This window comes from Pseudomonas sp. P116, from assembly GCF_020149425.1.
GTDB classification, from domain to species: Bacteria; Pseudomonadota; Gammaproteobacteria; order Pseudomonadales; family Pseudomonadaceae; genus Aquipseudomonas; species Aquipseudomonas anatoliensis.
Genome location: NZ_JACVHB010000003.1, coordinates 748,403 through 805,089 on the forward strand (window position 1 = coordinate 748,403; position 56,687 = coordinate 805,089).

The 56,687-nt window shown below is 60.0% G+C and carries 54 protein-coding genes (2 of these 54 running past the window's edge); 27 read left to right on the top strand and 27 right to left on the bottom strand.

Features of this window, described 5'->3' with window-relative positions; translation table 11 throughout:
• Positions 1-994, top strand: partial view of a phenylacetate--CoA ligase family protein gene (locus tag ICA15_RS13870; RefSeq protein WP_210553257.1) — the 3' portion only. 305 nt of this gene lie to the left of the window's left edge; only the last 994 of its 1,299 coding nucleotides appear in the window; its start codon lies off the left edge, out of view; it ends in the stop codon at positions 992-994.
• A 7-nt stretch (positions 995-1,001) separates the two neighbouring features.
• Here ICA15_RS13870 and ICA15_RS13875 read toward each other — a convergent pair whose 3' ends face one another.
• Positions 1,002-1,979 (bottom strand): quinone oxidoreductase family protein, encoded by a 978-nt coding sequence (locus ICA15_RS13875; RefSeq protein ID WP_210553256.1) that lies wholly within the window; start codon positions 1,977-1,979, stop codon positions 1,002-1,004.
• 163 nt (positions 1,980-2,142) lie between these two features.
• On the opposite strand from ICA15_RS13875, the gene hemF reads away from it, so the two are divergent.
• On the top strand, positions 2,143-3,057 hold the full coding sequence (hemF, locus tag ICA15_RS13880; protein WP_210553255.1) for an oxygen-dependent coproporphyrinogen oxidase: 915 nt from the start codon (positions 2,143-2,145) through the stop codon (positions 3,055-3,057).
• A gap of 9 nt (positions 3,058-3,066) precedes the next feature.
• A complete protein-coding gene (gene aroE, locus ICA15_RS13885) occupies positions 3,067-3,888 on the top strand; it encodes a shikimate dehydrogenase (protein WP_210553254.1) in 822 nt (273 codons plus the stop codon).
• 91 nt (positions 3,889-3,979) lie between these two features.
• Here aroE and ICA15_RS13890 read toward each other — a convergent pair whose 3' ends face one another.
• From ICA15_RS13890 to betC, 3 genes are all read right to left on the bottom strand, one after another.
• A complete protein-coding gene (locus tag ICA15_RS13890; protein WP_210553253.1) occupies positions 3,980-5,548 on the bottom strand; it encodes a SulP family inorganic anion transporter in 1,569 nt (522 codons plus the stop codon).
• A 257-nt stretch (positions 5,549-5,805) separates the two neighbouring features.
• Positions 5,806-6,726, bottom strand: coding sequence for a choline ABC transporter substrate-binding protein (choX, locus tag ICA15_RS13895; protein WP_210553252.1), 921 nt, complete (start codon positions 6,724-6,726; stop codon positions 5,806-5,808).
• A 16-nt stretch (positions 6,727-6,742) separates the two neighbouring features.
• Positions 6,743-8,257, bottom strand: a complete 1,515-nt coding sequence (betC, locus tag ICA15_RS13900) for a choline-sulfatase (protein WP_210553251.1) — start codon at positions 8,255-8,257, stop codon at positions 6,743-6,745.
• A 114-nt stretch (positions 8,258-8,371) separates the two neighbouring features.
• On the opposite strand from betC, the gene ICA15_RS13905 reads away from it, so the two are divergent.
• On the top strand, positions 8,372-9,322 hold the full coding sequence (locus ICA15_RS13905) for a choline sulfate utilization transcriptional regulator (protein ID WP_210553250.1): 951 nt from the start codon (positions 8,372-8,374) through the stop codon (positions 9,320-9,322).
• Between the two features lie 43 nt (positions 9,323-9,365).
• On the opposite strand, the gene ICA15_RS13910 is transcribed toward ICA15_RS13905, so the two are convergent.
• Positions 9,366-10,031: an NAD(P)-dependent oxidoreductase gene (locus tag ICA15_RS13910; RefSeq protein ID WP_210553249.1), complete on the bottom strand. Its 666-nt coding sequence runs from the start codon at positions 10,029-10,031 to the stop codon at positions 9,366-9,368.
• Between the two features lie 82 nt (positions 10,032-10,113).
• Between ICA15_RS13910 and ICA15_RS13915 the strand changes: the two genes are divergently transcribed.
• The 10 genes from ICA15_RS13915 (at position 10,114) to ICA15_RS13960 (ending at position 21,416) form a co-directional block, all read left to right on the top strand.
• Positions 10,114-10,440 (top strand): DOPA 4,5-dioxygenase family protein, encoded by a 327-nt coding sequence (locus tag ICA15_RS13915; RefSeq protein WP_210553248.1) that lies wholly within the window; start codon positions 10,114-10,116, stop codon positions 10,438-10,440.
• 370 nt (positions 10,441-10,810) lie between these two features.
• Complete coding sequence (locus ICA15_RS13920) at positions 10,811-12,118, top strand: CitMHS family transporter (RefSeq protein WP_150605060.1); 1,308 nt, start codon at positions 10,811-10,813, stop codon at positions 12,116-12,118.
• 85 nt (positions 12,119-12,203) lie between these two features.
• Positions 12,204-12,971 (top strand): TerC family protein, encoded by a 768-nt coding sequence (locus ICA15_RS13925; RefSeq protein WP_210553247.1) that lies wholly within the window; start codon positions 12,204-12,206, stop codon positions 12,969-12,971.
• Between the two features lie 405 nt (positions 12,972-13,376).
• Positions 13,377-15,035 carry a Na/Pi cotransporter family protein gene (locus ICA15_RS13930; protein WP_150593298.1) on the top strand — a complete coding sequence of 553 codons (1,659 nt, stop codon included), beginning with the start codon at positions 13,377-13,379 and terminating at the stop codon, positions 15,033-15,035.
• Between the two features lie 177 nt (positions 15,036-15,212).
• Positions 15,213-16,607 (top strand): M16 family metallopeptidase, encoded by a 1,395-nt coding sequence (locus ICA15_RS13935; protein ID WP_210553246.1) that lies wholly within the window; start codon positions 15,213-15,215, stop codon positions 16,605-16,607.
• 211 nt (positions 16,608-16,818) lie between these two features.
• Positions 16,819-17,847: a DUF5924 family protein gene (locus tag ICA15_RS13940; RefSeq protein WP_210553245.1), complete on the top strand. Its 1,029-nt coding sequence runs from the start codon at positions 16,819-16,821 to the stop codon at positions 17,845-17,847.
• A 54-nt stretch (positions 17,848-17,901) separates the two neighbouring features.
• A complete protein-coding gene (locus ICA15_RS13945) occupies positions 17,902-19,050 on the top strand; it encodes an ABC transporter permease (protein ID WP_210553244.1) in 1,149 nt (382 codons plus the stop codon).
• Positions 19,047-19,850 carry an ABC transporter ATP-binding protein gene (locus ICA15_RS13950; RefSeq protein WP_210553243.1) on the top strand — a complete coding sequence of 268 codons (804 nt, stop codon included), beginning with the start codon at positions 19,047-19,049 and terminating at the stop codon, positions 19,848-19,850. The genes ICA15_RS13945 and ICA15_RS13950 overlap by 4 nt, the downstream gene beginning before the upstream one ends.
• Position 19,851: 1 nt before the next feature.
• A complete protein-coding gene (locus tag ICA15_RS13955) occupies positions 19,852-20,790 on the top strand; it encodes an MlaD family protein (protein WP_150605066.1) in 939 nt (312 codons plus the stop codon).
• Positions 20,787-21,416 carry an ABC-type transport auxiliary lipoprotein family protein gene (locus ICA15_RS13960; RefSeq protein WP_210553242.1) on the top strand — a complete coding sequence of 210 codons (630 nt, stop codon included), beginning with the start codon at positions 20,787-20,789 and terminating at the stop codon, positions 21,414-21,416. The genes ICA15_RS13955 and ICA15_RS13960 overlap by 4 nt, the downstream gene beginning before the upstream one ends.
• Before the next feature lie 121 nt (positions 21,417-21,537).
• Here the strand turns inward: ICA15_RS13960 and ICA15_RS13965 are convergent, their stop codons facing one another.
• The 5 genes from ICA15_RS13965 to ICA15_RS13985 all read right to left on the bottom strand — a co-directional run bounded on the left by ICA15_RS13965 (position 21,538) and on the right by ICA15_RS13985 (position 26,009).
• Positions 21,538-22,767 carry a nucleoside recognition domain-containing protein gene (locus ICA15_RS13965; RefSeq protein ID WP_150593291.1) on the bottom strand — a complete coding sequence of 410 codons (1,230 nt, stop codon included), beginning with the start codon at positions 22,765-22,767 and terminating at the stop codon, positions 21,538-21,540.
• 218 nt (positions 22,768-22,985) lie between these two features.
• The gene (gene gltP, locus ICA15_RS13970; protein ID WP_210553241.1) at positions 22,986-24,317 is read right to left on the bottom strand and encodes a glutamate/aspartate:proton symporter GltP; all 1,332 of its coding nucleotides are present in this window, start codon (positions 24,315-24,317) and stop codon (positions 22,986-22,988) included.
• Positions 24,318-25,018: 701 nt separating this feature from the next.
• Entirely contained in the window at positions 25,019-25,483 is a 465-nt protein-coding gene (locus ICA15_RS13975; RefSeq protein WP_150616997.1) for an inhibitor of vertebrate lysozyme family protein, read from the bottom strand.
• 2 nt (positions 25,484-25,485) lie between these two features.
• Positions 25,486-25,650 carry a DUF1328 domain-containing protein gene (locus ICA15_RS13980; RefSeq protein ID WP_042556943.1) on the bottom strand — a complete coding sequence of 55 codons (165 nt, stop codon included), beginning with the start codon at positions 25,648-25,650 and terminating at the stop codon, positions 25,486-25,488.
• Positions 25,651-25,724: 74 nt separating this feature from the next.
• Positions 25,725-26,009: a hypothetical protein gene (locus ICA15_RS13985; RefSeq protein WP_150605070.1), complete on the bottom strand. Its 285-nt coding sequence runs from the start codon at positions 26,007-26,009 to the stop codon at positions 25,725-25,727.
• 427 nt (positions 26,010-26,436) lie between these two features.
• On the opposite strand from ICA15_RS13985, the gene algB reads away from it, so the two are divergent.
• On the top strand, positions 26,437-27,783 hold the full coding sequence (gene algB / locus ICA15_RS13990) for a sigma-54-dependent response regulator transcription factor AlgB (protein WP_042556945.1): 1,347 nt from the start codon (positions 26,437-26,439) through the stop codon (positions 27,781-27,783).
• A gap of 10 nt (positions 27,784-27,793) precedes the next feature.
• Positions 27,794-29,584, top strand: a complete 1,791-nt coding sequence (locus tag ICA15_RS13995) for a KinB sensor domain-containing domain (RefSeq protein ID WP_150605071.1) — start codon at positions 27,794-27,796, stop codon at positions 29,582-29,584.
• Here the strand turns inward: ICA15_RS13995 and ICA15_RS14000 are convergent.
• From ICA15_RS14000 to ICA15_RS14030, 7 genes are all read right to left on the bottom strand, one after another.
• On the bottom strand, positions 29,581-31,194 hold the full coding sequence (locus tag ICA15_RS14000) for an EAL domain-containing protein (RefSeq protein WP_411959654.1): 1,614 nt from the start codon (positions 31,192-31,194) through the stop codon (positions 29,581-29,583). The genes ICA15_RS13995 and ICA15_RS14000 overlap by 4 nt on opposite strands.
• Positions 31,195-31,270: 76 nt before the next feature.
• A complete protein-coding gene (locus tag ICA15_RS14005) occupies positions 31,271-32,053 on the bottom strand; it encodes an N-acetylmuramoyl-L-alanine amidase (protein ID WP_150617000.1) in 783 nt (260 codons plus the stop codon).
• 99 nt (positions 32,054-32,152) lie between these two features.
• The gene (locus ICA15_RS14010) at positions 32,153-34,204 is read right to left on the bottom strand and encodes a GGDEF domain-containing protein (protein WP_210553239.1); all 2,052 of its coding nucleotides are present in this window, start codon (positions 34,202-34,204) and stop codon (positions 32,153-32,155) included.
• Positions 34,201-35,079 (bottom strand): endonuclease/exonuclease/phosphatase family protein, encoded by an 879-nt coding sequence (locus ICA15_RS14015; protein WP_150593283.1) that lies wholly within the window; start codon positions 35,077-35,079, stop codon positions 34,201-34,203. Before ICA15_RS14015 ends, ICA15_RS14010 begins: the two co-directional genes overlap by 4 nt.
• Positions 35,080-35,093: 14 nt before the next feature.
• Positions 35,094-35,735, bottom strand: coding sequence for a thiol:disulfide interchange protein DsbA (gene dsbA, locus ICA15_RS14020; RefSeq protein WP_150605075.1), 642 nt, complete (start codon positions 35,733-35,735; stop codon positions 35,094-35,096).
• 188 nt (positions 35,736-35,923) lie between these two features.
• A complete protein-coding gene (locus ICA15_RS14025; RefSeq protein ID WP_150605076.1) occupies positions 35,924-36,535 on the bottom strand; it encodes a c-type cytochrome in 612 nt (203 codons plus the stop codon).
• A gap of 45 nt (positions 36,536-36,580) precedes the next feature.
• Positions 36,581-36,838, bottom strand: a complete 258-nt coding sequence (locus ICA15_RS14030) for a c-type cytochrome (protein WP_210553562.1) — start codon at positions 36,836-36,838, stop codon at positions 36,581-36,583.
• Between the two features lie 217 nt (positions 36,839-37,055).
• Between ICA15_RS14030 and yihA the strand changes: the two genes are divergently transcribed.
• Positions 37,056-37,700: a ribosome biogenesis GTP-binding protein YihA/YsxC gene (gene yihA / locus ICA15_RS14035; protein ID WP_150617002.1), complete on the top strand. Its 645-nt coding sequence runs from the start codon at positions 37,056-37,058 to the stop codon at positions 37,698-37,700.
• Between the two features lie 329 nt (positions 37,701-38,029).
• Here yihA and polA read toward each other — a convergent pair whose 3' ends face one another.
• Entirely contained in the window at positions 38,030-40,834 is a 2,805-nt protein-coding gene (gene polA / locus ICA15_RS14040) for a DNA polymerase I (protein ID WP_210553238.1), read from the bottom strand.
• Between the two features lie 74 nt (positions 40,835-40,908).
• Here polA and ICA15_RS14045 point away from each other — a divergent pair, with 74 nt between their 5' ends.
• A complete protein-coding gene (locus ICA15_RS14045; protein ID WP_042556955.1) occupies positions 40,909-41,199 on the top strand; it encodes a DUF2782 domain-containing protein in 291 nt (96 codons plus the stop codon).
• Between the two features lie 60 nt (positions 41,200-41,259).
• Positions 41,260-42,213, top strand: coding sequence for a homoserine kinase (locus ICA15_RS14050; protein ID WP_210553237.1), 954 nt, complete (start codon positions 41,260-41,262; stop codon positions 42,211-42,213).
• An 82-nt stretch (positions 42,214-42,295) separates the two neighbouring features.
• On the opposite strand, the gene ICA15_RS14055 is transcribed toward ICA15_RS14050, so the two are convergent.
• Entirely contained in the window at positions 42,296-43,216 is a 921-nt protein-coding gene (locus ICA15_RS14055) for a zinc ABC transporter substrate-binding protein (RefSeq protein ID WP_210553236.1), read from the bottom strand.
• 66 nt (positions 43,217-43,282) lie between these two features.
• Here ICA15_RS14055 and ICA15_RS14060 point away from each other — a divergent pair, with 66 nt between their 5' ends.
• From ICA15_RS14060 to ICA15_RS14075, 4 genes are read left to right on the top strand one after another with little or no spacing between them, the layout of a single operon-like run.
• A complete protein-coding gene (locus tag ICA15_RS14060) occupies positions 43,283-43,765 on the top strand; it encodes a Fur family transcriptional regulator (RefSeq protein WP_210553235.1) in 483 nt (160 codons plus the stop codon).
• The gene (gene znuC, locus ICA15_RS14065) at positions 43,765-44,550 is read left to right on the top strand and encodes a zinc ABC transporter ATP-binding protein ZnuC (protein ID WP_042556959.1); all 786 of its coding nucleotides are present in this window, start codon (positions 43,765-43,767) and stop codon (positions 44,548-44,550) included. Before ICA15_RS14060 ends, znuC begins: the two co-directional genes overlap by 1 nt.
• The gene (gene znuB, locus ICA15_RS14070; protein WP_042556960.1) at positions 44,543-45,331 is read left to right on the top strand and encodes a zinc ABC transporter permease subunit ZnuB; all 789 of its coding nucleotides are present in this window, start codon (positions 44,543-44,545) and stop codon (positions 45,329-45,331) included. Before znuC ends, znuB begins: the two co-directional genes overlap by 8 nt.
• 37 nt (positions 45,332-45,368) lie before the next feature.
• Positions 45,369-46,082, top strand: a complete 714-nt coding sequence (locus ICA15_RS14075) for a PA5502 family lipoprotein (protein WP_210553234.1) — start codon at positions 45,369-45,371, stop codon at positions 46,080-46,082.
• An 80-nt stretch (positions 46,083-46,162) separates the two neighbouring features.
• Here ICA15_RS14075 and katE read toward each other — a convergent pair whose 3' ends face one another.
• Positions 46,163-48,304, bottom strand: coding sequence for a catalase HPII (katE, locus tag ICA15_RS14080; protein WP_210553233.1), 2,142 nt, complete (start codon positions 48,302-48,304; stop codon positions 46,163-46,165).
• A 263-nt stretch (positions 48,305-48,567) separates the two neighbouring features.
• On the opposite strand from katE, the gene ICA15_RS14085 reads away from it, so the two are divergent.
• The 3 genes from ICA15_RS14085 (at position 48,568) to ICA15_RS14095 (ending at position 51,097) form a co-directional block, all read left to right on the top strand.
• Positions 48,568-49,575, top strand: a complete 1,008-nt coding sequence (locus ICA15_RS14085) for a methionine ABC transporter ATP-binding protein (RefSeq protein WP_210553232.1) — start codon at positions 48,568-48,570, stop codon at positions 49,573-49,575.
• Positions 49,575-50,249: a methionine ABC transporter permease gene (locus ICA15_RS14090; RefSeq protein WP_042556964.1), complete on the top strand. Its 675-nt coding sequence runs from the start codon at positions 49,575-49,577 to the stop codon at positions 50,247-50,249. Before ICA15_RS14085 ends, ICA15_RS14090 begins: the two co-directional genes overlap by 1 nt.
• Before the next feature lie 77 nt (positions 50,250-50,326).
• Complete coding sequence (locus ICA15_RS14095) at positions 50,327-51,097, top strand: MetQ/NlpA family ABC transporter substrate-binding protein (RefSeq protein ID WP_042556965.1); 771 nt, start codon at positions 50,327-50,329, stop codon at positions 51,095-51,097.
• A gap of 173 nt (positions 51,098-51,270) precedes the next feature.
• Here ICA15_RS14095 and ICA15_RS14100 read toward each other — a convergent pair whose 3' ends face one another.
• From ICA15_RS14100 to ICA15_RS14120, 5 genes are read right to left on the bottom strand one after another with little or no spacing between them, the layout of a single operon-like run.
• On the bottom strand, positions 51,271-51,906 hold the full coding sequence (locus tag ICA15_RS14100) for an SCO family protein (protein ID WP_210553231.1): 636 nt from the start codon (positions 51,904-51,906) through the stop codon (positions 51,271-51,273).
• Entirely contained in the window at positions 51,903-52,802 is a 900-nt protein-coding gene (gene cyoE / locus ICA15_RS14105) for a heme o synthase (protein WP_150605085.1), read from the bottom strand. The genes ICA15_RS14100 and cyoE overlap by 4 nt, the downstream gene beginning before the upstream one ends.
• Positions 52,790-53,869, bottom strand: a complete 1,080-nt coding sequence (locus ICA15_RS14110; RefSeq protein WP_210553230.1) for a COX15/CtaA family protein — start codon at positions 53,867-53,869, stop codon at positions 52,790-52,792. The genes cyoE and ICA15_RS14110 overlap by 13 nt, the downstream gene beginning before the upstream one ends.
• 10 nt (positions 53,870-53,879) lie before the next feature.
• A complete protein-coding gene (locus ICA15_RS14115) occupies positions 53,880-54,473 on the bottom strand; it encodes a hypothetical protein (protein WP_210553229.1) in 594 nt (197 codons plus the stop codon).
• A complete protein-coding gene (locus ICA15_RS14120; protein WP_210553228.1) occupies positions 54,439-55,179 on the bottom strand; it encodes an SURF1 family protein in 741 nt (246 codons plus the stop codon). Before ICA15_RS14120 ends, ICA15_RS14115 begins: the two co-directional genes overlap by 35 nt.
• A gap of 70 nt (positions 55,180-55,249) precedes the next feature.
• On the opposite strand from ICA15_RS14120, the gene ICA15_RS14125 reads away from it, so the two are divergent.
• Positions 55,250-55,453: a twin transmembrane helix small protein gene (locus ICA15_RS14125; protein WP_150617013.1), complete on the top strand. Its 204-nt coding sequence runs from the start codon at positions 55,250-55,252 to the stop codon at positions 55,451-55,453.
• A 7-nt stretch (positions 55,454-55,460) separates the two neighbouring features.
• On the opposite strand, the gene ICA15_RS14130 is transcribed toward ICA15_RS14125, so the two are convergent.
• Complete coding sequence (locus tag ICA15_RS14130; protein ID WP_042556972.1) at positions 55,461-56,348, bottom strand: cytochrome c oxidase subunit 3; 888 nt, start codon at positions 56,346-56,348, stop codon at positions 55,461-55,463.
• Positions 56,349-56,372: 24 nt separating this feature from the next.
• Positions 56,373-56,687 carry the 3' portion of a cytochrome c oxidase assembly protein gene (locus ICA15_RS14135; protein WP_150605091.1) on the bottom strand. 237 nt of this gene lie beyond the right edge of the window, so the window shows 315 of its 552 coding nt (coding positions 238-552); its start codon lies beyond the right edge, outside the window; it ends in the stop codon at positions 56,373-56,375.

The window sequence follows — 56,687 nt, forward strand, 5'->3', positions numbered from 1 at the left end:
GGCGCGAATGTTTGGCGTGGCGGACGAACGCCCGAGCGTGGTCATCAATTGCCTGACCGCGGGTGAAATGCAGGGCGCTTTCCAGTACGCAGCGGCGATCGTCCAGCATGTCGGCGCGCGTCTGCTGCCCGCCGGTTCATTGATGGGGGTTCAGCGAATTGCCGGGCTGATTCAGTCGCAAGAGGCCGATGCACTGATTTGCACGCCTTCATTCGCCGCGGCGCTGTTCAACCACGATGAAATCGACGCACAGCAGTTGGTCAGTCTGAGATGGCTTTACTACATCGGGGAACCCTGCGGTCCTCAATTGCGCGAACAGCTTGGCCGGGGCTGGCCGGCGATAAGGCTCCGGTCGCTGGGCTACAGCTCGACGGAAACCGGGCCCATCGGCTATCAATGCGCGCACCTTGAGCACGGTTTCTATCATCTGCACGCCGATGCGATGTTCGTCGAAGTGGTGGACCCGTTCACCTTGCAAGCAGTGGCCGCGGGCCAAAGCGGTGAGTTCCTGCTGACAGTTTTGCTGCCCGACCATGTGCCGCTGTTGCGTTACCGGATTGGTGATCGTGGGCGAATCCTGCGCAGTGCGGCGAATTGCGCCTGTGGCAGCGCCTTGCCTGTGGTGCAACTTGAGGGGCGGGTAGAGACATCGATCAAGCTGGGTGGCGCGATGATCACACAGCGACAGGTGATGAGCGTACTCGCACAGGCGTTGCCGGAGCTGGGTTCGACCGACATTCAGGTACAGATCAATCGACAGGCCAACGGTGTGCGCCTGTGTCTGGTCATTGCTCAGGGCAAACTGCCGTCCGGCGCAGAAGCCGCCATCGAACGGGCGTTGCACAATGAGGAGCAGGCAAGAGCATTGCTCAGGTTGCCTGGCGTGTTGGGGTTGCAGGTGCGGCGTATGGCCCGCAACTGTTTCGAAACAACTGCTGCGGGCAAGACACCGTTTTTTATTGAGTTGGAGGCTACCCCGGACTCACCGGGGTAGCGTGTTTTCAGGGCAGCAGGATGGTCGAACCGGTGGTGCGCCGAGCTGACAACTCGGTCTGCGCCTTCGCCGCTTCAGCCAATGGATAGCGCTGGCTGATATCGACCTTGAGCTTGCCGCTGATGATCATCTCGAACAGTTCATCGGCCATGCGCTGCAGGTTCTGCGCATTGTTGGCATAGGTCGCCAATGTAGGCCGGGTGACGTAGAGCGAGCCCTTGGCGGAAAGGATCCCCAGATTCACCCCGTCGACTGCGCCGGAAGCATTGCCGAAGCTCACCACCAAGCCACGGGGCGACACGCTGTCCAGCGAAGTCAGCCAGGTGTCCTTGCCGACGCCGTCATAGACCACCGGGACTTTTTTGCCGTCGGTCAATTCCAGCACGCGTTCGGCAACGTTTTCGTGGCTGTAGTCGATGGTTGCCCAGGCACCGTTGGCTTTCGCCAGTTCGGCTTTCTCCTTGGAACTGACGGTGCCAATCAGCTTCACGCCCAGTGCCTTGGCCCATTGGCAGGCCAGCGAACCGACGCCCCCTGCAGCGGCGTGGAACAGAATGGTTTCGCCACCCTTGAGTTCATAAGTCTGGCGCAGCAGGTACTGCACGGTCAGACCCTTTAGCATCACCCCGGCAGCCGTCTCGAAGCTGATTTCGTCCGGCAGATGCACCAGATTGGCTTCAGGCAGAACGTGCAATTCGCTGTAGGCGCCCAGCGGGCCGCTGCCGTACGCGACGCGGTCACCGACCTTGAACCGGGTCACCTCGCTGCCCACTGCCTCAACAATGCCTGCACCTTCCGCGCCCAGGCCGGACGGCAAGGCTGGCGGTGCGTAGAGGCCGCTGCGGAAATAGGTGTCGATGAAATTCAGGCCGATAGCCTTGTTGGCTACGCGCACCTGATCAGGGCCGGGCGCGGCGGGTTCGTAATCAACAAACTCGAGTACTTCGGGACCGCCGTGGGCGCGGAACTGGATACGCTTTGCCATCTGCCTGCTCTCCTTGGGTCTTTTGTGAGGTCCCTATCCAACGCTTATGCATGATCTTCGTCAACTGCGGCGCGTTGGCCTGCGGTGTTATGCTACGCGCCCATTTGCGCCGACCCCCGCCTGCGGGTTGCCGCGTAGTGATGCCCCGATTCAAGGTGAAGCCATGACGACCCGCACCGACGCCGTAAAGGCCTATCTGCTCGACCTGCAAGACCGCATCTGCGCCGCACTCGAAACCGAGGATGGCGGCACGCGCTTCGTCGAAGACGCCTGGACCCGGCCGGCCGGTGGTGGCGGTCGCACTCGCGTGATTGAAAACGGCACGCTGATCGAAAAGGGTGGCGTCAACTTTTCCCACGTCTTCGGCAGTGGTCTGCCACCGTCGGCCAGTGCCCATCGCCCGGAATTGGCCGGTCGCGGTTTTGAGGCCCTCGGTGTGTCGTTGGTGATTCATCCGCACAACCCACATGTGCCGACATCTCACGCCAACGTGCGTTTTTTCATCGCCGAGAAAGAAGGTGAAGAGCCGGTCTGGTGGTTCGGCGGCGGCTTTGACCTGACGCCGTATTACGGCAACGAAGAAGACTGCATCCACTGGCACCGCGTCGCCGAACAGGCCTGCGCGCCGTTCGGCGCCGACGTCTATCCGCGCTACAAGGCGTGGTGCGACACCTACTTTCACATCAAGCATCGCCACGAACCGCGCGGCATCGGCGGCTTGTTTTTCGATGACCTGAACGAGTGGGATTTCGACACCAGTTTCGCCTTCATGCGCGCCATTGGTGATGCCTACATCGACGCCTATCTGCCGATCGTGCAGCGCCGCAAGCACGATGCGTTCACCGCCCAGCAACGTGAGTTCCAGGAATTCCGCCGTGGCCGCTACGTCGAGTTCAACCTGGTTTACGACCGTGGCACGCTGTTCGGCCTGCAATCGGGCGGGCGTACCGAGTCGATCCTGATGTCACTGCCGCCGCAAGTACGCTGGGGCTACGACTGGAAGGCTGAACCTGGCAGCGAAGAAGCGCGCCTGACCGAGTACTTCCTGCAAGACCGCGACTGGCTGACCCAAGCCTGAGGACATCTGATGGATCGTTACGTCGTTTTCGGTAACCCGATCGGCCACAGCAAATCGCCGATGATCCACAAGCTGTTCGCCGAGCAGACCGGCGAGAGCCTCGACTACGCCACGTTGCTGGCGCCGCTCGACGATTTTTCCGCCTGTGCTACGGCGTTTTTCCGCGAAGGTCGCGGCGCCAATGTCACTGTGCCGTTCAAGGAAGACGCTTATCGGCTAGCCAATAGCCTGACGGCCCGTGCGCAACGGGCCGGTGCGGTGAACACCTTGAGCAAACTGGCCGACGGTTCGCTGCTCGGCGACAACACCGACGGCGCCGGACTGGTGCGGGATCTGACGGTAAACGCCGGGTTCAGCCTGACCGGCAAACGCATCTTGCTGCTCGGTGCCGGTGGCGCCGTGCGTGGAGCGCTTGAGCCGTTGCTGGCGGAGAAACCCGCGTCGGTGATCATCGCCAACCGTACGGTAGACAAGGCCGAGTTGCTGGCGGAATTGTTCTGCGATCTGGGGCCGGTGTCGGCCAGCGGCTTTGATTGGCTGCGCGAGCCGGTGGATGTGATCATCAACGCCACGTCCGCCAGCCTCACCGGCGATGTACCGCCGATTGCGCCGAGCCTGATCGAACCGGGCAAGACGTTGTGCTACGACATGATGTACGGCAAAGAACCGACGGCGTTCTGCCGTTGGGCCAGTGAGCACGGCGCGGCGGTGTCGATGGATGGTTTGGGGATGTTGGCCGAACAAGCGGCGGAAGCCTTCTTCCTTTGGCGCGGCGTGCGGCCGGACACGGCGCCAGTGCTCACAGAACTGCGCCGCCAGTTGGCTCTTTAAAGGCATCGCTGGCAAGCCAGCTCCCACAAGGATCACCTGAATCCCTGTGGGAGCTGGCTTGCCAGCGATGGAAGTCGACACTGATATCAGATCAATCCTCAAACCGGATCGGGCACTTCTCTGGCCCTTCCAGCTTGCGCAGTTCCTCCACCACCTGCGGCCGCGCACCGCGCAACGTCAGGCTGCGACCCTGACTCAACAGGCGCCGCGCTTCCTGATGCAACATCTCCACCCCCGAATAGTCGATGAAGTTGATCTGCTGCGCCTCAATCACCACCCGCGCGCCGTGCATGCGCTGCAAACGCACTTGCAGATAATGGCTGGCGCCGAAGAAGATCGAGCCGCCGACCCGCAGCACATCGTCTTCACCATCACGCCAGTGCTGCACCCGCGGCTGTGAAGTGCGCTTGAGGTAGAAGAACAGCGAAGCAAGCACGCCGGCGTAGATCGCGGTCTGCAACTCCAGCAATAGCGTGGCCAGGCAGGTCAGCGCCATCACCACGAACTCGGCGCGGCTGACCCGCAGTAACGCGCGAATACCGCGATGATCCACCAACCCCCAGGCGATCAACAGGATGCTGCCGGCCATCGCCGGAATCGGAATATGCGAAATCAGCCCGGCACCAAAAATCGCAAACAATGCCACCCAGAGCGCCGAAAACACGCCCGCCAGCGGTGAGCAGGCGCCGGCCTCATAACTGAGGCCCGAGCGGGTAAACGAACCCGCCGACAGCGATCCGGAGAAGAATGCCCCGACAATGTTCGAAAGGCCTTGCGCGCGAACTTCCTGATTGGCATCGAGCAACTGCTGCGAACGTGCGGATATCGAGCGGGCAATCGACAGGCTGGTGACCAGCCCCAGCATGCCCACCGCCACTGCGCTGGGTAGCAGGCGCAGGATCAAATCCAGATCCAGCGGCAACCCGCTGAACGGCGGCAAACGCCCGACAAATGCGCTGACCAGATGCACGTGGCCGAACATCGCCGGCCACAGCCACACCAGCAGACTGGCCAGCACTAACGTGATCAACAACGTCGGCCAGCGCGGCAGCCATTGTTTCAGCACAACGCCGACTGCCACCGTGGCTACTCCGAGCAGCAACGATGGGTTATCCACAGCTCGGAGGTGTTGCAGCAGATCCATCAAACTGTCTAGCGCCGTGGCTTTGGCTGGCAAATCCAGCCCCAGCAGGTTTGGCAATTGCCCAATGGCAATCACCACCGCCGCGCCAAGGGTGAAACCGAGCACCACCGAATGCGAGACGAAGTTCACCAGCGCGCCAAACCGGAGCAAGCCAAGCAACCATTGAAATACCCCGGCGAGGAAGGTCAGCAACAGGATCAGGGTGACGTAGTCCTGGGATGCCGGCACAGCCAGTGGACTGACGCTGGCGTAAAGCACGATCGAAATCGCCGCGGTCGGGCCGCAGATCAAATGCCACGACGAACCCCACAGACAGGCGATCAGCACCGGGATGATCGCGGCGTAGAGGCCGTATTCAGGTGGGAGACCGGCGATCAGCGCGTAGGCAATCGACTGAGGTAACGCGAGAATCGCACCGCTGAGGCCGACGATCAGATCCCGTCCGACGCTGGCGCGGGTTTGCCGGGGTAGCCAGGTGAGGAAGGGAAACAGTGAGCGGCGACTGGGGAAGGCCATGGGTCCTCGCGGTTTGGGGTTTTGTTCAAGGGTAACAGGGTGTCAGTTGAGAAAGCCCCTCACCCTAGCCCTCTCCCAAAGGGGGAGGGGACTGACCGAGGTGTTTGATCGAGTTACGCCGACGTGAAAAATCCGCGTCGAAATCAAATTCTGAATAAACCACAGATCAGCTCCCTTCCCCCTCGCCACTCTGGGGGAGAGGGTTGGGGTGAGGGGGCAAAAATCTCAAGCCGAGCACAATTTCGGCAACCCCACGATCAGAGCTTGGCTTTAACCGCCGCCAACGCATCCTTGCCATCCACCGTCTTCACCCCATCCAGCCACTTGTCCAACACCGCCGGATTAGCCTTGATCCAAGCCTTCGCCGCTTCGGCATTGGTGATCTTCTTGTTCACCACCTCGGCCATGATGCTGTTCTCCATTTCCTGAGTGAACGCAAGATTGGTCAGCAATTTACCCACATTCGGACAGGCCTCCGCATAACCCTTGCGCGTCAGGGTGAACACGCTGCCGGTGTCGCCAAAGTATTTCTCGCCGCCCTTCAGATAGCGCATTTTCAACTGCACGTTCATCGGGTGCGGGGTCCAGCCGAGGAAGGTGACGAATTTCTGTTTTTTCACCGCCCGCGACACTTCGGCGAGCATCGCCTGTTCGCTGGACTCGATCAGTTTCCACTGGCCCATGTCGAAGTCATTCTTCTTGATGATCTCCTGCAGCGAGATATTCGCCGGGGCGCCCGAGCCGATGCCGTAGATCTTCTTGTCGAACTTGTCGGCAAACTTGTTCAGGTCGGCAAAGTCATGCACACCGGCATCCCACACGTAGTCCGGCACGGCCAGGGTGAACTCGGTGCCGTCGAGGTTCTTCGCCAGTTGCGTGACATCGCCGGTAGCCACGAACTTATCGTAGAAGCCCTGCTGCGCCGGCATCCAGTTGCCGAGGAAGACATCCACCTGGCCATCCTTCAAACCGCCGAAGGTGATCGGCACCGCGAGGGTGTCGACCTTGGCCTTGTAGCCCATGCCATCCAGCAGAAACCCGGTAATGGCGTTGGTTGCGGCGATGTCGCTCCAGCCGGGGTCGGCCATCTTTACCGTGCTGCAGCTTTGCTCGGCAAATGCCGAGGCGCTGCTCAGCGCTATCAGGCCAAACGTCACTGCTGTGGATAACTTGCGCATGGACTTCCCCTTCACATTATTGGTTTTGGCAGGGTTGTGGATAACGGGCCTTGCGCTCCAGATCATCGAGGTCGATATGGTTGCGCATGTACTGCTGACTGGCGTCCACCAATGGCTGGTGATCCCAGCTCTTCAGCTTGCCGATGGTTAACGCATCGGCGACGAAACGGCGGCGGCGCTGGCTGGCGAGAACGTCCCGGTGGATTGCCGGGATATCCCACTTGGCGCGCGCCTCGACAAGAAAATCGTCGAAAAGCTGGCGATGCTGTGGCGATTGGCTGAGTTCTTCCATTTCACGCGGATCGTTGTCTACGTCAAAGAGTAGGCAAGGGTCGCTTTCGCTGTAGATAAATTTGTAGGCACCACGGCGGATCATCATCAGCGGGCTGATCGTGCCTTCGGCCATGTACTCGCCGAATACTTCGTCATGACCGCCCTGCCCTTGCAGATGCGGCACCAGCGACCGCCCGTCCAGCGGCAGACCCGGCTCCAGCATGCCGCCAGCCAGTTCGACGAAGGTTGGCAACAGGTCGGCGGTGGACACTGCAGCGCTGATCCGGCCCGCGCCAAACTGGCCTGGCGCACTTATCAACAGGGGGACTCGCGCCGCCATCTCGTACCAGTGCATTTTGTACCAGAGGCCTTTTTCGCCAAGCATGTCGCCATGGTCGCCCGAGAAGACGATGATGGTGTCATCGATCAGCCCGGTTTCCTCAAGAGTTTGCAGGAGTTTGCCGACGTTGGCATCGATATAGCTGCAAGCGCCGAAGTACGCACGGCGCGCGTCGCGAATCTTATCCACAGGCAGAGGTTTATCCCACAGGTCATAAACCTTGAGCAGCCGTTGCGAGTGCGGATCGAGTTCGTGCTGGTCCGGTGTTGCAGGCAACGGGATATCGGCATCGTCGTACAAATCCCAGAATGCCTTGGGAATCGTGTACGGATCGTGTGGGTGGGTCATCGACACGGTCAGGCAGAACGGCTGATCGCCATCTTCGCGAATGTGATCGAACAGATATTGCTGCGCCTTGAACACCACCTCTTCATCGAAATCGAGCTGGTTAGTGCGCACGCACGGCCCGGCTTGCAGCACCGAAGACATGTTGTGATACCAGGTCGGCCGCACGTCCGGCTCGTCCCAATTCACCGACCAACCGTAGTCGGCGGGATAGATATCACTGGTCAGGCGCTCTTCGTAGCCATGCAACTGATCCGGGCCGCAAAAATGCATCTTGCCCGACAGTGCTGTGCGGTAGCCGAGGCGACGCAGGTAGTGGGCGTAAGTCGGCACATCGGCGGGGAAATCGGCAGCGTTGTCGTACGCGCCGATCTTGCTCGGCAACTGGCCGCTGACCAAGGTGAAACGCGACGGTGCGCACAACGGGCTGTTGCAGTAAGCGGCATCGAAAACCACGCCTTGGTCGGCGAGGCGCGAAAGATTGGGCAGTTTGATCGGCGAAGGGCCGTAGATAGGCAACATTGGCGCGGCCATCTGATCGGCCATGATGAAAAGAATATTCTTGCGCTTCATGTGATCGCGGCATTCCATAGTGAATATTTATGCGACATTGCTGCGACCGAGCATGGAGTCCATGCTCTGTCGGGTAAAGCCCGCGCCGGGCAATGACTAGGATAAGCACAGCTTATGTATGAAGCCCTTGGTGATCTGTCGCTCGACCTGTTGCGCGCCTTTGAGGCCGCTGCCCGGCATCGCAGTTTTACCGCCGCCGCGGTGGAGCTCGGGACCACGCAACCAGCGATCAGCCAACAGATCAAACGGCTTGAAGAACAGCTTGGCTCACGGTTGTTCGATCGAATCTACCGTGGCATTGAACTCACCGAAGTCGGCACTATTCTGTTTGAGCAAGTTAGCCTCGGTTTGCAGAATATCGACGCCGGTTTGAGTGCGATCAGCGCACAGCAGCAACATGAGGTGCTGCAAGTCGCCACCGATTTTGCGTTCGCTGCGTATTGGTTGATGCCGCGTCTGCATCGCTTCCACGAAGCCAATCCGCACGTCGACGTCAGCCTGGTCACCAGCGAGCGCAACCACAACATGCTGCGCACCGATATCGACGTGGCGATCCTCTTTGGCGATGGGCGTTTCAAACAAGGTGAAAGCCATTGGCTGTTCAGCGAAGAAGTGTTTCCGGTGTGCAGTCCGCTATTGCTCAAGGATCGTGCCCTGCCCTTGACCGCGCAGGCATTGCTGGAATTTCCGTTGCTGCATCTGCGGGGGGAAAACAGCAGCAATTGGTTTGACTGGAGCGGGCTGTTCCGCGAACTCGGCATCACTACCCCGCCGGCGCCGGGGCAATTGCGTTTCGACAATTACACACTGCTGATCCAAGCGGCGATCGGCGGGCAAGGCGTGGCGATTGGCTGGCGTCACCTTGTGGATAACTTGCTCAGTCAGGGTTTGCTGTGTCGACCGATTGCCGAGACCACCCTGTCGCGCCTTGGCTATTACGTGGTGTTGCCGCAGCGCAAACGGCGTGGCGTGTTGATCCAGCAGTTTGTCGATTGGTTGATGGAGGAGCAGGCGCGCAGTGCCGAATCTTTGGTCGGGTTGCAGTTGCCGTCGATTGCTAATTGAAGATCAAAGGATTGCAGCCTGCGGCAGCTCCTACAGGTGGATTTTATGGATTTGAAGTTGCGACAAAATTTACGTGCTGGCCGACATGCAGATTCAGTCGCAGCTCATCGGCAATTCCCACTGCCACGCGATTCAAGCGTTCCAGCGGTTCTGCCAGACCCGGCTCCAGATTGCCGCCGATCTGACTGAAATGCTCTATGGTCAGCCCAGCCACGCCGTGCGGCGCATTGACCAGCGTCCAGTGCAACGGACTGCTTTGCACCGCTTCACGAATTTCTTCGGCAGCGTGACGTTGTAAGCGTTCATCCAGCTCCGGCTCGTCGAGTACGGCAAACTCCCCCACCAGAAACAACCGCGAGACATTGGCCGCTTGCAGTCCGTCGACCAGTGCATCCACCGCTAAAACCTGTTCGACTGGGCCAAGCACCACCGAGCGTTCAATATGGTCGCTGCTGAACGGCAGCCCCGGCGCATCGAGCAAGCAGATCACCGCCGAACTGCCGGCGACGCTTTGATTGACCCGCTCGGAATCGAACAGATCACCGCTTTTGGTGCGCAATCCTGGACGCGGCGCGAGCGCGGTCAGGTCGTCGAGAATGGCGATGACTTCGTGCTGTCGGCGCAGCAGTTCAGCCATCAACGCAGCGCCCAGGCTACTCATGGCACCATAGAGCACCACTTTTACTACCGGGGTTTCGGCATTTTTCATGGCTGATCCCTTTTGTTATCCCTTGTATGACGTGTGACATACGGGCTACGTCGAGGGTTCGAACCGATTCAGAGGGTTTGCAATGCAAGCGATCAAGGGCTACCACGCCCACGTCTATTTCGACGCCAGTACGATTGAACAGGCTCGGGCAATGTGCGAGCGGGCCGCGCAGTTGTTTCCATTGAAGATGGGCCGCGTTCACGAACGACCGGTCGGCCCGCACCCGGACTGGAGCTGCCAGTTGGCCTTCGGCCCCGAGCTGCTCGGCGAGGTGCTGCCGTGGCTGGCGCTCAATCGCAAAGGCCTGGTGGTGTTTCTGCACCCGGACACCGGCGATGACTTGCTCGATCACACCGATCATGCGATCTGGATGGGGGCGGTGCGGACGCTGGATCTGTCTATTTTTTGATCAGGTTGTTGATACGCCCAACGCGTTTCTTCGCGCTCACCTTTTGGCTGCTCGTTCGCCAAACGACGCTAATCGCATCCGACGATCGGTTGACCGTTCATTCAAAGCTTTCACCGGCGAAAGGTAGCTGAAAGCTTCCCCGATTAGGATCGCCCTCACTTCCGGCAACAGACCGGTTGGCCAACGCGTGTGATACCTCGCTCGCCCGGCCCAATTAACAACAACAATGGTGATTCTGATGTCCTCTGTAGCCCGCCTCTTCCCGTGTCTTTTCGTTGCCACTCCGCCCGTACGTCTCGTGCTTCCCGTTTTGCGCTGATCCCGCCCGATCCGCTCATTTAACTAGCCGCGCTACGCCTGGAGTAATCCCATGCTGACTTTCCTTGGCTTCGCCATGGTCATCACGTTCATGTTCCTGATCATGACCAAGCGCCTGTCCGCGCTGATCGCTCTGATCATCATCCCGATCCTGTTTGCACTGTTCGGTGGTTTCGCGCCGAAGATCGGTCCGATGATGCTCGAAGGCATCACCAAGCTTGCGCCGACTGGCGTGATGCTGATGTTCGCCATTCTCTATTTCGCCCTGATGATCGACTCCGGCCTGTTCGACCCGGCCGTGCGCAAGATCCTCAAACTGGTCAAGGGCGACCCGTTGAAAGTTTCGGTCGGCACCGCCGTACTGGCGCTCGTCGTTTCCCTTGATGGTGACGGCGCGACCACTTACATGATCTGCGTGGCCGCCATGCTGCCGCTGTACAGCCGCATTGGCATGAGCCCGCGGATCATGGCTGGCTTGATCATCCTTGCCGGTGGCGTGATGAACATGACCCCATGGGGCGGCCCGACCGCGCGTGCGGCGAGTGCGCTGCATGTCGATCCTTCGGACATTTTTGTGCCGATGATCCCGGCCATGGCGGCCGGTGTGCTGGCGATCCTGGTCATCGCCTACTTCTATGGCAAACGCGAACGTGCGCGTCTGGGTGAGTTGCACCTGATCGGCGACGAGATCGATCACAGCGAAATCAGCGTTTCGCAGTTCCCCGACGCCCGTCGTCCGAAGCTGATCTGGTTCAACGGCGCCCTGACCTTCGGCCTGATGTGCACGCTGATCGCCGGCCTGTTGCCGCTGCCGGTGTTGTTCATGGTTGCATTCAGTATTGCCATGATCGTCAACTACCCTTGCCTGCAACAGCAGAAGGATCGCGTCGCGGCGCACGCCGGTAGTGTGCTGGCAGTGGTCGGGCTGATCTTTGCGGCCGGCATCTTCACCGGTATCCTGACCGGCACCGGCATGGTCGATGCGATGTCGAAGAGCCTGTTGGCAGTGATCCCTGATTTCCTCGGCCCGTACCTGGCGGTAATCACGGCGCTGGTGAGCATGCCGTTCACCTTCTTCATGTCCAACGATGCGTTCTACTATGGTGTGTTGCCAGTGCTGACCGAGGCTGCCAGCCACTACGGGATTACTGCGGTGGAAATGGCCCGTGCCTCGATCGTCGGTCAGCCCGTCCACTTGCTGAGCCCGTTGGTGCCATCGACTTATCTGTTGGTGGCGCTGGCCGGGATTGATTTCGGTGATCACCAGCGTTTCACCCTGAAATGGGCGATCCTGGTGTGTATCTGCATCCTGATTGCTGCACTGCTGTTGGGGACTTTTCCGCTCTTCAGCACTCTATAAGCCCAAGACTCACCGCACAGAGTCCCGGCTTCGCTGTTTGAAGCCCGGACTCTTTGTGGTTTAACAATCGCTCAAAGGAATACACATGGAATGGCTGACCAACCCTGAAATCTGGGTTGCCTTCTTTACCCTGACCGCCCTGGAAATCGTCCTCGGTATCGATAACATCATCATGATTTCGATCCTGGTCAGCCGCATGCCCAAACACATGCAGCAGCGCACCCGGATCTTCGGTCTGGCGCTGGCCATGATCACGCGGATCCTGTTGCTGCTGTCGATCACCTGGGTCATGCGCCTGACGGCCGACCTGTTTGTGGTGTTCGGCCAAGGCATTTCCGGCCGCGACCTGATCCTGTTCTTCGGTGGTTTGTTCCTGCTGTGGAAGAGCTCGCAAGAGATGTACCACGCGCTGGAAGGCGAAGACGAAAGCGACGACACGCCAAGCGGCAAGGGCGGCAACTTCCTCTACACCATCATTCAGATCGCGATCATCGACATCGTGTTCTCGCTGGACTCGGTGATCACCGCTGTCGGCATGGTCTCGCACGTTCCAGTCATGGTTGCAGCGATCATCGTTGCGGTACTGGTGATGATGCTGGCGGCCGGGACTATCAGCGATTTCATCGACAAGCACCCGTCGCTGAAGATGCTGGCGCTGTCGTTCCTGCTGGTGGTCGGTACCGTACTGATTGCTGAATCGTTCGATGTGCATGTGCCGAAGGGCTACGTCTACTTCGCCATGGCGTTCTCGCTGGCGGTGGAAGCGATCAACATCAAACTGCGCGGCGCGATGGCCAAGAAGAAACAACAGCAAGACCCGGTGAAACTGCGCAAGGACATTCCGGGGCAGTAACCCGGATTTCCAACAGCCAGTACAAAACCTGTGGGAGCTGGCAAGCCAGGCTCCCACAGGTTTTTTGTTGTTTGTGATTTTTGTGTTTGATGATTGAAAAACCGTAGTTCACGCAGACAGAAGAACCTGTGGGAGCTGGCTTGCCAGCGATAACGGGGTGTCAGGCGACATCAATGTTTGCTGTGCCGACGCCATCGCTGGCAAGCCAGCTCCCACAGGGTTTTGCCTTGTTTGTGGCGAACGTGAATGAACGCCTTTTCATGACACTTTTGTTTCAATCTGCACTTTAGCTGTGCAATGCTGGCGCGCAGACCGTTAGCCAACTACAGCTTAAGTATCAGAACGTAGAAACGCGCGGCACTGTCAATTTGCTCCTCTGGAGCGCTGCTATTACAGGGGGTCTGCATGCTCACCCTGCTCAATCTGCTTTCCGCCGTCGCCCTGCTGATCTGGGGCACGCACATCGTTCGAACCGGCATCCTGCGGGTGTACGGCACCCAGTTGCGCCATGTGATTGGCCAGAACATGTCGAAAAAATGGCTGGCCTTTGTCGCCGGCATCGTCGTGACCGCGATGGTGCAGAGCAGCAACGCCACCGCCATGCTCGTCACCTCTTTCGTCGGCCAAGGCCTGATGGCGCTGACCCCGGCGCTGGCGACCATGCTCGGCGCCGACGTCGGTACGGCGTTGATGGCGCGGGTGCTGACCTTCGATCTGTCGTGGCTGTCGCCGCTGCTGATTTTTGTCGGGGTGATTTTTTTCCTGTCGCGCAAACAGACGCGGCTCGGGCAGATGGGCCGCGTGTCCATCGGCTTGGGACTGATCATTCTTGCGTTGCAATTGATCGTCGAGGCCGCTGCGCCGATCACCCATGCGCAAGGGGTGAAGGTGATTTTCGCCTCGCTGACCGGCGATATCCTTCTCGACGCCTTGGTCGGCGCGCTGTTCGCGATGATTTCCTATTCCAGCCTCGCCGCCGTGCTGCTCACCGCGACACTGGCCGGGGCAGCGGTGATCAGCCTGCCGGTGGCGATCGGTCTGGTGATCGGTGCCAACATCGGCAGCGGCATTCTCGCGTTCATGAGCACCAGCATGCAGAACGCGGCGGGCCGGCAAGTGGCGCTGGGTAGTCTGTTGTACAAGCTGATCGGCCTGCTGCTGATCATCCCGGTGCTCGATCCGCTGGTGCACTGGATCGACAGTCTCGATTTCAGCCCGCAGGAAATGGTCATCGGCTTTCACCTGCTCTACAACACTGCGCGCTGCCTGATCCTGCTGCCGAGTGTCGGGCCGATGGCGCGGCTGTGTGCCTGGCTGCTGCCTGAACGGCCGGAGGTCAACGGCACTGCCAAACCGCGTCATCTCGACGCCACCGCACTGGTCACGCCAAGCCTTGCGCTGGCCAACGCCGCGCGGGAAACCCTGCGCATGGGCGATCTGCTCGACAACATGCTCGATGCCACTCTCGATGTGTTGCGCGGCAAGCAGACCGCCGTCACTCAGGAGATGCGTCGGCTCACCGACGACGTCGAAGCGCTGTACAGCGCAATCAAGCTGTATCTGGCGCAGATGCCCCGCGAGGATCTCGGCGAGCGGGACAGTCGACGCTGGGCGGAGATCATCGAGTTGGCGATCAACCTGAAACTGTCCAGCGATGTCATCGAACGCATGCTGCGCAAGATCCAGCAGCAGAAGACTTCGCAACGTCGTTCGTTTTCCGAGGAGGGGCTGGAGGATTTGGCCGTCCTGCATCAACAACTCATCGCCAACTTGCGGTTGGGGCTGTCGGTGTTTCTCAGCGGCGACCGGGAAAGTGCCCGGCAGTTATTGCGCGAGAAACGTCGCTTTCGCGCACAGGAACGCCGTTTGGCCCACGCGCATGTCAGCCGATTGCAACGCAAGATCGTGCAGAGTATCGAAACCAGTTCGCTGCACCTGGAGTTGATTGCGGACATGAGGCGGCTCAATTCGCTGTTCTGCGGCAGTGCGTATGTGGTGCTGGAAACGGCGGATACCGGCGCGCTGGCGGCGGATGATATGAGCGACATTACGCATTCGCCTTGAACGTCTGCGGTTGCGGTCAGTCAGTAACTCAGAGTTCAGCCTCAAGGCCGCCATCGCTGGCAAGCCAGCTCCCACAGGGTTTTGTGAGCGCCATACATCCCTGTGGGAGCTGGCTTGCCAGCGATGAGGGCCTGACTGACGACACGGATCTCCAAATCAGCCGTATGGAAGCCTGTTATGCGTTGCCTGTTGTTCGCCTGTCTGTTGCTCGGTTCTCTACCCTCCTACGCCCTGGATCGTTTTCAGGTCGAAGGCTATGCGCTGCCCAACGGTTTGCAGCTGATGCTCAAACCCGGCACCGAGCGTGGGCATGTGGCGATCCGCTTGGTGGTCGGCGTCGGTCTCGACGATTTTGACTGCGACGAAAAAGAGCTGCCACACCTGCTCGAACACCTGCTGTTCAGCGGCATCGACGCCACTGGCGAAGGTGGTCTCGAAGAACGCATGCAGGCCCTGGGCGGCGAATGGAACGCTTTTACCAGCAATGCCGACACCACGTTCGTCATCGAAGCTCCGGCGAAGAACCAACGCAAAGTGCTCGACCTGCTGCTGGCTCTGCTGACCCAGACCCGCATCGACGACAACGCGATCAACGCCGCCAAACGCGTGGTCGAGCGCGAAGACGGCGGCCATTACACGCGCCTGCAACGTTTTCTTGATCGTCAGGATCTGGGCCACACCGCGAGCAACCAATTGGCCGTCGAACTGGGCCTGAAATGCCCGCAGCGCGCTGAAGTCGATCATCTGACCCAAGAGCAGTTAGAGAAGGTGCGCCAGGCCTGGTACGCGCCGAACAACATGACCCTGATCGTCGTCGGCGAACTCGACAAACTGCTGCCGGCTTATCTGGAACGCACGTGGGGCGCCCTCGAGCCGGTCGAACCCAGCGAGCACCGACCGTTGCCGGACATCAGCACCAGCGCCGCTCACGAGCGCACCCTCACCCGCGGCTTCATTGGCGACGGCGCCAAGTTGCACTGGATGGTGCCGGAGCCGGTGCTGGACGATCAGTACGACCAGACCTTCGATATCCTCAAGGATTACCTCGACTGGGCGCTGTACCGGCAGATCCGCCTGAACCACGGTTTGTCTTACGGGCCGTGGGCCGAACGCGAAGTGTTCGGCGGCGTCGGCTTCATGAGCCTCAACGCCGACCTGGATCGCGATGACGTCGACGAAGCCATCCAGGTGCTTGAAGACCTCAAGGCCGACTTGCTGAAAAACGGCCTCGACGCAGACACCTTCGCCCGAATCAAACAGGCCGCTATCGCCCACCAGGCGTGGGCGGTGCAAGGCAACAGTGCGATGGCCGATTATTACTGGAGCGCGCTGAGCGATTATCAGGACGGCCGCTTCGCCAACCCGGCCCGACAGCTGCACGGCGTGACACTGGAAACAGCGAACAAGGCGATGCGCGAGTTGATGTTGCAACCGGGGTATCTGCGCATCGAGAAGCCGTTGATCAGTGATGATCAGGTGTTGTGGCTGGCTGCGGGTGGAGTGGGTCTGGTGCTGCTGATGTTGATCGGCTGGCGTGTGTATCGCCGCCACAAAATTGCTGGAAGCCATTAATCCTGTGGTGAGTGAGCACCTGTGGCGAGGGGATTTATCCCCGTTGGGCGGCGCAGCAGCCCCAATAAGGGCAGCTCGGTATATCCAGACAAAATTCGCTTGCAGGATCTACGACGGCTGCGCCGCCGATCGGGGATAAATCCCCTCGCCACAGGGGTCATGCGGCGGTAACCTTTCCGGGATTTTCCCCATATCGTCGTGAACCGCCAAAATGTCCAGACTGACCCTCCTTATCCAGCGCATTATCGAGCTGATGAAGCGCTACCCCGGGGTCATTGCGCTGGGTGGTTTCATCTCGGGGGTTGGCAGTTTCATGCTGGTCGATCGCCAGCAGGGACTGGCGAGCTGGATCACGGTGATCATGCTGCTCAGCTGGATCTGGCTGATGCTGGAGAACACCCTCACCGGGCTTTTCACGCGGATTTTCAAACGGGAAATCCCCCAGCCGCTGCTGCGTTATGCGACGCAGATGATCCATCAGGAAAGCCTGTTTTTTGTCCTGCCGTTCTTTTTCATCACCACAACGTGGAACAGCAGCCAGCTGGTCTTCACCGGCCTGCTTAGCGTCGCCGCGTTGATCTCTATCGTCGATCCGCTCTATTACAAATGGCTGGCGCCTCGGCGCTGGGCGTTTCTCGCGTTGCACACCCTGACCCTGTTCGCCGCCCTGCTCACGGCGTTGCCGGTGATCATGCACCTGACCACCTCGCAAAGTTTCAAATGGTCGCTGGGGATTGCCGTGCTGCTGTCGTTCCCGAGCCTGGCGTCGATCTTCCCGATTCGCACCGTGCGCAACGCGCTGGCGATTCTGTTTATCACCTTCGGCATCGGCGGCGTCGGTTGGGCGCTGCGTTCGTGGGTGCCGCCGGCGACGTTGTGGATGACCGACGTGGCCATCAGCACGCAGATGCAGGATCGCACTCCCGGTGCCAGTCTCGATAAGGTCAGCGCCGAGCAGATCCGCAACGGCGGCCTCTACGCCTACACCGCGATCAACGCACCGCGCGGGCTCGATGAGCGGATTTATCACGTCTGGAAGTTCAACGGTAAAGAAGTCGACCGCATTGCCCTCGACATCCATGGCGGGCGCAAGGAAGGCTACCGGGCGTGGACGCACAAGCAGAATTTCCCCGGCAACCCGGCGGGCAAATGGCAAGTGCGGGTATTGACCGAGGATGGCCAGCTGATCGGCGTGCTGCGCTTTGAAATCACCGACAGCACACCGGCCAAAGAAAAGTAATCCGGTTCGTGCTATTACGTTAGTTCGCTTAGCAGCCGAACAAGCACGGAGCTTATGACCAGCAGCTCAATGACAGGCAGTGCCCGATTGGACACGTCCAACACCCCTGCCCGCTTGCAGGTCAGCGGGGACTGGACGCTCGCCCATTACGCCGAGCTCAAGCACCTGAGCGAAACCCTGCGCGGCCAGTACGACACCGACACGCTTATCGACCTCAACAGCCTCGGCGCCCTCGACACTGCTGGCGCCTCGTTGCTGGTGGAGTTGCTCGGCTCCGAGCGCCTCGGCAAATCCGCCGAACACCCCGATTGCACAATCTCCAGCGCCGACCGCGCGCTGCTGCAAACCGTGTATCAGTCGATGACTGATTTCTGCGTGCCGATCAAAGAGCCGGAAATCAGCGTCAGCGTGCAATTGCTGACGCGCATCGGCCGCGCCGTCGACACGGTCTGGCAAGACACCCTGCAACTGCTCGGCTTCGTCGGCCTGATTCTGGAAACCATCGCCCGTGGCCTGTTCCGGCCCAAGCGCTGGCGCATCACGCCGGTGATCGCGCACATCGAACAGACCGGCCTCGACGCCGCGCCCATCGTGGCGTTGCTGACCTTTCTGGTGGGTGCTGTGGTGGCGTTTCTCGGCGCGACGGTGCTGGCCAGTTTTGGCGCGAGCATCTTCACCGTCGATCTGGTGGGTTTTGCCTTCCTGCGTGAGTTCGGTGTTTTGCTCACCGCGATCCTGATGGCCGGGCGCACCGCCAGTGCGTTCACCGCGCAAATCGGGTCGATGAAGGCCAACGAGGAAATCGACGCGATCCGCACCCTCGGCCTCGATCCGATGGAGTTGCTGGTGGTACCGCGCGTGCTGGCGTTGCTGGTGGCGCTGCCGCTGCTGACCTTTCTGGCGATGATCTGCGGGATCGTCGGCGGTGCCGTGGTCTGCGCGGTGTCGCTGGATATCTCGCCGGCGATGTTCCTCTCGCTGCTGCAAAGCGACATCGGCGTTCAGCATTTTCTGGTCGGCCTGGTGAAGGCGCCGATCTTCGCGTTCCTGATTGCGGCGATTGGTTGTCTGGAAGGCTTCAAGGTCAGCGGCAGCGCCGAATCGGTCGGCGCACACACCACGTCGAGTGTGGTGCAGTCGATTTTCGTGGTGATCGTGCTCGACGCGGTGGCTGCGCTGTTCTTCATGGAGATGGGCTGGTGAGTCGTCTACCCCGTGCGCCCTCGGAGGCGGTGATTGAAGTCCGTGGCCTGTGCAACCGCTTCGGTACGCAGAGGGTGCACGAAAACCTTGATCTGGATTTGTACAAAGGCGAAATCCTCGCCGTGGTCGGCGGTTCCGGCAGCGGCAAATCGGTACTGCTGCGTAGCATTGTCGGCCTGCGCCGGCCCAGCGAGGGCATCGTCAAAGTATTCGGCCAGAATCTGCCGAGCCTGTCTGAGCATGAACGCTCGTTGATTGAACGGCGCTTTGGCGTGCTGTTCCAGAAAGGCGCGCTGTTCTCTTCGCTGACGGTGACCGAGAACGTCGCCCTGCCGCTGATCGAACACGCGGGCCTGAGCCGCGAAGATGCCGAGCATCTGGCCGCCGTCAAACTGGCGCTGGCCGGGCTACCGCTGTCGGCGGCAGACAAATACCCGGCGTCGCTGTCCGGCGGCATGATCAAGCGCGCCGCTCTGGCCCGGGCCCTGGCGCTGGATCCAGACATTCTTTTTCTCGACGAACCTACCGCCGGCCTCGATCCGATTGGCGCGGCGGCGTTCGACCAATTGATCCTGACCCTGCGTGATGCGTTGGGTCTGAGCGTCTTTCTGGTGACCCACGACCTCGACACGCTCTACACCATCACCGACCGCGTGGCGGTGCTGGCGCAGAAGAAAGTGTTGGTGGCCGATGCCATCGACGTGGTCTCGGAAACCGGTGACGCGTGGATTCACGAATATTTCCACGGCCCGCGCGGCCGCTCGGCGCTGGACGCCGCCAAACTGCTCAACGAGGTCTGACATGGAAACCCGAGCGCATCATGTGTTGATTGGCCTGTGCACCGTGCTGGTGGTGGCCGGCGCCCTGCTCTTCGGCCTGTTCCTGGCCAAATCCAGCGTCGACACCGAGTTCAAGGATTACGAGGTAGTGTTCAACGAGGCGGTCAGCGGCCTGTCCAAGGGCAGTTCGGTGCAGTACAGCGGGATCAAGGTCGGCGACGTGGTCAGCCTGCGCCTCGATCCGCAGGATCCACGGCGGGTGCTGGCGCGGATTCGTCTCGGTGGCGATACGCCGGTCAAGGAAGACACCCAGGCCAAACTGGCCCTGACCGGGATCACTGGCACGTCGATCATCCAGCTCAGCGGTGGCACGCCGCAGAGCCCGACGCTCAAGGGGCATGACGGCAAGCACCCGGTGATCATTGCTTCGCCCTCGCCTATCTCGCGGCTGCTCAATGACAGTAACGACCTGATGAGCGGCATCAGCGCCCTGCTGCACAACGCCAATCAGATGTTCTCCGAAGATAATGTCGAACGCGTCAGCAAGACCCTCGCCCATCTCGAACAGACCACCGGCACCATCAACGATCAGCGCGGCGACATTCGCCAGGCCATGCAGCAACTGGCGAGCGTCGGCAAACAGGCCGGCAGCATGCTCGAACAGACCTCGGCGTTGATGCGTAACGCCAACGGCCTGCTCAACGATCAGGGCAAACAGGCGCTGGGCAGCGCCGAGCAGGCAATGAAGTCGCTGGAAGACAGCAGTGTCACCATCAATGCGTTGCTGAACAAGAACCAGAACTCCCTCGACAGCGGCATGCAGGGCCTCAACGGCCTGGCGCCGGCGATCCGCGAACTGCGCGAAACCCTGACTTCGCTGCGGGCCATTTCTCAACGTCTGGAGGCCAACCCCAGCGGTTACCTGCTGGGCAGTGACAAGAACAAGGAGTTCACGCCATGAAGCTGACTCGCCTCGCCCTCCTCGCCACTGGCTTTACGCTGATCAGTGCGTGCACGATCTTCCCCGAAGCCGAGCCACTGGATGTCTACCGCTTGCCGGCAGCACAGGCGCCCGTCTCGCGCGGTTCGGCGGCAACTCAGCCGTGGTCGCTGCGTTTGAACAAGTTGCAGGCCAGCGAAGCGCTGAGCCGGCCGACCATCGCAGTGATCCCGCAAGGTGACGTGATCAGCAGCTACAAGGCTTCGCGCTGGAGCGATCCGGCGCCGGTATTGCTGCGCAATCGGCTGCTCGACGGTTTTCAGCGCGATGGCCGGGTGACGTTGCTGAGTACCGATGACAGCAACTTTCAGGCAGATCTGGAGCTGGGCGGGAATTTGCAGGCGTTTCAGACTGAATATCAAGGCACCCAAGCCAGCGTCGTCGTGCGCCTCGATGCGTTACTGGTGCGCGGTTATGACCAGCGAATCCTGGCCAGCCGCCGATTTGAGGAACGTCAGCCGCTGAGCGATGTGCAGGTGCCGGCAGTGGTCGCCGGGTTTGGCCAGGCCAGTGATCGTCTTACCGCCAAAGTCGTGGATTGGGCCGTAGACCAAGGCCAGAAACTGGCGCCCTCGCCCAGACCTTGAGCCCCACACAAAACCCATGTAGGAGTGAGCCTGCTCGCGATTGCGGTTTGTCAGTCACCAACACTGGTGACTGTCAGCCCGCAATCGCGAGCAGGCTCACTCCTACAGTTTTGATCTGTGCTTAGCCGAAGAACCAGTAGCACACAGTGATTGCACCGATCACACCCGCCAGTTCCGCCAACAACGCACACCCCACCGCATGCCTTGCGCGCTGAATCCCCACGGCACCGAAATACACCGCCAGCACATAGAACGTCGTCTCGGTACTGCCCTGCACCGTCGCTGCCACGAGCGCCGGGAAGCTGTCCACGCCCGAGGTCTGCATTGTTTCGATCAGCATCGCCCGCGCAGCGCTGCCGGAGAACGGTTTGACCATCGCTGTTGGCAGCGCATCAACGAAACGGGTGTCCCAACCGGCCCATTCGACCAGATGGCGAATCCCGTCGAGACCAAAATCCAGCGCCCCGGATGCGCGCAATACGCCGACGGCGCAGAGCATCGCGACCAGATACGGCAGCAGGTTCTTGGCGACGTCGAAGCCTTCCTTCGCGCCTTCAACGAACGCCTCGTAAACCTTCACTTTGCGCAACGCACCAATCACCAGAAACAGCATGATCAGCCCGAACAACGTGAGATTGCCGAGAATCGACGAAAGCCCCGCCAATGCCGTGGCCGACATCGTCCCCAGCAGCGCCATGAATGCGCCGAGGATCAGCGCGCCGGGGATCAGATACGCCAGCACCACCGGGTCCCAGACCCGCAGACGCTGCATGAAGGCGACCGAGAGAAAGCCGACGATGGTCGAGCAACTGGTCGCCAGCAGAATCGGCAGGAACACCAGCGTCGGATCCGGCGCGCCTTGCTGGGCGCGGTACATGAAGATCGTCACCGGCAGCAGGGTCAGGGAGGAGGCGTTGAGCACCAGGAAGAGGATTTGCGCGTTGCTGGCGATGGTCGCGCTGGGGTTGAGTTCCTGTAACGCCTTCATGGCTTTGAGGCCGATCGGCGTGGCGGCGTTGTCCAGACCGAGGCCATTGGCGGCGAAGTTCAGAGTGATCAGGCCAAGGGCCGGGTGACCGGGCGGAACCTCAGGCATCAGCCGCAGAAACAGCGGGCCCAACACCTTGGCCAGCCAGTCGACGATCCCGGCTTTTTCGGCAATGCGCAGAAAACCCAGCCACAGGGTGAGGGTGCCGAACAGCAGCACCATGACTTCGACCGAGAGCTTGGCCATGGCGAAAATGCTTTCCACCATCGCCGCAAAGATCCCGGCGTTACCGCCGACCAGCCACTGCACCAGCGCCGACACGGCTGCCACGATGAAGAAGCCAAGCCACAGGCCATTAAGCATCAGTCAAATCCCCCGGAAGATGCGGCGAATGATAACGGGGTCGCCAGAAACGACAAACCCCGGATTTCTCCGGGGTTTGTCTACGATTGCTGGTGCCCCCGATTACAGGGTTGACCGCCATCTACTGTAGGAGCTGCCGAAGGCTGCGATCTATTGCTCTTGCCTTTGAAAACAGAATCAAAAGATCGCAGCCTGCGGCAGCTCCTACACAGGGTGTGTCAGTTCTTCGAGACTTCACCCGCCGGCAGTTTTTCCTTGCTGCGCCAGTGCGGCAGGGAGTTCCAGTAGCGCTCGCCTTTGGCGTCGTCGTACATGCCTTCCCAGCGCGAGATAACCAGCACGGCCAAGGCATTGCCGATCACGTTCAGCGCGGTACGGGCCATGTCCATGATGCGGTCGACACCGGCGATGAACGCCAGGCCTTCCAACGGAATACCCACGCTGCCCAAGGTCGCCAGCAGCACCACGAAGGACACGCCCGGTACGCCGGCGATGCCTTTGGAGGTGACCATCAGGGTCAGTACCAGCAGCAGTTGCTGGCTGATCGACAGGTCGATGCCGTACAGCTGGGCAATGAAGATTGCGGCGATGGACTGGTACAGGGTCGAACCGTCGAGGTTGAACGAGTAACCGGTCGGCACCACGAAACTGCAGATGGCTTTCGGCGCGCCGTAGGCTTCCATCTTCTCGATCACGCGCGGCAGCACGGTTTCCGAGGAGGCGGTGGAGTAGGCCAGGACCAGTTCATCCTTGAAGATGCGCATCAGCTTCAGCACGGAGAAGCCGAACAGCCTGGCGATCAGGCCCAGCACCACAAAGGCGAAGAAGGCGATGGCGACGTAAACCAGGATCACCAGTTTGGCCAGCGGTATCAGGGAAGCGAAACCGAAGTTGGCCACGGTCACCGCGATCAGTGCGAATACGCCGATCGGGGCGTAGTTCATGATCATGTGAGTGACTTTGAACATGCTTTCCGAGACGCCCTGGAACATCTTCACCAGCGGCTCGCGCAGGTCCGACTGCAGGCTCGACAGACCGAGACCGAACAGCACGGAGAAGAAGATGATCGGCAGCATTTCGCCGCGGGCCATGGCCGCGAAGATGTTCGACGGGATCAGGTTGAGGATGGTCTCGATGAACGCGTGTTCATGCTGTACTTCGGCGGCAGTCGCCTGGTACTTGGAGATGTCCACCGTGCCCAGGGTGCTCATGTCGATGCCGGTACCCGGGTGGAACACGTTGGCCAGCACCAGCCCGACGACGATGGCGATAGTGGTGACGATTTCGAAATAGATGATCGTCTTCAGGCCGATACGCCCGAGCTTCTTGGCGTCGCCCACGCCGGCAATGCCGACAATCAGGGAAGAGATGACAATCGGGATCACGATCATCTTGATCAGACGGATAAAGATATCGCCTGCCGGTTGCAGGACGTTGCTGATCCACCAGGCCTTTTCGGCACTGAAATGGTTGAGCAACGCACCGATTGCAATCCCCAGTACCAGACCGATGAGGATCTGCCAGGCGAGGCTAATTTTTGCCTTCTTCATTATCTTTACCCTTACTTGCGTTTGACTCAGGCACATGCAGGAACTGGAACGCTTTTTAGCGGAAAAGTCTGTGCATCTGCCTCCGTATAAGGTGCCCCGAAGTACGTATTGACGGCTCTTCGGCAGGCGAAAAAAGGCGCAACTATTCCGATGCAAGGTTGCGCCGTCTAATGCCGTAAACGCCTACCCTATGCCGAATCGGCATGAGCTTTTTCAAATGAAACTGGCGTCCCAACCGGTTCGATTGTGACATTTCAGCCAGCATAAGTGCCGTGAACCGGCCATTCCAGCGAAGGTTGATTGTTTTTTGAGCGAGAATTTTCGATCGATATTTGAGGAAAAAGCCTACGTAATCAGACCAGATGTCCGACTGTTTAAAAGATCTCTTTCTCGATATACGGTCGCCAGGAAACACCGCGTAATGTTTTCGCACGCAGTGTGGACGATAAAAAGAAGGGGCTGGACGCTCTGGATCAACGTTTTGCTTAAATGAAAGCTCGGCGCAAGCCCGTCGAACCCCTTTGGATTGACGAACTTGCGGCAGCTTTTACCCTGACCCGGCCCTCGCGCAGGTACTCCCTGTACCCGTAGGTCACTCCGACCCTGTAGCAGTCAGAACGTCCCGGCCCCCTGGTCATGCGCCGACCTTCATCGGGTGGGCGCAATAGAGGGCAGCGCAGGCGCTGCCCTCATGTTCAAACTCAGTACCACTTCGGATCTTTTTTCAAAGTTTCCATCAACAGATCCTGCATGCCCTGATCGGGTTTGCCGAAGAACCTGTAAGTGGCATGTCGCGTTGGCGACTTGTCGGACGGCAGGCCTTCGGGCACATCAACCAGCATGCCGTAGGCGTCGTCCTTGTCGAAGCTGAACGCAACGATCAAGCGATGATTGAGGCACTTGTCTGCATTTTCGCAGAGCGGGCCAACCAGATACTTGTCGCCATCCTCTTCCACAGCATTCATCTGCTGTTCGGAAGTGCCGGACAGGTTCATCACCCATTCCGGCAGGCGTTCTTCCTTCTTCACCACGCCTTCCCAGGTTTCCCTGTACTGCGGGTCGGAACTCAACAGCTCGTTGACCCGCGCCTGGCCGTCATTGGCCGCCATCGCCATGGCACTACCGCCCAGAAGCAGGGCGGCTGCCAGTGTCTTTAAAACGCTCATCGTCAACCTCGGCCGCGACGGCCCATGAAGAACGACACAACAAACATCACCAGGAACACGACAAAGAGAATCTTGGCGATACCCGTGGCGGTGCCCGCGATACCACCGAAGCCCAGTACTGCAGCGATGATGGCAATGATCAAGAATGTAATTGCCCAGCTCAACATGGTGATTCTCCTTACTTCTCTATTTAGGGATGTTGCGTGTTCCGGCGCATCGCGCCCGAATTCGTTTGATTCAATTAGAAAACCCAGCGCTCTTCACGTGGCAGCTGATCCATTGGCTGCGCCTGGTCGACGTCCATCATGCGCATCGAAGCGTTTTCTGCTGCAGTGCTGCTAACGGCACTGAAGTGCTTCTGCGTGCTGTGCTGGATCGAGATCAGCGGCTCAGGTTTCTGGCTGTTTTCCCAGCTCAGGTATTGCTGGCACGCGATCAGGGTGATCAACAGCGCGAGCACGCCAAACAGGCCTTGCTGGATATGCAAAGGCGAGATACGCATTTGGGCGGCACGTTGGCGAGTCATCCTGGGTTCCTCACGCTTATTCGGTTGGGGCAGTTCTGATCTGCCCGGGATGAATAAGGTATTGCAGCCTGCATGCCAGTTTTTTATCTTAAAAATAACCAATAAAAACAATGACTTAAGTGGGTGTGAAAAATTTCAGGGGACGCATCCTGCACGATGGAGCATCTGTGGTCGTGCGCAATGCACGATTTTTTCGTAGGAGAATTCATTCTTATGGAATTGAGAGCGGGGCGCAGATGTCAGAAAAGGACGCAGGGAAAGGCCTGCAAAGCGGTGATTGTTTAAAAATTCAACAAAATCAGTGGATTAGCCGTAAAGGCAGGAGAGGGCTACCCTCCTATGGCTGGCATCGTTCAGAATCAACCATGCAACTTGCCCGATTTTTCCGGGCTTAACTCAAGATCAATCACTATGGAGCGTAGGAAAAATGGAATCTGCCACTGAGCAACAAGGCCGCATTCTGCTGGTGGATGATGAATCCGCCATCCTGCGAACTTTCCGCTATTGCCTCGAAGACGAAGGTTATACGGTGGCCACCGCCAACAGCGCGGCTCAGGCCGAGGCACTGCTGCAACGTCAGGTCTTCGACCTGTGCTTCCTTGATTTACGTCTGGGCGAAGACAATGGCCTCGACGTATTGGCGCAAATGCGCATTCAGGCACCGTGGATGCGGGTAGTGATCGTCACCGCTCACTCGGCTGTCGACACGGCCGTGGATGCGATCCAGGCTGGTGCCGCCGACTACCTGGTGAAACCGTGCAGCCCGGATCAATTGCGCCTGGCGACTGCCAAGCAATTGGAAGTGCGCCAGCTCTCGGCGCGTCTTGAAGCGCTTGAAGGCGAAATCCGCAAGCCCAAGGACGGCCTCGATTCCCACAGCCCGGCGATGAAAGTGGTGCTGGAAACCGCGCGGCAAGTGGCCGGTACCGATGCCAACATTCTTATTCTTGGCGAGTCCGGCACTGGTAAAGGTGAGTTGGCCCGAGCGATTCACGGCTGGAGCAAACGCGAGAAGAAATCCTGTGTGACCATCAACTGCCCGTCGCTGACCGCCGAGCTGATGGAAAGCGAGTTGTTCGGCCACAGTCGCGGGGCGTTTACCGGCGCCAGCGAAAGTACCTTGGGTCGAGTCAACCAGGCAGACGGCGGCACACTGTTTCTCGACGAGATCGGCGATTTTCCCCTGACGTTGCAACCCAAGTTGTTGCGGTTCATTCAGGACAAGGAGTACGAGCGGGTGGGTGACCCGGTGACTCGCCGCGCCGATGTGCGGATTCTGGCGGCGACCAACCTCAACCTTGAAGACATGGTGCGCGATGGCCGCTTCCGTGAAGATTTGCTGTATCGCCTGAACGTCATCACCTTGCACCTGCCGCCGTTGCGCGAGCGTGCCGAGGACATCCTGACGCTGGCCGACCGCTTTCTCGCGCGTTTCGTCAAAGAGTACGCACGTCCGGCGCGCGGTTTCAGTGACGAGGCCCGTGAGGCGCTACTCGGCTACCGTTGGCCGGGCAACATTCGCGAGCTGCGCAACGTGGTCGAGCGGGCGAGCATCATCTGCCCGCAGGAACGGGTGGAGATCACTCACCTGGGCATGGCTGAGCAACCGGCCAACAACGCGCCACGCGTCGGTGCCGCGCTGAGTCTGGATGAGTTGGAGAAAGCCCACATCGGCGCAGTACTCGCCACCGCCGGCACTCTGGATCAAGCCGCGAAAACCCTGGGCATCGACGCCTCGACGCTGTATCGCAAGCGTAAGCAGTACAACCTGTGAGTGCCCGTCGATGAAACTGGCGATGAAGTTGCGGACCCGGTTGTTCCTGAGCATTTCGGCGCTGATCACCGTGGCCTTGCTTGGGCTGCTGCTCGGGCTGGTCAGCGTGATGCAGATGGCCGGCACTCAGGAAACATTGATCCGCAACAACTTTGTAACCCTCGACCTGGGGCTGAAACTGCGCCAGACCCTCGGCGATCAACTGATCATGATGCTCGCCGAGAAACCTGACCCGGTGGCGTTCGAAGCGTCCAAACAACATTATTTCCAGTTGCTTGACGAAGGCATTGCTCAGGAAGAGGAGGGCGATGGCCGTCATTACGGGTTCTCGCAGGCCAAATCCGATTATCTGAAGTTTCTCCAGGTGTTTGATCAGTCCCGTGACCCGGGTTCGGCCCTGAGTGGCAATGGTGATCTTCGTGAACGCTTCAACATCTTGCGCAATGGCTTGATCGCCGAGCACAAGCAGGCGCTCGACAATATCAATTCGGTACAGCACGCGGCGCGTGACCGGGCGTTGCTGATTGCGAGCCTGCTCGGGTTGGTCGGGCTGGCGGTGTTGATCATCGGGTTCGTTACCGCCCACGGGATTTCCCGACGCTTTGGTGCGCCCATCGAGGCGCTGGCCAAAGCGGCCGATAACATCGGCCAAGGCAATTTTGAAGTGGTCCTGCCGACGTCCTCGGCCATGGAAGTGAATTTGCTGTCGCGCCGCTTCGGGCTGATGGCTGAAGCGCTGCGCGAGCATCAGGCCACCAACGTCGATGAGCTGCTTGCCGGCCAGCAACGCTTGCAAGCGGTACTCGACAGCATCGACGACGGCTTGTTGATGATCGACCGCCAAGGCCATCTCGAGCACCTCAACCCGGTCGCCCAGCGCCAATTGGGCTGGGACGACGACCGTCTCGGCCAAGGCTTGGGCAGCGCACTCGAGCGGCCGGAACTGGATGAGCAGCTGCAACTGGTGCTGCGCGGCGGCACCCTGGAGCGGGCGCCGGAAGACTTGAGTATCGAGGTCGACGGCGAATCGCGACTGCTGACTTACAGCCTGACCCCGGTCAGCCACACTCAGGGTCACATTCTTGGCGCGGTGATGGTGTTGCACGATGTCACCGAGCAAAGGGCCTTCGAGCGGGTGCGCAGCGAGTTTGTCCTGCGCGCCTCCCATGAACTGCGTACGCCGGTCACCGGCATGCACATGGCGTTCGGGCTGTTCCGCGAGCGGGCGAAGTTTGCGCCGGAGTCCCGCGAGGCCGACCTGCTCGATACCGTGAATGAAGAAATGCAGCGCCTGATGCAGTTGATCAATGACTTGCTCAACTTCTCGCGTTACCAGAACGGCTTACAGAAACTGACGCTCGCGCCGTGTTCCATCGAAGATCTGCTGACGCAGGCGCAGTTACGCTTTGCCGATTTGGCGGCGGAAAAAGGCATCGATTTGACTGTGGAAGTACAAGGGCCATTGCCACGCTTGCAGGCTGACCAGGCACAGCTTGATCGGGTGCTCGACAACCTGATCGATAACGCCTTGCGCCATACCGCCCGTGACGGCCAGATCCGTTTGCAGGCCCGTCGCCATGGCGAGAGGGTGATCATCAGCGTCGAAGATAATGGCGAAGGCATTGCTTACGGCCAGCAGGGGCGGATCTTCGAGCCGTTCGTTCAGGTCGGGCGCAAGAAGGGCGGGGCCGGGCTCGGCTTGGCGCTGTGCAAGGAGATTGTTCAGTTGCATGGTGGAAGGATGGGCGTTTATTCGCGGCCGGGGCAGGGTACGCAGTTTTATATGGCGTTGGCGGTTTAGGCTTCGTCATCCATCCGGCGTCCCGCAAGCCGCCGTCCGCGGGTGATCAGTTCGATGAACTGCACCGCGCTCAGGGCATGGGCGAACAGCCAGCCCTGACCGAACTTCACGCCTTCGCTGCTGAGCAATTCGGCTTGTGATTCCAGCTCGATCCCTTCGGCAATCACCTTCAGATCCAAGGCCTGCGCCATGTGAATGATGTGCGGAGCGACGCCGCTGCTGGCGGCGTCATGGCCGAGCGCGTCGATAAACGCCTTGTCGATTTTCAGGCAATCCACCGGCAGGGTTTGCAGGTAGGCGAGGCTGCAATAGCCGGTGCCGAAATCGTCGATCAGCACTTGATGGCCCACATCGCGCAGCGCTTGCAGGTTTTCCCGGGCGACCACGACATCAATCAAGCCGCGTTCAGTCACTTCGAAGGCAATCTGCTTGGCTGCCACTCTGTGCAGGCTCAGCAGCCGCGCCATGACCGGTCCGATGCGCGGCACCATCACGTCGCACGCGGCGAGGTTGACCGAGATATACAGCTGCGGATTGGCGCGCAGCACCGGGCCCAATTGCTCCAGTAAGCGCTGAAGGACAAAGTCGGTCATCTGGCGAATCTGCCCGGTGTTTTCCGCCAGCGGGATAAACAGGTCCGGGCTGGTCAAGGTGCCGTCCGGACGGCGCCAACGCAGCAAGGCCTCAGCGCCGACGCAGTTGCGGCTGTCGAGGTCGAAGATCGGTTGATAGAGCACTTGCAGTTCGCCACGGCGGATCGCTCCGTGCAGTTCGGCATCCAGTGACTGACGCTGGCGCACCAGCAAAAACATGCAGAACCCCACGACAGCGCCAAGCACCAGGCAGGCCGGGACCATCCACCACCAGATGGCGGGGATGTGCATGCCGGTGCGTGGCGTGATCAGCACCAACTGATATTCCGGGTTGTCGGTGGGCATGCGGTAGATCAAGCGACTCTGGGTCACTTGCAACGCGCCGCTGCTTTTTGGTGGCCAGGGTTCCGTTGGTGGCCATGTTTGCGCAGTGCCGAGCACCGGAATTGCGCGGGAGCCGTGGTCCAGCACCACCAGCAGGCTGCTGCCGGGCGAGAGGTCTACCATGTCGGTCAAATGCCCGCGCGAGGTGGCCACACGAAAATTGCCGCGCCCCAGCATCAGTGCCGCGCGGTTTTCGTCGGGTTCGGTGGTGGTGTTCAGCCAGTAGCTGTAGGTCGGGCCGATGATGTCCGGCGCGCGGAAAACCGACAGGCCTTCCTCGCGCGGACGGTTGGAGCAGATGCGCGAGGCGTCCATATAAGCCGCTTCATAGACGAAGCGATAGTTGAAGGTGACTTGCCGCAGCGTGGCGATCATTTCGTCGTCGCAACTGCGCAACGGCTGGGCTTCGAGGTCGTCGAGGCTTTCGCGTAATTGACCGAATAATTGCTCGAGACGGGCGAGAAAGCGTTCGCCCTGAGCGTTCATCACCTGGCTTTCACTTTGTTCGACTTGACGCATCGCCACGAACATTGCGCCGGCGAACAACAGGCTTGCACTGAGGACAGCCGCGATCATCGCCAAAAAACCTGGGCGATAAAACCAGCTACGCAGCGTCGCTCGGGTAGCAACCATCATGGAATATCCGAAGAATTACCAATGAGTTATAGCTGCTGATTGCAAGTTCGCCCTGACCGTCGGGCGGGCGTCATTATTTTGTCTGATTGAGCACCAGCAGCAGCGCCGCGGTTTGCGCGTCCGGGGTGCCGTCGAACCGCGAAGGGCGGAAGTGCATCTGGAATGCAGCGAGGACGTGGCGCGTCGCGACATCCAGCTCGCCAGTCTGCGGCGTTTCATAACCCAGATGCGCCAATTGCGCCTGGAACCAGCTGATGCTCGGCAGTTCGCCGCTGGTGAACAGCGCTTGCTGCCGCGCTACGGCCTGTTCGTTCGGCCACACACCCAGACCTTCGGCGGCGAGACGCTTCCACGGAAACAGTGGCCCTGGATCGAGCTTGCGCAGCGGCGCGATGTCGCTATGACCAATGATGTGTTGCGGGCTGATGCCGTTGCGTTTGCTGATGTCTTTGAGCAGGACGATCAGCGCTTGAATTTGCGCTTCGCTGTAGGGATACCACAGGCGCCCGGCCGGGGTGTCTTTGAAGCCCGGGTTGACGATTTCGATACCGATCGAGCTGGAGTTGAGCCAGGTGCGGCCCTGCCATTGGCTCTCACCGGCGTGCCAGGCGCGCTGGTTTTCGTCCATCAGCTTGTAGACGGTGGCGCGCTGGTCGTCACCGATCAGGTAGTGGCTGCTGACTTCACCGTGGGTCAGCAACTGCAGCGAACGCTCGAGCGACGCCGAGGTGTAATGCACGACCACGAACTGGATGCGGCTGTCGTAGTTGGCAGAAGGATGGCTGGTGTCATAACGCGGACCGCTGGCACAACCGGCCAGAACGAGTAACGACGCGAGGAGGGCAAAAAATTTCATGGTAGAGGGCAATTACGCAAGACAGTAATGCAACAGTGTAACGTACTGCCTTGCGTCGAGACGGTCAGCGGGCGGATTTAAACAAAATGGAACAATTTCTCAGCCCAGCTCAACTCGATTGCGCCCGGCATTTTTCGCCCGGTACAGCGCCTGATCGGCTCTTTTAAGCACCAGATCGCTGTGTTCCCCAGGTTTGAACGATGCCAGGCCCATGGAAATCGTGATCGTCACCCGTTCACCCTTGAAGTGGAAAGGGCACGCTTCGATCGCTGCGCGCAGGGTTTCCAACAGTTTTGCACCGACCGCTGGCGGGGTGGCCGGCATCAGCAGAACGAACTCTTCGCCACCGAAACGCGCGATGAAATCAGAACCGCGCAGGCGTTTGCGCAACACCGTGGCAATGATCTTCAGGACTTTGTCACCGGCCAGGTGGCCGTAGTTGTCGTTGATTCGCTTGAAGTGATCAAGGTCGAGCATTGCCAGGCTCAGCGTGTTGCCGTGCTGCTGCCATTGCTTGATCTCATGCTCGAGACGCTCGCTCCAGGCCGCGCGGTTGGGCAGGCTGGTGAGCGGATCGATAAGGGCCTTCTGGCGTTGCTCTTCAAGGTGTTCGCGGAAACCCTGGGCTTCTTGCTCCATGTGCGCCACGCGCTCGGACAAACCTTTGAGGCGCGCCGCGACTTCCTGCTCCCGGGCATCGCGCTGCTTCTGGTGTTGATCCATGGTCCCGAGCAAGCCTTCGAGATGATTTTCCAGCACCTGCTTGAGGTCATCCAGATCGGCAGCTTCCTGGACACTGGTCTGCAAGCCGTCGACTTGCTCACGGATCTGCGTGTCCATCGCCCGCGCCGCAGAACTGTTGTCGGCATGGCCTTCACTGGCGGCTTGCAAGTTGCTCTGGAACGCTTCGAGGCGTTCGTTGAGTTGCTGCAGATACGCTTCAAATTCGTGCTGGCCGCTGTCGGTAATCGCCAGCATCAACGTCGCCAGATCGTCGAGGATCGGGATCAGTTCGTACCAGTTCAAGCCGTGCTTGAGCCGCTCGCGCATGGCTTCGGCTTGTGGCCGGTGACGCTCGGGCAGGGTCAGGTCGTCGAGCAGACCGATCAGCGTGTCTTCGATGTGCTTGGCCACGGAGCTGTAGGACGGCTCTGGAGAATCCGGCAGAGCGAAGAGGATGTCGTGCTCGGATTGCTCCGGATCGATCGCCGCCAGTGCTTGAGCGATGGGCGGGGGCAGCGGCAGGGTGTCGAGGAACAGCGGCTCTTGATCGCCGGGGTGGATCAATTCGTCGGGGTTGAAGGCGACAGGTGAAATAACTGGCGTCGGAGCAGGTGCTGGAGCGGCTTCGGGCTCGGGCTCGATTGCGTCTGCTTCAGGCGTAGCTTTGATTACTTCGCTGGTCACCGTTGGCGGCACGAAGGTCGTTATGTGCGGTTCCCGCTGAGGCGCAAGCGCAGGTGTTTCGGATATCGCGGTTGGCGCGGCTTCCTGGGTAACGGCAGCGACCACTGCTGGTTCAGTGACTGCGACAGGCTCTGGGGCGGATTCGTGTGCTGGTGCAGCCGCCGGTTGTGCCGTCGGCGCAACTTGAGCTTGCGCCGTCGGTTCTGGCGCCTCCTCGCTATCACGGCTGCCGAACAGCCTTTGCAGCAACCCCGGCCGGCCTGGTTCGGCGGGTGTCTCCACCTGACTCAACGCCTTGCCCTGCAGGCCGCTGAGTTCGCCCAGCAGCAGCGGCAGTTCCCGGGCCTGACCGACACGGCCATCCAGTTGTTTGGCAAATTTCTTCAGGGGCTGGGCGACTTCCCGTGGCAGCGGCAACGCTTGCAACTGAGTCACCAGCGCGTTCAGTGCAGTGCTGACCTGATCGATCCGGGTTTCGCGCCGCTGCTCGGAATCGAGCACGGCTTTTTCCAGGCGCGGCAGCAGCGCGGCGAGGCCGGCGTCCATATCGTCAGTACGCACCACGTCGCGCATTTCTTTCATGCATTGATCAACGACGCGGTCGGTGCCCTCAGCGGCCAGCGTGCTGCGCACCAGGCCTCGACGCAGCAGGTCGAGCCTTGCGGCCCAACGGCGTTCGAGTTTGTCCTGTTGTTCGATGCTTTTGAGGTATTTCTCTTTCCAGCGCTGGGCTTCGTCGCTCATTCAGGGGTTCCGCGAGGGGCAGGACTCAACGCGGGCAATGCATCGGCCGTGAGCGAACCCGGCAGACGAATCTCTACCGCGACCGGCAGGTGATCGGAAATAGGTTGTGCCAGCACTTCGACCTTTTCCAGGGTCAGGGTCGGGCTGAGCAAAATATGATCAAGGCAACGCTGAGGACGCCAGCTGGGGAATGTCGCTTCCACCTGCGGGGCCAGCAGGCCGAGATCGCGTAACGGCGACTGTTGTAGCAGATCGCTGGCATGGGTGTTCATGTCGCCCATCAATATCTGATGTTTGTAGCCACCGATCAAATCACGAATGTAGGCCAGTTGCAGGCTGCGCGTTCGCGCGCCAAGGGCCAGATGCATCATCACCACCACCAGCGCTTCCGGGCCTTCGCCGAAGCGCAGCAGGATCGCGCCGCGACCTTTCGGGCCGGGCAGCGGATGATCTTCGATCGCCCACGGCTTGAGACGACTGAGCACGCCATTGCTGTGCTGGGCCAGTCGACCGAGGTTGCGATTGAGTTGTTGATACCAATAGGGGAAGGCGCCGAGATGGGCCAGGTGTTCGACTTGATTGACGTAGCCTGAGCGCAGGCTGCCGCCGTCGGCCTCCTGCAACGCGACCAGGTCGAAGTCGCCGAGCAGGTCGCCGATCTTCTGCAGATTGCCTGAGCGCCCGGTGTGCGGCAGCAGGTGCTGCCAGCTGCGGGTCAGGTAATGCCGATAACGCTCGGTGCTGATACCGACCTGAATATTGAAACTGAGCAAGCGCAGACGATGATCCGCTGGCAGGCCCGTGGACGCCAGGTGATGTTCGTTGACCTGCGGATCATGCAGGCCAACGATGCGTTCGGTCTTCCAGCGGCGCATGGCGGTTGCCGCGCTTAGTTGGCAGCAGCCTTGTTGGTGGCTCGCTCTTTGGCAACCAGTTGGTCGGCCAGTTTCAGCGCTTGCTCGGCACCACCGGCGGAGCCAATGTCGAAGCGGTATTTACCGTTGACGATCATGGTTGGCACGCCGGTAATCTCATACTTCTTGGCCAGTTCGCGAGCCTTGACGATCTGACCCTTGATGGCGAAAGAGTCGAAAGTGGCGAGGAACTTGTCCTTGTCCACGCCTTGAGTGGCGAGGAAGTCAGCCATGTCGTTCTTGTCGGTCAGCTTCTTGTGTTGTTTCTGGATCGCTTCAAACACGGCGCTGTGAACCTTGTGTTCGACACCCATTGCTTCCAGCGTCAGGAACATCTGGCCGTGAGCGTCCCATGGGCCGCCGAACATGGCTGGGATACGCACGAAGTTGACGTCGGATGGCAGTTTTTCAACCCACGGATTGATCACTGGCTCAAAGGAGTAGCAGTGCGGGCAGCCGTACCAGAACAGCTCTACCACTTCGATCTTGCCAGGGACGGCAACCGGCACCGGATTGCTCAGCTCTACATAAGGGGCGGCAGGGGCTTCAGCGGCCTGGGCAGTCACGCCGAACAGGCTGGCAGCGACGAGGGCGGCGCTGATGATCAGATTACGCATGCTTTACTCCTGGACAAATTGGGTCGCCTCGCGCGACCTGTTTTCAGACAGGCCTTGGCGGGCATGAGTTCTGTAGTGTAACGGCAGCGGCCACAAAAAAGGGCGGCCAAAGCCACCCTTTTTATACTTGCTGCGACGGATTAATCGAGCGTTAACGTTGCGCGAGATGTCCGTTGCAGTCAGGGCTCTTAATGCAGGCCCTGAATGTAGCTGGAGACCGCGGCGATGTCTTCATCGCTCAGGCGTTTGGCAATGGTCTGCATGGTCATCGTGTCACCATCGTTGGTGCGGCCGCCTTCTTCCTTGCGGAAATCGGTCAGCTGTTTGGCGATGTAGGAAGCGTGCTGGCCACCCAGGTGCGGGAAGCCGGCAGCGGCGTTGCCGGTGCCATTGGGCGAGTGGCAACCGGTGCAGGCTGGCAGGCCCTTGCTCAGGTTGCCACCACGAAACAGGGCTTCACCACGATCGACAAGCTTGGGATCGGCGGCGCCGACGCTGCCTTTCTGGCTGGCGAAGTAGGCAGCCATGTCGGCCATATCCTGATCGCTGAGGTTGGTCAGCAGACCAGTCATTTCCAGAACTACGCGCTTGCCCGACTTGATGTCGTGCAGTTGCTTGGTCAGGTAGCGTTCACCTTGACCGGCCAGCTTTGGAAAGTTTGGCGCCATGCTGTTCCCGTCCGGGCCATGGCAGGCTCCGCATACTGCGGCTTTCGCCTGACCTGCTGCGGCATCACCGGCAGCATGGGCGAAGCCTGAGATTCCCACGGTCAACAGCAGACTCACGATCAATTTGTTCATCAGCTAATCCAACTACGGCTAAGGGTTAAGAGTTATGGACCGGGCTTACTCGCTCATCCAAAGGATGATGGCTTGGTAATCCTCGGCACTGCAGTCCATGCACAAACCACGCGGCGGCATCGCCTTGAAACCCTGGGTCACGTGTTGCACCAGCGTCTCCATACCTTTCGCCAACCTCGGCGTCCAAGCTGCCTGATCGCCTCTTTTGGGCGCCATGGGTAGTTGGCCGGAATGACAGGCACTACAAACACGGTTGTACACGGCTTCCGGATCCTGTGTAGCCTGTGCGCTGTAAAGCGGCATCAAGACTCCGGCAGCCAGCAGCCATTTAAACGACCTTTTCAGGGTTGAGAGCGTTTTGCGTTCTAATGCGCAATCAAGGTCTGTCGCTCCCGTGAACTTCATCCTTCGCTGGGACAAAGCACACACAAAATCTGCGGCATTATATACTGGCGTCACTGAAACGGAAGCGACACCGCGTTCCGCGCCCATTCCCGGCGCCGCCCACATCGGAAATCCCATGCAGCTCAAAAATCCCATCCTCGGCCTGTGCCAACAGTCCACGTTCATGCTCAGTGCCGCCAAAGTCGATCAGTGCCCCGACGACGAAGGCTTTGAAGTGGCGTTCGCCGGTCGTTCCAACGCCGGTAAATCCAGCGCGCTGAACACCCTGACCCACGCCAGCCTGGCGCGTACCTCGAAAACTCCGGGTCGCACACAGCTGTTGAACTTCTTCAAGCTAGACGAAGATCGTCGTCTGGTCGACCTGCCGGGCTACGGTTATGCAAAAGTACCGATCCCGCTGAAGATGCACTGGCAGCGTCACCTTGAGGCTTACCTGGGTGGCCGCGAGAGTTTGAAGGGTCTGATTCTGATGATGGACATCCGTCATCCAATGACCGACTTCGACCTGCTGATGCTCGACTGGGCCGTTGCGGCCGGCATGCCGATGCACATTCTGCTGACCAAAGCCGACAAGCTGACCTACGGCGCAGCAAAGAACACGCTGCTCAAGGTGCAGGCGGAGATCCGTAAGGGTTGGGGTGATCTGGTGACTATCCAGCTGTTCTCGGCGCCAAAACGCATGGGCCTGGAAGAAGCCTACACGGTGTTGGCGGACTGGATGGAATTGGCAGACAAAGGCGCGGAAGCGGCGTCTGAGTAAAAGAATTTCAAAATTGTCTGTGGTGTCTTGCGTAGCACCACAGCCGATTTTTGGGCAAAAAAAGCCCCGGATTTCATTGGGGAGGGAGAAATTCCGGGGTTTAAGGTCCGAACCGCTAGGGCGGGGTTCAGATATCTGCCAACACTTAACACAACATAGGAGCATTGAAGGGCTTCACCAGCCATTCAGTAACTCTGAGTGGCCCGTAGCAAGATTAGTTCAGATTTTTTTCAAAAAGCTTTGGAATAAGCCCAAGAGCAATTCGGACTAAGCACCTTCCAACGGGTTTGCCGCGGCGCGATGCCGCAGCAGAACCGGCTCCAAATGGCTTAGTGCGCCTCATCCCAGTTATTGCCCACACCCACTTCGACCAGCAGCGGCACATCCAGCTTCGCTGCTTCGCTCATGTGCTGACGAATTTCGGTGCTGACCTGCTCAACCAGATCCTCGCGAACCTCCAGCACCAGTTCATCGTGCACCTGCAGGATGACTCGCGCGTCCAGCCCCGATGTCGTCAGCCAGTTATCCACCGCCACCATGGCTTTTTTGATGATGTCTGCTGCTGTGCCCTGCATCGGCGCGTTGATCGCCGTGCGTTCAGCGGCAGCGCGTTCCTGCGGCTTGTTGGAGTTGATTTCCGGCAAGTACAGGCGACGGCCGAAGAACGTTTCGACATAGCCCTGATCCGCAGCCTGTGCGCGGGTGCGATCCATGTACTCGCGAACGCCCGGATAACGCGCGAAATAGGTGTCGATGTAGGCTTTGGCCGTTTTAGTGTCGACGCCAATGTCCTTGCCGAGTTTCTGTGCGCCCATGCCATAGATCAGGCCGAAGTTGATCGCCTTGGCGCCACGGCGCTGGTCGGAGGACACTTCGTTGAGCTCGACCTTGAACACTTCCGCAGCGGTGGCGGTGTGCACGTCCAGATTGTTGCGGAAGGCGTTCATCAAGCCTCCGTCCTTGGACAGGTGCGCCATGATCCGCAGTTCGATCTGCGAATAGTCCGCCGCCAGCAGTTTGTAGCCTTTCGGCGCGACGAAGGCCTGACGGATGCGTCGGCCTTCAGCGGTACGCACCGGGATGTTCTGCAGGTTCGGATCGCTGGAGGACAGGCGCCCGGTCGATGCTACGGCCTGATGGTACGAGGTGTGGACGCGCCCGGTGCGCGGGTTGATCTGCTCCGGCAGACGATCGGTGTAGGTGCTTTTCAGCTTGCTCATGGAGCGATGCGCCATCAGCACTTTCGGCAAGCGGTGATCGTCTTCGGCGAGTTTTGCCAGCACTTCCTCGGCAGTAGACGGCTGGCCCTTGGCGGTTTTTTTCAGAACCGGCAGGCCGAGTTTCTCGTAGAGAATCACGCCAAGCTGCTTCGGCGAGCCCAGGTTGAATTCTTCCCCGGCGATCTCGAAGGCTTCGCGCTCCAGCGCGACCATCTTGTTGCCCAGTTCGATGCTCTGGATACCGAGCAGCTCGGCATCGACGAATGCGCCCTGGCGCTCAATGCGCGCCAGCACCGGTACCAATGGAATCTCGATGTCGGTCAGCACGCTGGCCAGGCTTGGAATGGCGCTGAGTTTTTCGAACAGGGTCTGGTGCAGACGCAACGTGATGTCGGCGTCTTCGGCGGCATACGGCCCCGCCTGCTCCAGCGCAATTTGATCGAAGGTCAGTTGCTTGGCGCCCTTGCCGGCGATGTCCTGGAAACTCACCGTGGTGTGGTCCAGGTACTTCTGCGCGAGGCTGTCCATGTCGTGGCGGGTGGCGGTGGAGTTGAGCACGTAGGACTCAAGCATCGTGTCGAAGGCGACGCCGCGCACGGTGATGCCTTCGTTCTGATCGCCGCCGATGGCGCAGTTGGCCAGAATGTTCATGTCGAACTTGGCGTGCTGGCCGACCTTGAGTTTGTTCGGGTCTTCGAGAATCGGCTTGAGCGCGCGCAGTACGGTGTCGCGATCCAGTTGCTCCGGCACGCCGATGTAGGAGTGGGTCAGCGGAATGTACGCCGCTTCGTTGGCCTGCACCGCGAACGACAGACCGACAAGCTGCGCCTGCTGCGCATCGATACCGGTGGTTTCAGTGTCGAAGGCGAACAGTTTGGCTTTCTTGAGTTTTTCCAGCCAGACGTCAAAACGCACCTGATCAAGGATGGTTTCATAAGCAGCTGCAGCCGGAGCGGCCGGGGCCTCGGCCTCTGGCGCGCTGAACAGATCGCCCGCTGGCTCAGGCGCCGCAGCGCTGCTCAGCTCCAGGCGTTTGGCGTCGCGATCGAGATCGTTGATCCAGCTCTTGAATTCCAGCAGCGTGTACAGCTCGTAGAGTTTGGCCGGATCTTCGGCGCGCATCTGCAAATCGTCGAGTTCGACGTCCAGCGGCACGTCGATCTTGATGGTCGCCAGTTGATAGGAGAGGAAAGCCATCTCCTTGTGTTCTTCGAGCTTGGCCGGCAGGGTTTTGGCGCCGCGAATCGGCAGGGTCGGCACGATGTCGAGCTGCGCATACAGTTCGGTCAGGCCACCGTTGACGCCGACCAGCAGGCCGGATGCTGTTTTCGGGCCAATGCCGGGAACGCCCGGAATGTTGTCGGACGAATCACCCATCAGCGCCAGATAATCGATGATCTGCTCCGGAGCGACGCCGAATTTCTCCTTCACGCCCTCCACATCCATCGAGCTACCGGACATGGTATTGACCAAGGTAATGTGGCCATCGACCAGTTGCGCCATGTCCTTGTCGCCGGTGGAGATGATCACCGGGCGATCCGCCGCCGCGCTGCTGCGGGCCAGCGTGCCGATCACGTCGTCGGCCTCGACGCCTTCCACGCACAGCAGCGGGAAGCCGAGGGCGATCACGCTCTGGTGCAGGGGCTCGATCTGTACACGCATGTCGTCGGGCATGCTCGGGCGGTTGGCCTTGTATTCGGCGTACATCTCATCGCGAAATGTGCCGCCCTTGGCGTCGAAAACCACGGCGAACGGACTGTCCGGGTACTGCTTGCGCAGACTTTTGAGCATGTTCAGCACGCCCTTGACCGCACCGGTCGGAAGACCTTTGGAGGTGGTCAAAGGAGGCAGGGCGTGGAAAGCGCGGTACAGGTAAGACGAACCGTCCACCAGGACGAGGGGGGCTTGGCTCATGAGCAGAATCAACCTTTTCGGCGGGCCCGGCGCTAGAATAGCGGGACCGTTGACGACAAAGGGACAAGGTTATCATGCGTACGTTAAATCGCTTGCTGCTGGTCGGGTTGATTGCTGCTTCACCATTGGCCGCGATGGCGGCGGATGATGCGCCGACGGGGGACCCCGAAGTAACCATTCGCACGGAAGGCGACAAGACCATTCAGGAGTATCGACAAAACGGTTTCCTGTATGCGATCAAAGTCACGCCGAAGGGCGCACCGCCGTACTTTCTTGTGCGCGCAGACGGGACGGATGCGAACTTCATTCGCTCGGATCAGCCGGATATGCTGATTCCGTCGTGGAAGATTTTCGAATGGAAGTAGTCTCTTAATTTTAATCGGCGCCGCGTTGATGGCGGCGCCCGAACTGAGCAGTTTTTAACCATGTCTGTGTTCACCCCCCTGGCTCGGCCCGAGCTGGAAACCTTTCTCGCCCCTTACGGGCTTGGCCGTCTGCTTGATTTCCAGGGGATTGCCGCCGGCAGCGAAAACACCAATTTCTTCATCAGCCTGGAGCAGGGCGAATTCGTCCTGACCCTGGTCGAACGCGGCCCGGTGCAGGAGATGCCGTTCTTCATCGACTTGCTCGATGTGCTGCACGAAGCTGATCTGCCGGTGCCGTACGCACTGCGCACCACCGACGGCGTGGCACTGCGTGAACTCAAAGGCAAGCCGGCGTTGCTGCAACCGCGTCTGGCCGGCAAGCACATCAAAGTCGCCAACGCCCAACATTGCGCGCAGGTCGGCGAGTTGCAGGCGCATCTGCACCTGGCGACCCAGGGTGAGCACATGATCAAGCGCAAGACCGATCGTGGCCTCGACTGGATGCTGGAGGAGGGCACCGCGTTGCTCTCGCACCTGAGCGATGCGCCGCGCGCGCTGCTGCAAAAGGCGCTGGATGAGATCATTGCGCGCAAAGACAAGATTCTCGCGCTGCCTCGGGCGAATATTCACGCCGACCTGTTTCGCGACAACGCGATGTTCGAAGGCACGCACCTGACCGGGCTGATCGACTTCTACAACGCCTGCTCGGGGCCGATGCTCTATGACGTGGCGATTGCGCTGAACGATTGGTGTTCGGACGATGATGGTCTGATCGATGGCCCGCGTGCCCGTGCTTTCCTCGGCGCCTACGCGGCGCTACGGCCGTTTACGGCGGCAGAGGCTGAGTTGTGGCCGACCATGCTGCGGGTGGCATGTGTGCGGTTCTGGCTGTCGCGGTTGATCGCGGCCGAACAGTTTGCCGGGCAGGATGTGCTGATTCACGATCCGCAGGAGTTTGAGCAGCGGTTGGCGCAGCGGCAGGTTGTGAGTATCCATCTGCCTTTCGCCCTTTAAGATCAAAAGATCGCAGCCTTCGGCAGCTCCTACAGTGGGCACTGTGTAGGAGCTGTCGAAGGCTGCGATCTTTTTTATGGGGTTACAACGACTCCAGGCACCCGGCCAAATCGTTGCCCAACTTCTCCAGCACTTGCTCATAGCCCTGAGCAGTCGCCGGGGTGTAACCGCCCAGCGCATCCAGCTCGGCCAGTTTCACCGGCAAACCAGCGACCAGCGTTTCCGCCAGACGCGGGCGCAATGGCGGCTCGCTGAACACGCAGGTCTTGCCCACTTCCTGCAAGCGCTTGCGCATCGCAGCGACGTGCTGGGCACCCGGTTGCACCTCGGCCGCCACGCTGAACACGCCGGTATGCTTCAAGCCATAAGCGTCTTCGAAGTAGTCGAACGCTTCGTGAAAGACGAAGTACGGTTTGCCTTCAACACTGGCCAGACGCTTCTTCAAACGCAGATCCAACGCATCCAGACGCTCGTCGAAAGCCTTGGCGTTACTTTGATAGCGCTCGGCATTCGCCGGATCAGCTGCGCTCAAATCAGCGGCCATTTTGTCGGCAATCACCCGCGCGTTCACCGGCGATAACCACAAATGCGCATCGATCGTGCCCGGACGGTGATCGTGGTCATGATCGTCGGCTTCTTCGGCGTGGGAGTGACTGTCTTCAGCGAAATGGCGCAGTTTCATTCCTGGCAGATCCTGCACTGCGACGCTCGGCAGCGTACGACCGTTCAGCACGCGCGGCAGGAATCCTTCCATGCTCGGGCCGATCCAGTAGAGCAGATCCACCGATTGCACCTTCCGTACGTCGGATGGGCGCAGCGCATAGTTGTGCGGCGAGGCACCCGGCGGCAGCAGTACTTCGGGAATCGCCACGCCGTCCTGCACAGCTGCGGCAATCAGCTGCAACGGCTTGATGCTGGTGAGAACTTTTACTTCGGCCTGAGCTGATCCGATCAGAAGAAAACCGGTGACGAATGCGACAAAAACAGAAAAAAGTCGGGACACGATGACCACTCAAGTAGGCGAGAACGGGTAACATAATAACGTCTCTATCAAAACTCGTCGCCGCCCATGCCTATTACACCTATCGCCAGCCGTCCCCACGACCACTCTCATTGCGTGCACAGCGCTTTGTCCGAGGCCGATACTTTGTGTGCACAGAAAGGCTTGCGCCTGACTGCGTTGCGCCGCCGAGTGCTGGAGCTGGTGTGGCAAAGCCATAAACCGCTGGGTGCCTACGACATTCTCGCGGTGCTGAGCGAGCAGGACGGCCGCCGCGCCGCGCCGCCGACCGTGTACCGGGCGCTGGATTTCCTTTTGGAAAACGGCCTGGTGCATCGCATCTCCTCGCTCAACGCCTTTGTTGGCTGTGTGCATCCGGAGCACGCGCACCAAGGCCAGTTCCTGATCTGCCGCGAATGCCACGCGGCCATCGAGCTTGAGCAAAAAGTGATCAGCGACGCGATCATCAACAGCGCCAAGGGTGTCGGTTTTATCGTCGAAGCGCAGACCGTCGAAGTGGTCGGCCTGTGCTCCGGTTGCCAGGGGGCTTGATGAGCAATGCGCTGATCCGTCTGGAGCAGGTCGCCGTCACGTTTGGCGGGCAGACCGTGCTGGACAACATCGAGCTGAGCGTCGAGCCAGGGCAGATCGTCACACTGATCGGCCCCAATGGTGCCGGCAAGACCACGCTGGTGCGCGCCGTGCTCGGATTGTTGAAACCGAACAGCGGCAGCGTCTGGCGCAAGCCGAAACTGCGTGTCGGCTACATGCCGCAAAAGCTCCATGTCGACCCGACCTTGCCACTCTCGGTGCTGCGTTTTCTGCGTTTGGTGCCGGGCGTTGATCGTCCACGCGCGCTGGCAGCATTGAAAGAAGTCGGCGCCGAGCACGTCATCGACAGCCCGGTGCAGAGCGTTTCCGGTGGTGAAATGCAGCGCGTGCTGCTCGCCCGAGCCCTGCTGCGCGAACCGGAACTGCTGGTGCTCGATGAGCCGGTACAAGGCGTAGATGTCGCTGGCCAGGCCGAGCTGTACAGCCTGATCACCCGACTGCGCGATCGCCACGGCTGCGGCGTGCTGATGGTTTCCCACGATCTGCATCTGGTGATGAGCACCACCGACCAGGTGGTCTGCCTGAACCGTCACGTCTGCTGCTCCGGGCATCCCGAGCAAGTCAGCGGCGATCCGGCGTTTGTCGAACTGTTCGGCAAGAACGCGCCGAGCCTGGCGATTTATCACCACCATCACGACCACGCCCACGACCTGCACGGTTCAGTGGTCAAGGGCCCGGTTTCGGGCCAACCCCACGTTCATGGAGACAACTGCAAGCATGGCTGATTTTCTGTTGTATGCCCTGCTTGCAGGTCTGGCGCTGGCGGTGGTCGCAGGGCCGCTCGGCTCGTTTGTGGTGTGGCGGCGCATGGCGTATTTCGGCGATACCTTGTCCCATGCCGCATTGCTCGGCGTGGCATTGGGCTTTCTGCTGGATGTCAGCCCGACGGTTGCGGTCACGGTCGGCTGCCTGCTGCTGGCAGTGTTGCTGGTGACGTTGCAACAGCGTCAGCCGCTGGCGTCCGACACGCTTTTGGGAATTCTCGCACCGAGCACGCTCTCTCTCGGGCTTGTCGTACTAAGCTTCATGCATGAAGTGCGGATCGACCTGATGGCCTATCTTTTCGGCGACTTGCTGGCGATCAGCCCGACTGACCTGGCGTGGATCCTCGGCGGCAGTGCGGCGGTGCTGGTGTTACTGGTGACGCTGTGGCGGCCGCTGCTGGCGATCACCGTGCACGAGGAACTGGCCAGGGTTGAAGGCCTGCCGGTCGCGGGTTTGCGCATGGCGCTGATGTTGTTGATCGCGGTGGTGATCGCGGTGGCGATGAAAATCGTCGGTGTGTTGCTGATCACTTCGCTGTTGATCATTCCGGCGGCTGCGGCACAGCGTCACGCTCGGTCACCGGAGCAGATGGCGCTGGGTGCGAGCCTGCTGGGCATGCTCGCCGTGTGTGGCGGGCTGGCGTTGTCATGGTTCAAGGACACCCCGGCGGGGCCGTCAATCGTTGTGACGGCGGCCGCACTGTTTCTGCTGAGTTTTGTTCTGCCCCGTCGTGGGGTGTAGACTTGGCCGCTTTTTGCGCAATTAGAGAGTCGCAGGAATGAAGCCGTTCGCCTCCCGTTATCTGCTCCTTGTCGCATTTTCAGTGCTACTGGGCGCCTGCCAAAGCACGCCGCCGGTGGCTGAAGTCCCCGATGCGCGGGCTACGGCCATCGCGCAGCTGGAACAAAGCCTGGCCAGCAGCGAACTGGCCACTGCCGAAACCCAGTTGGCCACTTTGCAGACTGAAACCCCCAACGATCAATCCCTTGAGCAATATCAGCGGCAATTGGCCGAGGCGTATCTGCGTCGCAGCCAGATCGTCTTGCAAAAGGGTGATGTAAACGCTGCGGCAACCGCTTTGAGCCGTGCACGTGTATTGATGCCCAAGGCCCCGGCGCTGACCGGTGGCGTCAACGGCGCTATTACCGAAGCGCGCAAGGCCGAGCTTGAAAAAGCCGAAGCGGCGTTGCTCGCGGCAGAAGCCAAGCCGAAAGCCAAGGTGATTGATCCGACAGCCGAAAGCACCACGGTTGCGCTGAACATCACCGATAGCCACAAACTTCGCCGCCAACTGGATGCGATCGCCGCCGATGTGGTGAATTACGAGTGTGCAGTCACCATTCAGGCGCCACGCACCAATGACTATCCCTGGTTGGCGAACTTGCTGACCAAGCGTGTGAAGAAATTGAATCCGGATTTTGATCTGAAGATCGAGAAGCAGATTCTGCGCACGGTGCCGGCGCAGATGGTTCTGAGTCCGCGTAAACCGTAAAAAGATCGCAGCTTCCGGCAGCTCCTACAGGGCGAATGTGAACCCATGTAAGAGCTGCCGAAGGCTGCGATCTGTTGCTTTTACGCCGGAATGGCTTTCGCCTTAGGCTCCCGCGCCCAAACCCGATGTTGCCCGATCGCGGCAAAGAACGGCTTGGTCAACGCCCCGACATCCTTACCCTCCAGCAACCCGTCATCCGCCTCCAGCTTCAACACGTCCAGCAACTGTTTGGCTTCGCCGTGCAAGGCAATCGCCTTCAGGTGCTTATACGCCTCCAGCACGTAATGCAGCGCCACGCCGTCACCACTCAACGCTTTGACCGACGCCGCGCCACCCGGCACGAACACCGCATCGAAAATCACGGAAGGCATGCCTTCCATCGATGCATCCACCGGCAGGCTTTTGCCATCGGCGGTTTTTACCGGCGCCGAGGTCGGGCCGAGCAATTTAGCGTGCGCACCTTCAGCAGCCAGTGCTTTCTTCATCGCATCAATCGCCGCACCATCGACGCCGTTGGCAGCAAGAATCGCCACTTTTCGCGTCTTGATGTTTTCTGGCAACAAATTGGCCTGGCTCAGCGCCGGTGAATGATCGAAAGACGTTTTGCGTGCTTCGACCGTGCCTTTGGCGGGTGCCGGCAGACCGAGGTTCGCCGCCACGCGCTTGGCCAGTTCCAGATCGATGTTCGCCAGAATTTCGTTCACTTCCCGCGCACGGATGAACTCGCGCTCAACCTTGCCCAGCTCGAAGCTGTAAGCGGCAATGATGTGTTCCTTCTCATGCTCGCTCATGCTGTTGAAGAACAAGGTTGCCTGCGAGAAGTGATCGCTGAACGACTCGCTGCGCTGACGGATCTTGGCGGCGTCGATGCGTTCCGGATAACTCTCGAAACCGCCGTCCTGCGCGGCCGGTGGGGTTTCTTTCGGCCAGCCGCCGTCAATCGAGTTCGGCTCGTAAGAGGCGCGCCCCTTGTCAATCGTTGTGCGGTGTTGAGCATCGCGCTGACCGTTGTGGAACGGCGCCACCGGACGGTTGATCGGCAGCTCATGAAAGTTCGGCCCACCGAGTCGGCTGATTTGCGTATCGGTGTAGGAAAATAGCCGACCTTGCAGCAGCGGATCGTTGGAGAAGTCGATACCCGGAACAATGTGGCCAGGGCAGAACGCAACCTGCTCGGTCTCGGCAAAGAAGTTGTCCGGATTGCGGTTGAGGGTCATTTTGCCCAGCGGCGTGATCGGCACGATTTCTTCTGGGATCAGCTTGGTCGGATCGAGGATGTCGAAGTCGAAGTCATGCTCGTTCTCCTCCTCGATGATCTGTACGCCCAACTCCCATTCCGGGTAGTCGCCCATCTCGATGGCTTCCCAGAGATCGCGACGGTGATAGTCGGTGTCTTTACCGGCGAGCTTTTGCGCTTCGTCCCACACCAGCGAGCAAGTCCCCGCAGTCGGGCGCCAGTGGAATTTGACGAAGCGCGATTTGCCCTCGGCGTTGATCAGGCGGAAGGTGTGCACGCCAAAACCTTGCATGCTGCGCAGGCTTTTCGGGATCGCCCGGTCGGACATCGCCCAGATGACCATGTGCGCCGACTCCGGCACCAGCGACACGAAGTCCCAGAAGGTGTCGTGAGCCGAGCCGCCGGTAGGGATTTCGTTGTGCGGTTCAGGTTTTACCGCGTGGACGAAGTCAGGGAACTTGATCGCGTCCTGAATGAAAAACACCGGCATGTTGTTGCCGACCAGGTCGAAGTTGCCCTCGTCGGTGAAGAACTTCACGGCAAAACCGCGCACGTCACGCACGGTGTCGCCGGAACCGCGCGGCCCTTGCACTGTGGAAAAGCGCACGAATACCGGTGTTTTCTTCCCCGGATCCTGTAGGAATCCGGCTTTGGTCAGCGCAGCATGATTTTCATAGGCTTGAAAGAAACCATGAGCCCCGGTGCCGCGCGCATGGACGATGCGCTCCGGAATACGTTCATGGTCAAAATGCGTGATTTTTTCACGCATGATGAAATCTTCCAGCAGTGACGGCCCGCGCTCACCGACCTTGAGGGTGTTCTGGTTGTCGGCGATCTTCACGCCTTGGTTGGTGCGCAGTGCCTGGCCGGTTGCGTCGGAGCGAAAAGTCTCCAGACTGTCCAGCTTGGTATTGGTGTTGGCGCGATCCGGGGTATCGGTTCCGGCCATTTCACTTTTTGCAGGGGCAGGTTTCTTGGTACTCATCAGACGTAAACTCCTCGTTTGACCCCCGGGACGTGCCGAGGACTCTTGAGTGGTTCCCGGGCACGGCACCCAGGGTTTCAAGTCGCTTACGTAGTGACCGATGACAAGGAACGGGCGTTCCTTTTTTATGACCTTTGATCTTCTTATTGCCAATTCGAAGGTTAATTGCGAAATAAATGCTAAGAACCTCTATACGGACAGGCTAAAATGCGCGCCCGGCTAACCGCTGATCCTTTTCTAACGCGCCCCACAAGGTTCGCTACGTGATCGAGTTTCAAAACGTCCACAAGACTTACCGCGTCGCCGGTAAGGACATCCCCGCCCTGCACCCGACCAGTCTCTCGATTGAGAACGGTCAGGTCTTCGGTCTGATCGGCCATTCCGGTGCGGGAAAAAGTACCCTGCTGCGTCTGATCAATCGCCTGGAAGAATCCAGTGGCGGCAAGATCTTCGTCGACGGCGAAGAAGTCACCGCGCTGGACGCCAACGGCCTGCGCCGTTTCCGCCAGCAAGTCGGGATGATCTTCCAGCACTTCAACCTGCTCGCGTCCAAGACTGTCGCCGACAACGTTGCGTTGCCGCTGACCCTGGCGGGCGAGCTGTCGAGCAGCGAAATAGACCAGCGTGTGGCTGAGTTGCTGGCGCGGGTTGGCCTGTCCGACCATGCGAAGAAATACCCGGCGCAGCTGTCCGGCGGTCAGAAGCAGCGTGTCGGTATAGCCCGCGCTCTGGCGACCAAGCCCAAGATTTTGCTGTGCGACGAAGCCACCAGCGCTCTCGACCCGCAGACCACGGCATCGGTCCTGCAGCTGTTGGCCGAGATCAATCGCGAGCTGAAACTGACCATCGTGCTGATCACCCACGAGATGGACGTCATCCGCCGCGTATGCGATCAGGTTGGTGTGATGGACGCTGGCGTGATCGTCGAGCAAGGTTCGGTGGCCGATGTATTCCTGCATCCGCAGCACCCGACCACCAAGCGTTTTGTGCAGGAAAGCGAGCAGATCGACGAAAGCGAGCAGCGCGATGACTTCGCTCACGTGCCGGGCCGTATCGTGCGTCTGACCTTCCAGGGCGAAGCGACCTACGCGCCGTTGCTCGGTACTGTCGCCCGCGAGACCGGTGTCGACTACAGCATCCTGGCCGGTCGTATCGATCGCATCAAAGACGTTCCGTACGGGCAATTGACCCTCGCCGTCACCGGTGGCGACATGGAAGCGGCGTTCGCCCGCTTCACCGCCGCTGACGTTCACATGGAGGTCCTGCGTTAATGGAAGCCTTTATGAGCTTTTTCGCCAATATCGACTGGTACGAAATCTGGCTGGCCACCGGCGACACGATGCTGATGCTCGGCGGTTCGCTGCTGTTCACCGTGCTGCTCGGCCTGCCGCTGGGTGTGCTGCTGTTCTTGTGCAGCCCGCGTCAGTTGCTGGAAAACCGCGGTGTCTACGCATTCATGTCGCTGGCGGTGAACATCCTGCGCTCGCTGCCGTTCATCATTCTGCTGATCGTGATGATCCCGTTCACCGTGCTGATCACCGGCACCTCGCTGGGCGTAGCTGGTGCGATTCCGCCGCTGGTGGTGGGTGCAACGCCGTTCTTCGCGCGTCTGGTGGAAACTGCGCTGCGTGAAGTCGATCGCGGCATCATCGAGGCGACCCAGTCGATGGGCGCGACCACCCGGCAGATCATCGTCAACGCGTTGCTGCCAGAGGCCCGTCCGGGCATCTTCGCAGCGATTACCGTGACAGCGATTACACTGGTTTCCTACACGGCGATGGCCGGTGTGGTGGGTGCCGGTGGCCTGGGCGACCTGGCGATCCGTTTCGGCTACCAGCGTTTCCAGACCGACGTGATGATCGTCACCGTGGTGTTGCTGCTGATCCTGGTGCAAGTGCTGCAAATGGTGGGCGACCGACTGGTCGTGCATTTCTCGCGCAAATAACCGGTTTTTGTAATCAAGAGATGAGCCGGCCATTCGCTGGCAGGCGCCAGACGGGCGCCTCATAAGGAGTTAGCTGAATGAAAAAACTGATCGCTGCTTTCGCTGCCGTTGCGGCATTCTCGGCCCACGCCGAAACCCTTACCGTTGCCGCCAGCCCGGTGCCCCACGCGGAAATCCTCGAATTCGTGAAGCCTGCACTGGCCAAAGAAGGCGTGGATCTGAAGGTCAAGGTCTTCACCGATTACATTCAGCCGAACGTACAGGTTGCCGAAAAGCGTCTGGACGCCAACTTCTTCCAGCACCAGCCGTACCTCGATGAGTTCAACAAGGCCAAGGGCACCAGCCTGGTCGCCGTGACCGGCGTACACCTGGAACCACTGGGCGCGTACTCGAGCAAGATCAAGAAGATCGAAGAATTGCCAGGCGGCGCCAACGTGGTGATCCCGAACGACGCCACCAACGGTGGCCGTGCGTTGTTGCTGCTGGCCAAGGCTGGCGTGATCACCTTGAAGGACCCGACCAACATCCTGTCGACCATCAAAGACATCGCGCAAAACCCGAAAGACCTGAAATTCCGCGAACTGGAAGCTGCGACCATCCCGCGCGTGCTGACTCAGGTTGATCTGGCGCTGATCAACACCAACTACGCGCTGGAAGCCAAGCTCGATCCGTCCAAGGATGCGCTGGTGATCGAAGGCAACGATTCGCCTTACGTGAACATCCTCGTGTCCCGTGCGGACAACAAGGACAGCGACGCGATGAAGAAACTGGCCGCAGCCCTGCACAGCCCGGAAGTGAAGCAATTCATTACCGAGAAGTACAAGGGTGCGGTGTTGCCGGCGTTCTGATTCAGATTGCTGCAATGAAAAAGGGGCGCATTCGATGCGCCCCTTTTTTTGTCTGAAATTCAGTCCCCTGTAGGAGTGAGCCTGCTCGCGATTGCGCACTGACATTCAACATCAATGTTGGCAGGGCTGGCCCCATCGCGAGCAGGCTCACTCCTACAAGGGCGGTGGTGGGCTTACTTGCGGTTAAGCATCACCGGCAACTGCGCCACCAGTTTGGCGTTGTTCAACGGCGCCCGAATAAACCCGCGCTGCGTGCCGTCCGGACCAATCACCGCGAGATTGCCGCTATGGTCGACGGTGTAATTCGGCTTGCTGGTGTCCGCCGGAATAAACGGAATGCTCACCGCGTTCGCGACCTCCTGCAGCTCTTCAATCGAGGTCGGCGTCAGGCCAACAAACTGCGGATCAAAGTAGCCCAGATACTGCTTCAACTGCTTCGGGTGATCGCGGTTGGGGTCGACGCTGACCAGCACGATCTGCAACTTGTCCACAGCGTCCTTAGGCAGTTCGCTTTTGATCTGGCGCAGTTGCGCAAGGGTGGTCGGGCAGATGTCCGGGCAGAAGGTGTAGCCGAAAAACAGCAGGCTCCACTTGCCCTTGAGTTCATTGATCGCGACCGGTTTGCCGTCCTGATCCGTCATCGTCACGTCCGGCAGATTGCGGCTCTGCGGCAGCAGAATGATGCCGGCGTCGATCAGCGCGGTCGGGTCGCCCTGGCCCTTGCCGCTCAGCACTTTGTTGACCGTAAGGCCGAGGATCAACGCGACCACGGCGACGAGGATGAAAACGGTTTTCTGGGTTCGAGTCATAGGTTCAACAGTAAGTAGTGGTCTACGAGCAGGGCGATGAACAACAGGAACAAGTAATAAATAGAGTACTTGAAGGTGTTGATCGCCGCGTGCGGCCGAGTGCCACGGTACAGCACCACGGCCCATTGCAGAAACCTCGCGCCCAGGGCGAGGGCGCAAATCAGGTAGAGCACGCCGCTCATGTGGATCACATAAGGCAGCAGACTCACTGCCAGCAGCGCAAAGGTGTACAGCAGAATATGCACTTTGGTGTAGTGCTCGCCGTGGGTAACCGGCAGCATCGGGATATCGGCCTTGGCGTATTCCTCTTTGCGATGAATCGCCAGCGCCCAGAAGTGCGGCGGCGTCCAGGCGAAGATGATCAGCACCAGCAGCAACGGTTCGGCGCTGACGTGGCCGGTGGCGGCGGTCCAGCCGAGCAGCGGCGGCGCGGCGCCAGCCAGACCACCGATGACGATGTTCTGCGGCGTCGCGCGTTTGAGGAAACCGGTGTAAACCACCGCGTAACCAAGCAACGAAGCGAGCGTCAGCCACGCCGTCAGCGGATTGGTGAAGGTCAGCAACAACGCCTGCCCCAGCAGCGCCAATACCAGCGCAAACGTCAGCGCGGCGGCAGGTGAGACCCGGCCCTCGGCCAACGGCCGTTTGTGGGTGCGCGCCATCAGCGCGTCGATGCGCCGATCCACCACATGATTGACCGCCGCCGCGCCGCCGGCACACAGCGCAATCCCCAGGTTGCCGAACACCAGCACCGTCCACGGCACCCCGGCGCGGGTCGCGAGAAACATGCCGACCAGCGAGGTGATGAGCATCAGCACCACCACTTTCGGTTTGGTCAGCTCCAGATAATCGCGCCACAACGCCTGCGCGGGACGTTCGCCAATCAGAATCGCCACGGCGTTTCTCCTTTTATTGTGATGGGCGCCGCCGAGTGTTTACGCGGGCTCAAGCGCCACCGCGCAATCAGCGGCTGCTTGACCCGAACCAGACTGGTGCGCGCGTGATAATTGACCAGCACCATCGACAACAACAGTGCTGCGCCGCCCGCGTTGTGGGCCACGGCGATTGGCAGCGGCAGATGGAACAGCACGTTGCTGATGCCGAGGGTGATTTGTGCGGCGAGCGCGATCAGCACCAGTGCGGCCAGTCGGGTCATGCCAACCACTTTCAGTTGCCAGGCCAGACCGAGCAGCACCAGCGTCACCAGCAGCGCACCGATGCGATGGGTCAGATGAATCGCCGTGCGTGCGTCGCTGTCGAGTTGTCCGCCCAGGTAATTCGGGCCGATGTGTTGAGTCAGATGAAAGCCATTGGCGAAATCAGCGGCCGGCAGCCATTCGCCGTGGCACGTCGGGAAGTCGATGCAGGCCACCGCCGCGTAGTTGGAGCTGACCCAGCCACCTAGCGCGATCTGACCGATCACCAGCAACAGTCCCGCCGTCGCCCAGTACTGCAAACGCTTGGGCACGGTCAGCGCCGGCAGCACGCCGGACAATCTCAGGGTCAGCAAAAACAACAGACTCAACGTCGCGAAACCACCGAGCAAATGCCCGGTGACCACTTGCGGCCAGAGCTTGAGCGTCACTGTCCACATGCCAAACGCCGCTTGTGCGATGACCACCGCCAGCAAGAACAGTGGCAGTTTCAATGGCAGGCCCGGATGACGCCGGTTGACCCAGGCACGGCCGGCCAGCACTGAGATGAGCAGGCCGAGGGCACCGGCGAAGTAGCGATGGATCATCTCGTTCCAACCCTTGTGTGCTTCGACCGGCGCCTCGGGGTAATGCAGTTCGGCATGGGCCAGTTGGGCTTCGCTTTTCGGCACGCTGATAAATCCGTAGCACCCCGGCCAGTCCGGGCAACCGAGGCCGGCGTGGGTCAGGCGTGTGTAGGCGCCGAGCAGCACCACAATCAGTGCCAGCAGGGTGGCAAACAGCGCGAGGCGAAATCCAGGTTTGGCCATGACGATGCCCTTATCCGATGTTCGACAGTTTCAGCAGGTGGCGCAGGTCGTTGAGCAGATCCTTGCCCTTTACGTTCGGGCCGTAGCGCAGCACGAGGTTGCCGTGTGGATCGATGATCCACAGCTGCGGCGTGGCCTTGTCGCCAGTCGTCTTGGTGAACACAGCGGCATCCAGCGGATAGCGTTGCAGCTGCGGGTATTCGCGGGTCAGTTTGGCGTCGTAATCACTGTTCAGCGGCTGCGCGGCGGCGAGGGCATGGGTGGCACGCCCGGCCTCACGACCGAGGCCTATCTGGATCTGCCGCGCCAGATACACCAACTGCTGGCAATCCACCGAGCAGTCCTTGGGCGCGGTCACCAGCATCTGCCAGCGCTGTTCATCGGCTTGCACGCCGAGGTCGGCGCGGGTCTGGCCGTTGCCGAGCAGTTCACCGTGATAGCTGCGACCTTCCGGCACCCAGAACTGCAATTTGTACATGCCGGTGGCGAGCAGCATCGGGCCGACCACGCCGAGCACGATCAACAGCAATTGAATGCGACCGCGCCGGCGACTGACCGGCGCTTTGGCTTCAGACATGCTGGGTGGATTCATGGCTGTTCCCATGGTGTTTCTCCTTTGCGTTATGCCAGCCGAGATAGAGGTAGAGACCGAGCAGGGCATTGCTCATGGCGAACCACTGCACGGCGTAACCGAGGTGTTTTTCCGGGCCCATCGCGACCACCGGCCAGTCGGCCTGATAACTGGCCGGGCCGGGTTCGGCGCGTAATTCGTAGGCGAAGCCGTCGCGCTCGAGGGTTTTCCACAGCTTGGCTGGTTCGACGGCGGTGATGGTTTGCGGCCAGGTCTGGCTGGCCGGGTCGGCGTGCAACTGAAAAGTCGCGCCGGGGGCGACGTAGACCCAGGCGTCGATATTCAGCGATGCGGTTGGCGTGCTGAATTGCGGCGGTACGCGGCGATCCGGCCACGGCAGCCAGCCGCGATTGACCAGCAGCCACAGCCCGCTGCGCTGATCCTGAAACGGTTGCAGCAACTCGACGCCGACTTTGCCGTCACGCTGGCGGTTGTCGAGCAGCAAGCTGTGCGAGGCATCGAACTGGCCCTGCAGATGCACGCGGCGATAGGCCGGGTCGGCGCTGGTCAGTAATTCGCTGCTGGCCATCGGCGCGGCGGCGCGGCGTTCGGTGTACGTGGCGAGCAGGGCGGTTTTCTCCGCGCCACGGCCCAGTTGCCAGAAGCCCAGCGACACCAGCAGCGGCAGCAACAACGCCACCACCACGGTCGGAATCACACCCGGGCGAAAGCGCTTCATGCTTGCGCCACAAAGTCAGTCGTCGCGATCGCTATACTCAACTGCATCGCCTGTCCCCCGGAGTCTTCCCATGCTCAAAACAGCTATCGTCCTGATGCTGATTGCCACGGTGATCAGCCTGTTCAGCGGCCTGTTTTTCCTGGTCAAGGACGACAGCAGCTCGAATCGTCTGGTCATCGCCTTGAGTGTTCGGGTGGCATTGGCCGCTGCAACCGTCGGCTTGATCACCTGGGGTTTCTACAGCGGCCAATTGGTGTCGCACGCGCCTTTTTAGCGCTGCCTCAGAGCACGTAAACGAAGATGAACAAGCCGATCCACACCACGTCGACGAAGTGCCAATACCAGCTCGCCGCTTCAAAGCCGAACTGATGCTCGTTGTCGAAGTGGCCCTTCATGATCCGCATCAGCATCACAAACAGAATGATCGTGCCGATGGTCACGTGGGCGCCGTGGAAACCGGTGAGCATGAAGAACGTCGCGCCATAGATGCCCGAACCCAGGGTCAGGCCCAGCTCCTTATAAGCGTGAATGTATTCTTCGGCCTGGAAGCCGAGGAATGCGCAGCCCAGCAGCACAGTGATCGCCAGCCAGATTTTCAGCGCGCCGCGATGGCCTTTCTTCAGCGCATGGTGGGCGATGGTGATGGTCACGCTGGAGCTGACCAGCAGAATCGTGTTGATCAGCGGCAGACCCCACGGGCTGATGACATCCTTGGCCGGCGGGAACAGTTTCGGATCCGGCGTGTTCAGCAGCGGCCAGGTGAACTGAAAATTTGGCCAAAGCATGTGCGCGACCCCTTTGGGCCCTTCACCCCCGAGTGCCGGGCCGGAAATGTGCCGCACGTAGAACAGCGCACCGAAGAAAGCGACGAAGAACATCACCTCGGAAAAGATGAACCAGCTCATGCCCCAGCGGAACGAGCGGTCCAGCTGCGCGCTGTATAGCCCCGCGCGGCTTTCCTTGATCACCGTGCCGAACCAGCCGAACAGCATGTACGCCACCAGCAGGCCACCGACGAAAAAGATCAGCGGGCCGTGGGATTCCGGGCGCGCTGCCTTCAGATCGTTGAACCAGACGGCCAGGCCGTACACGGTGACCAACATCCCGATCGTGGCGATGATCGGCCACTTGCTCTGGGCCGGAACGTAATAGTGCTCATGAGTTGCCATTTATTGTTCTCCTTATCGGGCACGCTAACCGCCAGTGTTTACAGCCACCGGTGGATGTCGGGCGGTGATATCGAACAGCGTGTAGGACAGCGTCAGGTGCTTCACTTCCTTGGGCATGTCGCGGTCAACAATGAACCGCACCGGCATCTCGATCTGTTGCCCGGGCTGCAGCACCTGCTGGGTAAAACAAAAGCATTCGGTCTTGTGGAAATACGCGGCGGCATTACTCGGCGCGATGCTGGGTACGGCTTGCGCACTCATCGGTTTGTCGGTGGGGTTGCGGGCGATGAAGATCATCTCGTTGACCGCGCCGGGGTTGGCCGTGAGTTCGTCATGCTT

Bases quoted from the DNA above. Each gene is read 5' to 3' on its own strand.
- ICA15_RS13875 (WP_210553256.1), bottom strand. From the start codon at position 1,979: ATGGCAAAGCGTATCCAGTTCCGCGCCCACGGCGGTCCCGAAGTACTC.
- hemF (WP_210553255.1), top strand. From the start codon at position 2,143: ATGACGACCCGCACCGACGCCGTAAAGGCCTATCTGCTCGACCTGCAA.
- aroE (WP_210553254.1), top strand. From the start codon at position 3,067: ATGGATCGTTACGTCGTTTTCGGTAACCCGATCGGCCACAGCAAATCG.
- ICA15_RS13890 (WP_210553253.1), bottom strand. From the start codon at position 5,548: ATGGCCTTCCCCAGTCGCCGCTCACTGTTTCCCTTCCTCACCTGGCTA.
- choX (WP_210553252.1), bottom strand. From the start codon at position 6,726: ATGCGCAAGTTATCCACAGCAGTGACGTTTGGCCTGATAGCGCTGAGC.
- betC (WP_210553251.1), bottom strand. From the start codon at position 8,257: ATGAAGCGCAAGAATATTCTTTTCATCATGGCCGATCAGATGGCCGCG.
- ICA15_RS13905 (WP_210553250.1), top strand. From the start codon at position 8,372: ATGTATGAAGCCCTTGGTGATCTGTCGCTCGACCTGTTGCGCGCCTTT.
- ICA15_RS13910 (WP_210553249.1), bottom strand. From the start codon at position 10,031: ATGAAAAATGCCGAAACCCCGGTAGTAAAAGTGGTGCTCTATGGTGCC.
- ICA15_RS13915 (WP_210553248.1), top strand. From the start codon at position 10,114: ATGCAAGCGATCAAGGGCTACCACGCCCACGTCTATTTCGACGCCAGT.
- ICA15_RS13920 (WP_150605060.1), top strand. From the start codon at position 10,811: ATGCTGACTTTCCTTGGCTTCGCCATGGTCATCACGTTCATGTTCCTG.
- ICA15_RS13925 (WP_210553247.1), top strand. From the start codon at position 12,204: ATGGAATGGCTGACCAACCCTGAAATCTGGGTTGCCTTCTTTACCCTG.
- ICA15_RS13930 (WP_150593298.1), top strand. From the start codon at position 13,377: ATGCTCACCCTGCTCAATCTGCTTTCCGCCGTCGCCCTGCTGATCTGG.
- ICA15_RS13935 (WP_210553246.1), top strand. From the start codon at position 15,213: ATGCGTTGCCTGTTGTTCGCCTGTCTGTTGCTCGGTTCTCTACCCTCC.
- ICA15_RS13940 (WP_210553245.1), top strand. From the start codon at position 16,819: ATGTCCAGACTGACCCTCCTTATCCAGCGCATTATCGAGCTGATGAAG.
- ICA15_RS13945 (WP_210553244.1), top strand. From the start codon at position 17,902: ATGACCAGCAGCTCAATGACAGGCAGTGCCCGATTGGACACGTCCAAC.
- ICA15_RS13955 (WP_150605066.1), top strand. From the start codon at position 19,852: ATGGAAACCCGAGCGCATCATGTGTTGATTGGCCTGTGCACCGTGCTG.
- ICA15_RS13960 (WP_210553242.1), top strand. From the start codon at position 20,787: ATGAAGCTGACTCGCCTCGCCCTCCTCGCCACTGGCTTTACGCTGATC.
- ICA15_RS13965 (WP_150593291.1), bottom strand. From the start codon at position 22,767: ATGCTTAATGGCCTGTGGCTTGGCTTCTTCATCGTGGCAGCCGTGTCG.
- gltP (WP_210553241.1), bottom strand. From the start codon at position 24,317: ATGAAGAAGGCAAAAATTAGCCTCGCCTGGCAGATCCTCATCGGTCTG.
- ICA15_RS13975 (WP_150616997.1), bottom strand. From the start codon at position 25,483: ATGAGCGTTTTAAAGACACTGGCAGCCGCCCTGCTTCTGGGCGGTAGT.
- ICA15_RS13980 (WP_042556943.1), bottom strand. From the start codon at position 25,650: ATGTTGAGCTGGGCAATTACATTCTTGATCATTGCCATCATCGCTGCA.
- ICA15_RS13985 (WP_150605070.1), bottom strand. From the start codon at position 26,009: ATGACTCGCCAACGTGCCGCCCAAATGCGTATCTCGCCTTTGCATATC.
- algB (WP_042556945.1), top strand. From the start codon at position 26,437: ATGGAATCTGCCACTGAGCAACAAGGCCGCATTCTGCTGGTGGATGAT.
- ICA15_RS13995 (WP_150605071.1), top strand. From the start codon at position 27,794: ATGAAACTGGCGATGAAGTTGCGGACCCGGTTGTTCCTGAGCATTTCG.
- ICA15_RS14000 (WP_411959654.1), bottom strand. From the start codon at position 31,194: ATGGTTGCTACCCGAGCGACGCTGCGTAGCTGGTTTTATCGCCCAGGT.
- ICA15_RS14005 (WP_150617000.1), bottom strand. From the start codon at position 32,053: ATGAAATTTTTTGCCCTCCTCGCGTCGTTACTCGTTCTGGCCGGTTGT.
- ICA15_RS14010 (WP_210553239.1), bottom strand. From the start codon at position 34,204: ATGAGCGACGAAGCCCAGCGCTGGAAAGAGAAATACCTCAAAAGCATC.
- ICA15_RS14015 (WP_150593283.1), bottom strand. From the start codon at position 35,079: ATGCGCCGCTGGAAGACCGAACGCATCGTTGGCCTGCATGATCCGCAG.
- dsbA (WP_150605075.1), bottom strand. From the start codon at position 35,735: ATGCGTAATCTGATCATCAGCGCCGCCCTCGTCGCTGCCAGCCTGTTC.
- ICA15_RS14025 (WP_150605076.1), bottom strand. From the start codon at position 36,535: ATGAACAAATTGATCGTGAGTCTGCTGTTGACCGTGGGAATCTCAGGC.
- ICA15_RS14030 (WP_210553562.1), bottom strand. From the start codon at position 36,838: ATGCCGCTTTACAGCGCACAGGCTACACAGGATCCGGAAGCCGTGTAC.
- yihA (WP_150617002.1), top strand. From the start codon at position 37,056: ATGCAGCTCAAAAATCCCATCCTCGGCCTGTGCCAACAGTCCACGTTC.
- polA (WP_210553238.1), bottom strand. From the start codon at position 40,834: ATGAGCCAAGCCCCCCTCGTCCTGGTGGACGGTTCGTCTTACCTGTAC.
- ICA15_RS14045 (WP_042556955.1), top strand. From the start codon at position 40,909: ATGCGTACGTTAAATCGCTTGCTGCTGGTCGGGTTGATTGCTGCTTCA.
- ICA15_RS14050 (WP_210553237.1), top strand. From the start codon at position 41,260: ATGTCTGTGTTCACCCCCCTGGCTCGGCCCGAGCTGGAAACCTTTCTC.
- ICA15_RS14060 (WP_210553235.1), top strand. From the start codon at position 43,283: ATGCCTATTACACCTATCGCCAGCCGTCCCCACGACCACTCTCATTGC.
- znuC (WP_042556959.1), top strand. From the start codon at position 43,765: ATGAGCAATGCGCTGATCCGTCTGGAGCAGGTCGCCGTCACGTTTGGC.
- znuB (WP_042556960.1), top strand. From the start codon at position 44,543: ATGGCTGATTTTCTGTTGTATGCCCTGCTTGCAGGTCTGGCGCTGGCG.
- ICA15_RS14075 (WP_210553234.1), top strand. From the start codon at position 45,369: ATGAAGCCGTTCGCCTCCCGTTATCTGCTCCTTGTCGCATTTTCAGTG.
- katE (WP_210553233.1), bottom strand. From the start codon at position 48,304: ATGAGTACCAAGAAACCTGCCCCTGCAAAAAGTGAAATGGCCGGAACC.
- ICA15_RS14090 (WP_042556964.1), top strand. From the start codon at position 49,575: ATGGAAGCCTTTATGAGCTTTTTCGCCAATATCGACTGGTACGAAATC.
- ICA15_RS14095 (WP_042556965.1), top strand. From the start codon at position 50,327: ATGAAAAAACTGATCGCTGCTTTCGCTGCCGTTGCGGCATTCTCGGCC.
- ICA15_RS14100 (WP_210553231.1), bottom strand. From the start codon at position 51,906: ATGACTCGAACCCAGAAAACCGTTTTCATCCTCGTCGCCGTGGTCGCG.
- ICA15_RS14110 (WP_210553230.1), bottom strand. From the start codon at position 53,869: ATGGCCAAACCTGGATTTCGCCTCGCGCTGTTTGCCACCCTGCTGGCA.
- ICA15_RS14115 (WP_210553229.1), bottom strand. From the start codon at position 54,473: ATGGGAACAGCCATGAATCCACCCAGCATGTCTGAAGCCAAAGCGCCG.
- ICA15_RS14120 (WP_210553228.1), bottom strand. From the start codon at position 55,179: ATGAAGCGCTTTCGCCCGGGTGTGATTCCGACCGTGGTGGTGGCGTTG.
- ICA15_RS14125 (WP_150617013.1), top strand. From the start codon at position 55,250: ATGCTCAAAACAGCTATCGTCCTGATGCTGATTGCCACGGTGATCAGC.
- ICA15_RS14130 (WP_042556972.1), bottom strand. From the start codon at position 56,348: ATGGCAACTCATGAGCACTATTACGTTCCGGCCCAGAGCAAGTGGCCG.